Origin of the sequence: Legionella maceachernii (genome assembly GCF_900167045.1) — a bacterium.
Taxonomy (GTDB): Bacteria; Pseudomonadota; Gammaproteobacteria; order Legionellales; family Legionellaceae; genus Tatlockia; species Tatlockia maceachernii.
Genome location: NZ_FUXJ01000002.1, coordinates 75,898 through 133,568, shown reverse-complemented (window position 1 = coordinate 133,568; position 57,671 = coordinate 75,898). Strand labels below are relative to the sequence as shown.

The window sequence follows — 57,671 nt, the reverse complement described above, 5'->3', positions numbered from 1 at the left end:
GTCTGGATTTGATTAATCCCTATTCGCAAATTCAGGTTATTTTTCACCGGTTTTTGCTTAGGCGAAATGGGGTTAAGCATATAAAATTGTGAATCGGGACTACGTCCACAAGAGATGAGCATAAAACTCATTAATATAATCGCGCCTACTGTGCTACCTCTCACTTTCTCCCCCGCAATAATGATTCAGGATATCGTAATAAATAATCGGTTAAATTCTGAGTTGCATTTGCAGCAGCAGACACATCTTTCATGCTCTGGTTAAAAGTATTAAATGTGGGCAGAACAACTTCATCTAAATTCGTGGCTAAAGTTGAGAATTGGTTTAAGCTTTTATCAACCTGTTTTAAACTTTCACCAAAGGCGATAAATATCGGTGGCATCAAGTGATCTAAGTTACCCGCTAAAGCAGAAACCTCTCGCAAACTATGGTTAAAATTGGTAAAAGTAGGCGGTATTAGCTCATGCAAATGAGTAACCAAACGGTCCATACTAAGCGCCATATTTTTCGTTGCATCGAATGCATCATTGACCTTTGCGGAGTGAACAAAATCACTAATGTCTTCAAATGCTTTTTTAGCCGCTCTAAACGCCTCGTCTAGGCTGGTATACTCTCGAGGTTCATTATTCGTTGGAAAAATAGGATAACCACGAAATTCCGCTTTCATATAAGATTGTGGTAGAGTAGTTTCTTCAATATCAATTGAGGCGACTCCCGTTAAATAATTAGGCTTTGTTATTTTAGCGACATAGCCCTTACTAATTAATAATTGGATAGGGCTTTGATTCCCCACGAATGTTCTTTCAACAAAAAACTGCACATAAACGGGGATTTTAATTTTATTTCCAGCCTCATTTTCTGTGACTTCAATGCGCTTAACTTCCCCTATTTTTACTCCTCGATACGTCACATCTGAAGCCACATTGAGCCCGGCCAAGGAACCTCTGAAAAACATAACATACGTTTCAACTTTTTCACGAATGTATTCGTCATAAGCATAGAGTCCGATGATGATTGTCAAACTGATTGCCCCACCCACAAACAGCCCAACTAATGTATATAGTCGTTCTTGACGCATATCTATCCTTTAATAGGCAATTAATTTGAGGTAAATACTACTTATTACTAGCCATAAAAAACTGCGAGTAATAATTCGCGATATTGCCTTCCTTAATAGAGAATGTCTTGTTGCTACTTGGTAATAGTAATAGCCTACGATCAGACTTACTATAGTGCAATATAATGTCATCTTAAATATAGAATAAATGAGCCCTGAGCTTGTTACCGTGTGGGTTAAATGAAACATGTATTCATAAATATCAGTGTATAAAAGAAAACGGAAACAAAAATAGATACTGATAAAAACGACACTTATTGAGTACAGATACAAAATAAGAGCACTGAAATTAACGCCTAACATGATCGGAATAATATAGTGAACAATTACTTCATCTGGTGATAAATTCAATTTTTTAATACGTGCAGTAATTAAATTTAAAGCAGTCTGCAGAGATAACATCAACCCAATGAGGAAAGGCAGAAAATCGTAAAATAATATTTTTTGCGAGATCAATAATACTTGGTGCTGCAAATTGAAGGGACTCAAGATGTTATAAATATTCAGTACAATTGATACACCCAGAAGTGAGCTAATCATCGACAATGGTAGTAAAAGCCTTACCCCAGAACGGTAAATCGTGTATAACAATCCATGCCATGAAAGAGGCAACTTGCCAGTTAGAAGATCCACAAAGTTCAAACACAAGTGCCCGAAAAAATGAAAAAAGATGATGATTGAACCTAATACAGGTGCCCCATAGTAACGTAGTCGTTCTGGTAAGTGCATCCGTTTATCCTTTTAAAGGTACAACTCGCTTCATACACTATTCTTTAATAATACGAAAATTGCAAGGATTTAAGAATAGCAATGTTTTAGATCTGAGATGAAGAGGAGAAATGGGGGATGAAGGCATCTAACATTCGGATACCTTCATTTAAAATCGATTAAGCGTCTACTGCTTCAGAGCGCTTTTTAGCTGCTTTTTTATGCTGCTTCCAATCACGATCTTTTGCAAAAATGAAGCTTGCTGCTTCTTCGATGAAAAAACCGATATCATCGATATTTGCCCAAGCGCAATACTCAGAAATCTTTTCAAAGGTTTCGCTACTTATTTCAGCTTTGATTTTTTCTTTCTTATGTACACGAGTTCCATTGATAATTGGCATATATGACCTCAAATGTTATTTTAAGCGGGATCAATCTTAACAAATAAAATTCATATTGCAAAGTCGGCACAACTCCTAAAAAACTTAGTCAGGAAACCTATTCATTTTTATATGAACATAAAAAACCAACTTATTTTGAGCGTAACCCTAATGACTACGTCAGCTATTACGTCACACTCTCCTCTCATTAAGAAATAATAGTAAAAGGTTTTGCTAATTCAGGGTAAAAACTATTCCACATTCTGTCGCAGAAGCTCAGCACAGTCGCCTGTTTATTGAGATGGGTTTTCAGCGCATCTTCATAAGGAAGCCACACAATATTCGCCAAAAATGCAAACGCAGTCGCATCGATGCTACTTGGTTCACTTCCATGAAAATATTTGTTCTCACCAAGTAAATCGACAATGGCATCAAGCGTTTTATAACCCATTTCTAAAATTTCGTCATAATTGTGCCGACCCATCCCTTGAGCATACAAAGTTTTCAATATGTTCTTACGAACAATAGCAGGAACAAACAATTTTGATAGTGTCGGCATTTTGTCAAAAAAAGCCTTGTTGATAATCGGCCAATTGGGTTCATATTGCCAGCGCATATACACCATAATCCAATATAATCGCTCGGCAAAAGTATTATCGAGTACTACCGATAATGCCTTCTGTTCTTTATTTAAATTTCTATCCAACACGTTCCCTACTTTTCCTTTTAAATAGTCAATAATTAACTCACTATCGGCAAGTGTCTTGTCATCCATTTTAATAAAAGGAAGTTTACCTTTAGGTGCTTTTCGCGGATTTCTTACAAATCGTATTTCAAAAGGAATTTCTGCCATGCGTAAGTAAGTTTCAACCTTTAGACAAAATGGACTTGCGTTGGGTAATCCCCAAATACCAGGAAATTGGTACAATGTAATCATGTTGGCTATTCCTTATAGCACTGTTGTTAAATGGGTGTTGCAAAAACAAGAGGCACCTTAAACTGTCACGAAATAATAATCTGTCAGGTAGGTAATAAACAAGTTTAGGAAAGAGAAATGATTGAATGTCCTTGTGGTTCACAAACCGATTATTTAGCTTGCTGTGGTCAGTATATCGAAAATCAAGAAATTCCCAATACGCCAGAGCGTTTAATGCGCTCGCGTTATTCGGCGTATTCTCGGGCTAACATCGATTACATACAAAAAACCATGCGGGGGAAACCGTTAGAGGGGTTTGATGCAACAGAAGCCGAGCGCTGGGCAAAACAGGTCGCTTGGATGGGTTTACACATTGTAAAAAGCGAAATGGACCCTAAAAATGAAAACATTGGCTATGTTGAATTCATTGCAACCTATCAAGTGCAAGGAGAAAATCAGACTATTCATGAACTCAGTCAATTTCAGCGCCATGAAGGGAAATGGTTTTATACGGATGGAACTCCTCTTAAAACGCCCTCTTCCTCTAGGAAAAATAAAACTTCACGTAACGCGCCTTGTCCTTGCGGCAGCCAAAAGAAATACAAAAATTGCCATGGGAAAAAATGAAGTGATGGCGTACAACTGGCGTTGACATTTCTCACAGAACGAGCAAATACTCCTCACTGGTCCGCTTGGGTCATCAAAAACAATGTCGAAAAACCCTCTTGCTAATTCGTTTTAAATTTGCTTTAATCCACCCGTTTTTTACGGATTCCACACGGAAGACTACAAGTAAGCTCGAATACATGGAAATGGACAATGTCTAACGACTTAGCGATTTATTTATCCAAACAACTGCTTTGGCACGCTTTGCTAATACCTTCGCCTATTATTTTAGCCGCTCTGCTTTGCGGGCTTATTGTCTCTGTTTTACAAGTCGTCACTCAAATCCAAGATTCCTCTGTAAGCTTTATTCCTAAAGTTCTAGCGGTTGTCTTAATGCTGATGGTCTGCAGTGGATGGATGCTGCATTCACTTGTTGACTTTGCCAAAAATCTTATTCTAAGCATTCCGGAGACAATAGGATGATAACCCTTAGCTATTCTCCATTTGCTGTTCTCTTCTTGGTGGCAATCCGCCTCGGCGTAGTGTTGATTTTCACTCCTATTCAAGCAGTTAGCCAATTACCCCTTTCTATACGACTATTCATTGTTTTTGCACTAAGCCTTTTACTTGTCAGCCATTTATCATTATCCACGCAACAGCTCAATGAACTCAGTTTGGTCGCCGCTGCATTAGTCGAATTCAGTAACGGCTTAATTTTATCCCTAAGTCTCTACGCAGCTTTTGCTGTTTTCCAGGTGGCTGGCCAATTGATTGACACGCAGATTGGACTAAATTCGCTTGCAATTTTGAACCCCAGTGAACACACGTATGATCCATTAACAGGTCGTTTATTCACACTACTTGGTGTCTTAACCTTTTTTGCATTGCATGGACATCATCGATTAATACAAGGACTTGCTTTTTCATTAGCGATTATTCCACCAGGTAAGCTCATCCTTTTTAAGCATTTTCATCTTCTGACTAGCCAATTTGGCCTGGTTTTTACTCTCTCTTGGATGCTTGCTGCCCCCGTGCTCATTGGTTTATTACTTATCGAATTATTGAGTGCTGTAATCACTCGCAATATGCCACAAATAAGCACCTATTTTTTAGCATTACCCCTCAAAATTTTGCTCGGCTTTGTTCTTCTCACGTTCATATTGAATTACATCACACCATTAATGGAAAGACTTTTCAATCTCTGTTTTCAAACATGGCAAGAGGTGATGTTATGAGCGATAAAACAGAGAAAGCAACACCCTATAAGCTGCAAAAAGCAAAAGAAAAAGGAGTCGTCAATAAAAGCCTTGAGTTAAATTCAACGCTGGTTTTGATGAGTTTGCTTTTCGTCACTAGCGCCTTGTGGCCTTCCATGCTTCAGCAAATGAAGACATTGATGATCGCGCTTTTCCATTTATCGGCGCATTTTTCGTTGCAGATTGGAAACCTGGCTAAACTACAGCAATTTCTTTTGTCCAGCTTAATATTTTTGTGGTTACCTTTTGCCCTAGCAAGTCTATTTAGTCTTGTTTTATCGACTATTGCTCAGACAGGTTTCGTTTGGTCTACAAAAGCGCTTTCGCCTAAAATGGATAGGATTAATTTAGCCCAAGGATTTAAACGGTTAGTCTCCTCGCATGCTTTATTTATGGGAATAAAATCGAGTCTTAAATTAATCTTCATTTTCTTATTTATCTTATTCCGACTGCCTCGAGAAACTCACACGCTATTACACTTATTAATCGTTAGCCCCAACGCCCACCCCTCTTTCATCATGTCCCTGATTTTTAAATTCATGTGGCAACTTTTATTGGTGTTATTTGCATTAGCAATATTAGATAAGTTGTACATGAGCTGGAAATATAAAAAAGATAATCGGATGAGTAAACAAGAAGTGAAAGATGAGTACCGCCAACGTGAAGGTGACCCTATAATTAAAGCGAAAATTAAACAACTTCAGCAACAAATCCGGCAAAAAACAGCGGCGTTAGAACAAGTAAAAACCGCTGATGTGATTATTACTAATCCAACTCATTTGGCAATTGCCCTGAAATACGAGCGCTATGCCATGCCTGCACCTAAAGTGGTTTTCAAAGCACGCGGCGATTTTGCTAACCAAGCAAGACTATTGGCTGAGCGTCATCATGTGCCCATTATTCAAAATAAATCATTCGCCCAGTCCTTGTTTGCTACAGTCGACGTCAATCAATGGATTCACGCTGAGCATTTTCCCGTTGCAGCCCTTATTTTCCGCGAGATTTATCGCCAGCGAGGGCTCACATGACACCTCGTCCAAATCGATTTCAAGGAAATAGTGAATTAATCATGATAAGTTTTGCGATCAGCATACTCCTTATCTTATTTATTCCCATCCCCGCTGCTTTACTCGACTTTCTACTTATCATTAACTTCAGTTGGGCATTAACTATTCTTCTCTTAACATTTTATACCGATAAACCTTTAAGCTTTTCTACTTTTCCAGCGCTGCTATTGCTTTCAACTCTTTTTCGCTTAGCACTTAATATTTCGGCGACGCGTCTTATTCTTGCTGAAGGAAATGCCGGACAAGTCATTCAGACAATGGGGCAATATGTGATTGGAGGGAATTATGTGATGGGGTTAGTGGTATTTTTAATTCTTATCATTATCCAATACCTCGTGATCACCAATGGCGCTCAGCGAGTAGCAGAGGTGGCTGCCAGATTTACTTTAGACAGCATGCCCGGTAAACAAATGAGTATTGACGCGGATCTCAACATGGGGATTATTTCTCACGCTGAGGCGAAATTGAGGCGTGCACAAATTGAAAAAGAAGCCAATTTCTACGGTTCAATGGATGGTGCGTCTAAATTTGTCAAAGGGGATGCTATTGCGGGTATTTTAATTATTTTAGTGGACATCATTGGCGGACTTGCCATTGGTATGGCACAAAAAGGATTCACGCTTAGTGAATCGATTCAACGGTATACTTTGCTGACTGTTGGCGATGGCTTAGTCACTCAAATTCCAGCATTAATCATTTCAACAGCGACGGGAATTATTGTCACCCGAGCCGCCACCGACACGCAACTAGGTAGTGAGATTGCTAAGCAAATTGCCGCTTATCCTAAAAGCTTAATCATGGTGTGTGTGGGCTTATTAAGTTTGCTCCTCTTAAACGGCATTCCAGCCCTTCCAGTACTCACTATTTTTGGCCTTTTTGCAACGGCTACCTGGCACGCACTCCGAACAAAAACGGAAGAAATTATTGAAGAAAACGAAGTGTCTCTTTATGACAAAATTAAAATTTATCCAGTAGAAATTCACTTACATCCTGAACTGTTCACGCGTCTCGCTCAACAAGAACAAACCTTTCTTCAGTACCTTCAACAAGTACGTGAGCGCATCGCTTTTGAACTTGGATTTGTTATTCCCGAAATTAAATTGTTAAGCGATAAAAAGCTCAGTTATCCGTTTTATCACATTAGTATTCAAGGGAATAACCAAGGCGGTCATCATCCACTGTATTTTGATAAAATGCTCGCCCTCGCTTCGAGCAGAACTCATCAAGAAACTCTATTGAAAGATGGCATCGCAGTGCGCGATCCCAGCTACGGATTAGCTGCAGCCTGGATTGATCCCTCTCAGCAAACCAAGGCAGTTGAAATGGGATATACCTTGTGTGACCCCATCAATGTGCTCATTACTCACCTAAAAGAAGTTGTTTATCATCATATTGCTGATTTACTCACAAGAACCGAAACCGAGATCTTACTTGAACAAACAAATGTTCGTCATCTTCGCGATGAACTCATTCCAACTTTACTACCCTTAAGCCAAGTACAATGCATTCTTAAAAATTTATTACAAGAAAAAGTGCCTATTCGTTATTTATCTACCATTCTCGAAGTGTTGCTGGAACACGCAAAAACCATCACTGACCCGACTCAGCTGACTGAGCTTGTGCGCATGCGCCTTGGTACAGCCATTTGCCAAAAATTATTAATAAATCAAGACAGTTTGCAAGTGCTCACTCTTGCCCCCGTTCTTGAGCAAAAACTCAATCAAAATTTAGGCAAAGACTTTTGGGCATTAGAACCAAGTTTGACTGAAAATTTCATTACTTCGCTTGCTAATCAAGTCGAAAAAATGCTTGGCGAAAGAAAAAGACCGGTGTTGCTTTGTTCTTCTGCTCTGCGCAGACCTATCAAGCAATTAACTCAACGCGTGATTCCTCACCTGACTGTATTGGCCATGAATGAAATACCAATCAGTATTCAAGTCGAATCATTCGCTGTTGTGCAATAAGGATAAAAATCATGATGATGGATGCCATTGGTGCAGCTCAAATAGCCCTGTTACAAGACCAACTGCGTTTGCAATCAATTAATCAAAACATTACCAATATGCAAACGCCCGGTTATAAGCGTCAACTCCTTGAAAATAAGTCATTTTCTATGCAATTAGACACTGAAATCCCTTCAGCTCACCAACAAATGCAGAACGCAAAAATCTTTACGCAAGGTACAGTGACGCAATCGCAAAACGCAAAAGATATTGCGATTTCGGGAGATGGTTTTTTTGAGGTGCAAACCGAAGAAGGGGTTTTTTATACCCGTCGCGGCGATTTACAGGTTAACGAACGAGGAGAATTATCATTGGCGACCGGGGCTTTGCTTTTAGGGAAATCAGGACCTATCCGTGTGGATAATAATTCCTTCACTATCGATTCCCAAGGCATCGTTTATGTCGATAATCACAAGGTTGAGCAAATCAATCTTGTTGAATTTTCTCAAATGCAAAAACTGAACTACCGCGGCCAAGGGCTTTACGAATCGGTTGAATTACCAAATCCCGCGAATAGTACTATTCGTGTATTACAAGGTTTTATTGAGCAATCCAATGTGAAGTCGGTGGATGAGATGCTCGAAATGCTTAAAACCTCTCGCCATTTCGAAGCATCACAACGGGTGATGCGGACCGCGGATAATTTGTTATCCACGGCAATTAGTCAATTAGGAGAAGGAAATGTCTGATGCATTTGCCATTGCCGCAAGCGGCTTAAAAACGGAAGAGTATTATATCGACAAGATAGCTAACGATTTAGCAAATTTGAATACACCCAATTACAAAGCTTCAAAAATTACCTTTACTGATGTGTTATATCAAAACATTCATGGGACTTCGACTATCCAAAATCAGGCGACAGCGCAATTAGGCGCAGGCACCGCCATTTATAAAATAACAAAAGATTTCAGCAAAGGTCCGCTGAAACCAAGCGATGATTGGCACAATATTGCTATTGACGGCAGTGGATTCCTGCAAGTCATTCATCCTGATGGCAATATTTCCTACACACGTGATTCCACCTTGATCATTGATGACGATCGGTATCTCGCCACTCAGGATGGCTTAAGACTAGCAGACAATATCCAAATACCCGAGGGTTTCGTTGCTATCAGCATTCAAAAAAATGGTGATGTCGAAGCGATTATGCTGGATGAGCCTGAACCTCAATTCTTAGGCACGATTAAACTCGCGCAATTCTTAAATCCTGAAGCGTTAAATCCTATTGGTAATGGCTTATATAACCCAACCGAACAGACGGGTGAGCCAATTATTGATGCCCCGGACACCAATGGCATGGGTTCTTTGTTGCAGAAACAAATTGAGCAATCCAATGTCGATATGGTGAATTCGCTGATGCAATTAACCCTTGCTCAACGCGTTTATCAGTTAAATGCCAAAGCCATACAAATTGCTGATGAATTGGAAAAAGCGACCAATGAAATTCGTGGTTAAAGCAAGATTATTTATGCCTAGTATTTTGACAATCAGTGCTCTTACTCTTTGCTGCTTCCTTTCCCCCTTAGCAAGTGCAGTAAGTTTATTTGACGAGAGCAATTATCGCTCGCTGATTGCGGATAAAAAAGCCTATTTACCAGGCGATCTTTTGACTGTCATCGTCATGGAAACATCCAATGCCCATAGCAGTGCTGACCTTGCTTCGGGCAAAGAAATCAAGGCTGCTTTAGAAGCGAGTTACAACAAAAAACGCCATGAGGTCGGTTTTGGTTTGAGTGGTAAAGGTCACTCTTCGGCTAAAACGGGACGTAACGGCAAAATAAAAGCCGCCTTAACCGTACGCATTAAGGCTGTTCAATCGGGAGGTTATCTCGTGGAAGGCCATCAATTGATTCGCATCAATGGTGAGCAACAAACCATTTTACTCAGTGGCTTTGTCAGACCTGAAGACATCAGCTCGCAAAATACCGTACTTTCGACCCGCCTTGCTGACACACAAATTACTTATACGGGTGAAGGCTCAGTTTCGGATTCGCAGCGACGCAATTACGTCTATAAAGTATTGTCCTTGATGGGGTTGGTGTAATGAAGCAATTAAGAGAACAGCCAGGCTCCTTTAATGTGTTATTTCTCCTCCTCACTTTAGTTTTCAGTTTCACGTCAAGCCATGGAGCGGTACGCTTAAAATCCATTGCTCATGTCTCAGGTTTACAAGAAAATCCCATCACTGGATATGGTTTAGTTATCGGCCTAGCTGGCTCCGGTGATTCTCGCCGCAATAAAGACACCACTCAAGCGATCGCCAATTTGTTGCAAACGTTTGGAGTCAATATCAATCCGAATGAAGTTAACAGTCGAAACTCTGCAACCGTCATTGTGACGGCGAATATTCCCACCCACGCTCATCAGGGTGACAAGTTGGATGTGAATGTCGCGTCCTTAGGCGATGCTAAAAGTCTTCTGGGTGGAACGCTTCTCGTCACCCCACTTAAAGGCCCTGACAATCAAGTGTATGCCCTAGCACAAGGTCCCATTTCAATTGGCGGCTTTAAATATGATGTATACGGTAATGTCATTCAAAAAAATCATCCTACCACTGGACTTATACCGAGTGGCGCCGTAGTTGAAAAAACAATTTACAACGAATTGATGAATAAAGAAGGTGAAATTCACATTATTTTAAATCGTCCGGATTTTACTACAGCCGATCATGTTGAAAAGGCTGTCAACCAGCAATTTGGTGCTGACACTGCCCTTGCTAAGACAGCCCAGGACATCGAAATTCATCCTCCTATGACGGTAAAGAAGCATTTTGTGCGTTTCATCAGCCAATTAGAGAACATTGCCATCGAGCCAGATAACCTTCCTACTGTGGTGGTCAATGAGCGCACGGGGGTGGTGATCGCCGGCGCAGATGTGAAAATCGATCCTGTCACCATTTCTCATGGTAATTTGCAAATTGCAATAGCCACTACTTATAACGTCTCGCAACCCACACTATTAAGCGATATGAGTAAAGAAGTTCACACAGCGCTTACTCCGTCAACGAATATCAATGTCAAAGAAACAACAGCGAATACAGTGACACTCGCTGAAGGAGCCACGGTTGCTGAGTTAATTGCTTCTTTAACCAAGGCACAAACATCAACGCGCGATATTATTGCGATTTTACAAAGTTTACAGCGTGCAGGGGCTCTACACGCCGAACTGGTCATTCAATAGCGAGGAGGAACTATGAATTATGATCCAACAATTGAACTCATTCGTTTAGCACTGGATGCAAGCTTGATGCGACAAACCGCGATAGCCAATAACATTGCCAATGCGAATACGCGTCATTATCAAACCATGGCAGTTAATTTTGAAGAGCAACTGGGGCAAAAAACTGAGATTAATTCAGATTTCTTGCAACAAGTAAATCCTTTCTATCAAACCAGCGATACTTATTCATCCATCGATGAGCAAATTGCCCTAAGCGTAAAAAACGCCACTCATTATCGCGCACTCATTAAAGGACTCAATCAGAAATTAGCCATCCTGAAATTGGCTTTACACGGGAATACTTCATCATGAGCTACGATCAAATTTACGCGATCGCCACACAAGGAATGAATTTAGAAAAACTGCGAGTTGATGTGGTTGCTAACAACATTGCTAATCAGCATAGTTTGCAAAATGCAGAAGGAACTTCTTTTCAACCCATGCAGGTTATAGCCACAGCAAAACCTTTTTCAGCTTATCTGAGCAATGCAGAAGATCCCGAAGTTGCCATGGTTGAATTAGCACCACAAAGAATACCGCCCAATAAAGTTTATCAACCAGGACATCCTGCGGCAGATAAACAAGGTTATATCAGCTATCCAGGACTCAGCATGGTGGATGAAATGACCACTCTGTTGCGTGCATCACGCGCTTATGAAGCCGACATAAAAGTCATCAATACAGCGCACAGCCTGTATCTTCAAGCCTTAAGCATTGGAGATGAACGATGAAACTTCAAGCACTCGATGGAATTGGTTTGAACTCGGGTATGAAGAGTGTTGAGCCAGTGCATCAATCCACGCCTTCGTTTGCTAGCTGGTTAACGGCACGTTTGGGAGAAACAAATGATCAATTACTGGCTGCAGATAACGCATTGCAGCAATTAGCCAGTGGTCAAGCAGCCAGTTTACACCAAACCATGTTAACCCTGGAACAAGCCAAATTATCGTTGCAATTTTTAGAACAAGTGCGCAATCGATTGATGAGTGCGTATCAAGAAATCATGAGAGAGCAGATTTAAGTGAAGTATGTCGAAGCTAGCCTGAAATGGTTAAAAACACAAAGCAAACAGCGGCAATTAAGTTTTGCCCTTGGTTTAATAGTGATTATTGGCCTTACCTTTTTGCTTTCTTATTGGGTGGTTAATCCCCAGTATGGCGTTTTATTCAATCAATTGAATAGTCGGGATGCCAATCAAATTCTTAACCAATTAGAGCAAGCCAACATTCCCTATAAAGTACGTCATCAGGGCAGCGAAATTCTCATCAGTAAACCTTTAATTGAAAAAACGCGCATCAAACTTATGAATAGTGGAGTCCAGTTTTCACAACAAGTGGGTTTCGAGCTGTTTGATAAAAGTGATTTTGGCATGACGGATTTTTCTCAAAAAATCAATTATCAGCGCGCCTTGCAAGGCGAATTAGAACGCACCATCAGCAGCCTTGATGAAGTGCGCCAAGCACGAGTGCACTTAGTCATCCCAGAACGTCATTTATTTCAGCAAGAGGAAAATCAGCCCAAAGCCGCTGTCAATTTACATCTCAATCAACCCCTCACTCCTCAGCAAGTCAAAAGCATTCAGCAGCTAATTACCGCAAGCGTCCCTCACATGCAGAAAAACAATGTTATTATTGTCGATCAAAATGGCAATAACTTAACCCACGACGAGGACGATTCCACCGTAGGGCATTTTGCCATTAAAAAAAGCATCGAACATTACTTGAACCAAAAAGTCACACAGATGCTGAAAGCGGTTTTTACTGATGAAGAAGTCATGGTCAAAATTGATGTGACTTTAAATTATGACGAATTGCAGCGCGAATTAATTAAGCCACAGCGTGATGGGATTATTACTCATGAAAAAGAGACGCAACACTCCACCTCATCTAAATCAGAAAAAGCACAAACCAATCACGATCTGACACGCGAAAAGAGCTATCAATTTGGGAGGGAAAAAGAGCATTTTACTCGTGCAAGTGGCAACATTGAGCGACTTACTGTGTCCGTTGCCATTCCACAATTTACCAGTCAGCAAACAATAGAACAAATTGAACGCTTGGTGAAATCAATTGTGGGATTTGATGAAGTCCGTGGCGATCGAATCAGTATTGAGGCATTAATCACAACGCCTCATTTAATTCCCTCTATTCCATTGACTTCTTCTATTCCTCAAAGTACTGCGTCTTCCAATTTAATTTTTCTTGCAGTCATTGGCTGCTTAAGCCTAGTGATTTTTTTCTACTCTCTCAACGTCAAATCACGTCGGCGCAAAAGACAATTATTGTTAACTGAGTTAACGCAATGGTTAAATCACTATGAGTAATCAATTGAAGTCCATTTTACTTAAAATAGCGCATTTATCTAAAGCGGATCAGCGCTGGATAATCAGTCAGTTGTCAACGGCGGAAAAGGCATTATTTATTCGCCAGAAAGGCGAGGAGTTGCTTCAGCATGCGCAACATTTTCGCAAGCTTAGAGGCGCAATCGCTTCATTTATCCCCATTGATTCTCTACCTGGTCAGCTTTGCAAACGCCTGTCTACCCATTCGCCACTTTATATCGCTATCATACTCGAGCAAGGACAATACGACTGGCACGAGGATTTTTTGCGCAGGTTTGATCATGAAGGCACGATTAAACATTTGCTGAAAACTCAGGTGAAACGCTTAAAAAGTTCACCTAAACAAGCCCTCTTTAGCCATTGGGAAAACACAAGCTCTCTTTCTTTTGATCACTCTGTGGAGAATAGTCATGGCTGATATTCTCAAACACGTGATCTTGAGCGATGATTATTTTCCGCTGGGTAAACCCCCATTAGCTCAGGAAAATAACTTTATTTCGCCCAATACACTTTCGCCTTCTGCAACAGAGAATGCATTACTGAAAGAACAGGCACGCGAGGAAGGGTATAAAATTGGCTTTGAGCAAGGACTTGTAGAGGGACTTGAGCAAGGCAAAAAACTCACTTCCAGCCAAACGATGGGTATCGTGCAGCAACTGAATAATTTACTGCAAGTTATTCCTGATGCGCTCAATGAAAGTCGGCTGGCATTAAAAGCCGAAATTGCAGATATTGTCTTGGCCATCGTGCAACAATTATTTATTCAACAGCAGTGTTCAAAAGAGGTAATCGCGCAACAAATTACTGCAGCACTGACTCATCTCAATGATAAGCAAAAAATCACGCTAGCATTACATCCTCAAGATTTAACTTTATTGCGACAAGGCGCGTTAAAAATTGATTTTAGTCAATACCAGGATTTGCAAGTGATTGCGGATGAAACCCTCACTTTAGGCGGATGCCGCATTAAAACCGAACATGGTCTTTTTGATGCGGGCATTGAGCGGCAAATTGATGGCCTTAAGCAAGCTCTCTTGCAAATAAAGAAGAGGAATTCCCATGAATAACTGGTTAAAATCAATACAACCAATGGATCGCATCGGTCATATTGAGCAATGCCTTGGCCTAAAATTAGTTGCCAATGGCCCTCCTAACGCTTTTATTGGTGAAGTATGTGAAATCCTCAATACTCGCAATCAAGCAATCATGCATGCTGAAGTCATTGGATTTGCACAAGGTAATGTGTTTTTGATGCCTTTTACCATGGCTAAAATCCATACGGGACTTAAAGTGCGTGCCACCGGCCATTCCATGGCAATACCCGCTGGGGAGGCGCTTCTCGGGCGGATTATCGATGCTTTTGCCCAACCTTTGGATACACTTGGGGATATTAATGGTTCTCAGCAAGTGCCGTTGCACAAAAACAAAATAAATCCACTGCATCGTCAGCCCATTCAAAACCAGCTGCTCACAGGTATCCATGCCATCGATGCGTTGCTTCCGCTTGGTGAAGGTCAACGCATAGGGATTTTTGCCGGCAGTGGTGTAGGCAAGTCTGTGCTACTCGGCATGATGGTCCGACAGATCACAAGCGATATCAATGTGATTGCGCTCATCGGTGAACGCGGTCGAGAAGTCAATGATTTCATCCAGCAACACCTCGATAAGGAGCTGTTTAAAAAATCAGTGGTCGTTGTCGCCTGCAGTGATGAACCTGCTTTAATGCGAAAGCAAGCGGTATTGACCGCCACTGCTGTTGCCGAATATTTTTGCAGTAAAGGCAAAAAAGTGGCACTATTCATGGATTCAATGACTCGTTTTGCCATGGCACAACGAGAAATTAGCTTAAGTTTAGGCGAACCACCCACGACTCGAGGTTACACTCCCACCGTTTTCTCCCTTTTGCCAAGCATTGTCGAGCGAGCGGGTAATTTTGTAGGGCAAGGGAGTATCACTGCACTCTACACCGTACTCGTGGAGGGAGATGATTTTAATGAGCCCATTGCTGACCACATGCGCGCACTTTTGGATGGCCATATCATTCTAACCCGAGCTTTAGCTCAACGCGGCCATTATCCTGCTATCGATGTTTTGCAGAGTACCTCACGCCTCGCAATGCAGTTACTCAACCAAGATGAACAACGGATAGTGGATAAGATTGTTTCTCTGCTTAGCCTATACCAGCAAAACAAAGACATGATTGAGATTGGCGCCTACAAACCCGGCAATAATCCCAAGCTCGATTATGTCGTTGCACGCATTGATGCGATCAATCAACTGTTAGTGCAAAAACAAGAGGCTCTATCTCTTGAAATTTTATTACAACGTTTTTCTGAGATTTTGCAATGAATAAAACACTAGTCGCACTGATGAATAAACTGTCTTGGCAATTAAACGAAGTCGAGCAATTGTCGCAAGCCATTAATGAGGAACAAAAATCGATGCAACAGTCACTGCATCATTTGCAACAACAAATTCATCAAGCCTGTGCAACCTCAGCGCTCATCATCCCAGAACAAGAAATTGCCCGACTTAATTTCATCATTCAAAAACAGCAGCGACTTGAAGAGTTAAGTATTGAAAATAAAGCCATAGAAACACGACTTTCCCAGTTAAATGAACGGAAAATTCGTCTGCAGACAGAGTTAAAAATGTTAGAAAAATACCAAGGAAAACTAAGGAAAGAATCATTAAAAAAGGAAATAATCTCCCAACAAAATGCAAACGATGAATGGATTTTACAACGGAAGGAGCCTGCATGAAAATTGAAGAGAACATGCTCAATAGTTTGACCGACAAATTCTCGTCAAAAAACCCAAAAACAAGCGATGAATACTATTGGCAACACCAGCAACAATTGGAAAATTCAGCATTAACCTTCCAATCACTGCTCACCGAGGATAAAACCCCCTACCCTCGCTCAATCTCAAGTGTGCAAAGTACTCGGGTAGCAGTGCCAGCAAGCAAACCCCTTGAAAAGCGTGCACCGGATAACACGTATGACCTCAATCCTACCCTGCCTCTTCAACAAGCAAAATCGCCAATTAATTTTGAACAAAACTCTTATTTTATCCGGCCAAATCAAATGGAAAATAAGGCATTTAATGCGCAAGAAAAATACAGCGATACGCCCTTAGCGAATCGGGATTGTGCGAATAAAAAAACCTCAGCGCTTACTCTAAATAAAGTCGAATGCGATCCTGTTAAAAATCATCAACTGTTCATCTTCAATAATGAAGCTGAATTCAGCCTAAATACAACAGCCTTAGACATCCAACAAATAAACGAGTTAATACAGTTAATAAAGCAATGGCTTACAAGTAAAGGAATTCGTTTGCAGCATCTTAGAATTAATGGAGTACAACATGACTAATGCAATCAACTCAGCTCAAGAAATGAATATCAATCAAGCCGATTACTTAAAATTATTCATGCAGGAATTAACATATCAAGATCCATTGAAGCCGATTGATAATAAAGAGTTCATGGCACAAATGGCTCAGTTTTCTTCACTCCAAGAAGCACAAACCACGAATCAACTACTGGCGTCTTTGGCAGATAATAATCAAAGCCTCATGCTTCTGGGTAAAAAGGTGACCATTAGCAATAGCAAGCTCGAAGGGGTGGTCAACAAAATTGAATTTTCCCCCAATCTGCCCCCCCTCGTCCATGTACTCATGAGCAATGGCGATAATCCACGTGTGCAATTAACCGAGATTACCCTTGTTCGAAATTCGGCTACTCAATAGATTAAGGAAAGACGATGACTAGCACCTACTACACCAGTTTAACAGGAATGCTTGCTGCAAGTTATGGATTACAAAACACCTCCCATAATGTCGCTAACATGCAAAGTCCAGGATTCAAACGCAGTGACGTGTTTTATTCTTCTTTGGGTAATGAGAAAAACAATAATCACTTAGGTTCAGGAGTCGCTGTAGCAGGCGCCGTCACTAACTTTCGTCCAGGCAGCTATTTGGGAACAGGTAATCCCACTGATTTTGCCATTTCAGGCCAAGGATTTTTTATGATCCGTCTTAAAAACGGAGAACTCATGTACACTCGTAATGGTGAATTTAATTTTAACAGCGATGGCATCCTTGTGGATAGGCGCAGTGGTGGTTTTGTTCAAGGATATAATGAACGGGGTAGTTTAGTTCCCATCAAACAAAACGCGGCCAAAACGCTTGTTGGCAAGCCAACGCGTTATGTGGATTTGGCAGGAGACTTTATTCTCGTTAAAAAAGAAGAAGACAATACATCTAATTCCGATCCCATCAAAAGCAATTATAAACCTATTCAATTTACGGTTGATACGATCTTTGATGCGCAAGGTAAAGCGCATCAAATTACATTGGAATTTAAACCCAGAGGTGTCGTGAAAAACCAATTAAATAATGAGGATGGTTTGGAATGGGAACTGAACGGAGTAAGCTATGAAGGAACAGAACTCTCTTTTTTACCACAAACTTTACGATTTAGTGCTCTTGATCAAGGGGCTCCGACTGCAGGATTCAATGCGATTGATCTTAAATTACCTAATAATCAACTCATCACTTTCAACTTTGGCAATTACCTGTCTGATGAAGACAAATCCGTCCGTCTCAACGAAGCAGGCGTCTTAAAAGCGGCTACAAACATCACCGTTCATCAACAAGATGGTTCTATCGAAGGCAATCTCATTGGACTTTCCTTCGATGAGAACGGGCAGATTTCTTGGCAATATGATAATGACCAAACCACAAAAGGCATTTATATTGCATTAGCACAATTTGATGACTTAGAACACAATTTAATCCCAGCCGACAATAATTTATTCCGCGCTAAAACCGAACAAGGCAGGCAAATTGGCCGTGCCAATAAAGAAGGATTTGGTAATTTGCAACCTGGAAAAATTGAAACATCGAATGTCGATTCAACCACTGAGTTTGCCAATATCATTGTCTTGCAACGCATGTTTCAAGCCTGCTCACAAATCATGGAAATGGACAAACAACTATTGGAAGAGTTACACCAAAAATGAAAAAAAATGCAAGACCTTACCGAATAATCACTAGCTCTGCATTGCAATCCATTGAGCATTCTTTTAATAAACTATTGCTCCAGTGGAATGAGAGCTATTTTATGGATCCTATAATGCTGAATGTCAGCTGTTGTTCTGAAATCAGTGCGTTTAGTGAAATGCAATTGATCACCCATGAAAAGGGTGACTCTATCGCTCTCTATGAGCCAAATGCTCTACCCTTTTTACAACAAACTCTCTTTGGTGAAATATCCCATTGTTTCAACTCAGTCAGCGCTGAGATTTTTACCCGATTACTACATGATTTTTTAGGTCTCGATTCACTGCAAACCACCATTAACTCAACCCACTATAATGAATGGATATATCCTGGGTCAGCCTGCTTAAATTTAACTTTAACTCACAGCAAGGGTTTATTTAATTTTTATCTCCATTCGAACTGGGTATTGCCCCATTTGCCACAACCTAAAAAAATCTCTAAACCCTTGGTACGTTTAGACAACGCTTTGGCCCCCCAAAACGTGAATTTAACAATCCAACTTAAGCCACTTCGTCTCAGTTTAGCGAAAGTGCTTGGTTTGCAGGTAGGGGATGTCATTAAAACGGATCATGCTTTGAATACACCTCTGGTCGTTCAACATCAAAATCAAAGCATTTGTGAAGCCGAGATCGGTCAATTATTGCAACATAAATCCATTCAGTTAATGAGGTCATAACATGAGTATCACTGTAAAAAAAATTGCTTTACCCGAATTAGAGCCCGAAACTGAAAATCAGTCCTTGCTTGGTGACAATTACTTGAACCTAGTCGGTTCATTAGAAGTTGAATGCCAAGTCCGTCTGGGCAACATTACGCTCTCTCTCGCTGAATTACGTTGCCTTAAAGCAGGTCAACTCTTATCTTTAGATCAAAAAATAAATGAGCCTATCGATCTCTTACTTAACAATCAAGTGATTGCACGAGGTGAATTAATGAGCGTTGACGAGTGTTTTGCCCTCCTCATCACCGAGGCTCCTGATGAATAATGAACGTATCAATCAGTCTACTCTTCTGGCCAAAATGACTTGCTTTGCTGGGCTACGATGCTCGAAAAACAAACCCTTTTCCCTCAAGCACGTGAATTACCAATACATTCTTATGGTTTGGATTATGAGTTTTTTCTCAAACCAAGCCTTTGCAGAAAAAATTCCGTTCAAGGAAACGCTGCAGCCCAAACATGGATGGTTCACTTATCTGGTGTTCATCCTAATTTTTGCTGCGGTTTGTTTGGTCTTGGCTAAAAAAAATAGCGGCACCCTACTGCCCTCCGTCGCTTGTTTAGTCGTGGATAAAAAACGGTTAAATGCGAAGACAATTGTTTATGTCATTGAGTACCAAAATCAACAATTTCTTCTTGCTGATAACCAACATGGATTAGTTCTTCAACCTTTGAATAAAGAGACTCACGATGTATTGCTGTAGAAAATTTTTATTTCCCTGCGTGGCTTTTTTCTTTATAGGGACTCCCTTAATCGCACAGGCAACCACCCCTACCCTCTCTTTTGGGCCTATTCACTTTGCTCAAGATGATCTTGCTCCTGCTTTGCAAGTCTTTGCATTGCTCACTTTATTAAGTTTAGCTCCAAGTTGCTTAATCATGCTTTCCTCGTTTACACGCATTGTTGTCGTGTTATCGATGCTTCGCAACGCCTTGGGACTTCAGCAGACTCCCCCCAATTCGGTTCTTATCAGTTTGGCACTTTTCCTTACTCTTTTTACCATGATGCCCGTCGCTAAAAGAATTTATACCGAAGCTTATCAGCCTTATCAAACCCATCAAATAAATACCGAAATGGCATTGGCAAAAGCAAAAACTCCACTGAAGCAATTCATGCTTAAACAAACACGGGAAAAAGACATGCAGGTAATTTTAGAATTGGCAAAAGAACCTCCACCCGCAACGGCACAAGACATCAAGTTTTACCAGTTGATTCCTGCATTTCTCCTCAGTGAACTGCAAACAGCTTTTCAAATTGGCTTCATGATTTTTTTACCCTTTTTGTTGGTCGATTTAATTGTTTCAGGGATTTTAATGACCATGGGAATGATGATGGTTCCCCCTATGACGATTGCGCTACCCATTAAAATTTTACTCTTTGTATTAATCGATGGATGGGATATAGTGGTTCAAGCTTTGATTAGGAGTTTTCACTAAACTATGGACATTATCGATAAAAAACAAGAACGCCTGAATCGTTATCTACAGTTTCTTGAGCAAGATCCTTCTAATCTCAATCTATTGCTGTCGGTGAGCGAAGGGTACCGCCAATTAAACAAGTTTAGTGAAGCGCAGCAATACCTCGACAAAGCTAAAACAATCGATGCTGATGCGTGCGTCGCGGTAGAAGGTATGCTTGCTTTGAATCAAGGCGATTTTGAGCAAGCGAAAAAAGCACTCATTCAAGCACTTCGCTTAGAAGAATTGCCTATTCTTCGCTACAGTTTGGCAGTTTGCCATTATTCATTGAATGAGCCCACCGAAGGGATAGCGATCTTAACCCCTTTGTTTAAAAAAAATCCATCCTATGACGTTGAATTTCTCATGGTTCAACTGCTACAACAACAAGAGAAACTGGATGAAGCTATTCAATTATTGGAATTCGTTTTAGAACAGCATGGTCCAATTGAACAAACCTTAGTCTTATTAGCGCAGTTATATCTGGATAATCGAGATGAAATTTCAGCTGAGAATGCGGCAGAACAGGCACTAATCATCAATCCGAAGAATTATGAAGCCCAAGTGATTACGCTCTTATTACGTTTAATGAAAGAAGAGACAAGTGTTAGAGAAATTAAAAAATTGCTTGATAAAAATGCAACGGATAGTCGTTTGTGGTTTGCTTTAGGCACAACTTATTTTCGCGCCATTCACTTGCAAAAGGCTGAAGAAGCCTACTTAAAAGCAGCTGAGTTAAACCCTCATTTTTATGATAACTGGGTCAGTTTAGGATGGTGTCAGCTTTTTCTTAATAAATTAGATGAGGCACAATACAGCTATCAAGAAGCCATCGCGCTTTATGAGGAAAATTCCGAAGGCTGGGGTGGATTGGCACTGGTCCATGCCCTACGCGGCAATTTAACAGAGGCTGCTGATTTAATTGCTAAAGCAAAAGCCTTGGATCCTGAATCTTTTCTGGGAAAAATAGCGCAAATTATTCATTTAGGCCATGCCAATCCTGAGCAAGCTGAAAGACAATTCAAGAAAGCATTTCCCCAAATTGCAGAACAAATCAATGCAGCGATGGCTATGGCATTAAAAGAGATGGATGCGAGTGAGACAGTGCATTAAAGAGAAGCGATTACGTTTTTTAGCCGCTGCTTTTTTATGAACTACTCTTAATCATACATGAAGTTAACGGGAATATCGTCATGAACACCACCGAATGGCTCAAGCAGCTTGTTGCCTGCGACACAACCTCACGCAACTCAAACCTGCAATTAATCCATTTAGTTCAAGATTGGTATCGATTGCATCATCTTTCTCCCGAATTGATTTACGACGAAAATAAAGCGAAAGCCAATCTCTTTGTTACGCTGCCCGCTCACGATGGCAACCGCTCTCACGGAGGCCTCGTTCTTTCAGGACACACCGACGTAGTACCTGTGGATGGCCAAGAGTGGGATACCAATCCCTTTGAACTCAGTGAACGCCATGGTTGTCTTTATGGACGCGGAACTGCTGACATGAAAGGATTTCTTGCTGTCTTATTGAAACTCTTGCCCGACTTCTGCCAACTTAAACTCGCTAAACCTATTCATTTTGTTTTTTCCTATGATGAAGAAATAGGCTGTTTAGGTATTCCTTCTTTACTGGAAAATTTAAAAAAATGGAAGATTGAACCGGAAGGATGTGTGATTGGTGAACCGACCAGCATGCGACCTGTCACTGCGAACAAAGGCAGGTTACTTTTTCGCTGTCGAATCCATGGTGCAGCAGCCCATTCTTCTTTAACCCCACAGGGGTGTAATGCCATTGAATATGCAGCGCAGTTCATCCGTTTCTTACGCCATTTAGCGACTCAATATAAAAATCAAGGCCCTTTCGATAACGATTTTGACGTGCCCTTCACCTCTGTCACTACTAACATGATTAATGGCGGAGGTGCTTATAATATTATCCCAGAATGGTGTGAATTTGTTTTTGAATTTCGTTACTTACCTCATCTTAATCCTCAAGAACTGATTGATACCATTCAACAGTATATTCAAGAAACATTATTACCCGAATTACATAAAGAATATCCGGAAGCAACGGTTGCGCTCACCCAAATCCCTGGAGGAGGACCAGGACTAAACACCTCTGAGAACGAAGTGATTACTCAATTAATACGTCAAGTCACTCAAGTGAAGGAAAAGCATAAAGTTGCCTATGCTACGGAAGCAGGGTTTTATCATCGCGCTAAAATACCGACTATCCTTTGTGGACCCGGCAGTATCGAACAAGCTCATCGTGCCAATGAATTTGTGACAATAGAACAACTTAACGAATGCGAAAGGGTAGTGTCTAAATTAGTCCGTCACTACACCCTGGCAAAAATGAATGAATCAAGTCTCTCTAGGCCGCGTTGATACTACAGTCCCCTCTTAATCCTTGGTGAGCGGTTGAATTTGAGTGCTCACTTCTAATGCGTTGCACTACTGCTTGCCGGTTGATGAGGTTGAGGAGTATAGGCTGGTGCTGTAGGCCAGACGGTACCCGCACCATAACCTGGCTTGGTCGATGGCGCATTAGGATTAATCACATAAGAATCTGTACCAATTTGTTTAGTTGGGGTTGTGTTCATCCCCGCATTAGGAAAGCTTGTCGTTGCCTTATCAGTACCGACTGAGCCACCCGGATTATTGATGGCTATAGCAAGTTGCAATTTTTCTTGGATTTGCGCAATACCCGCAAAACTGCCATTCATTAATACCGAAATCCCCAATAAAGCAATTAATAAGGTAAACTTCTTCATCATCTACCTCCTTTTCACTGCCATTATGTCATGCCATTCACGCTTTCGCATGGATGAGATTTATACACAGAGAGACTTCCCTTAACGACCATATTTCCTTTAACTATTAAGCATCCTCTTTAAGTATAGACTTTGTGAAAAGGATGAGTCATTGTTACTACCAAGAGTCGGGAGGTCGTCGCTTTTGCTCGGGATGACAGGGGCATCCTGAGCGTAGCGAAGAATCTCCTTTGGGGTACTATTGGTGATACCCTTTCTATTTAAGGAGATAGAGATGACCAAACCTAAACGTATTTTCATTATCGGGCATATGGGGGCAGGTAAAGCGCTACTGGGTGAAGCTCTAGCGAAAAAACTAGACTGGCAGTATATCGATGCGAATCCCAGTTTGGAGCGTTACATCGGGCGAAGTTTGCATGATATTTTAGGGAAACAGGGTGAAGAAGCCTTTCATCGATGTGAAGCTGAAATCATTTCTCACTATATCACTAAAGAGCATGTGGTAGTTGTCATGGAAGAAGCAGTGGTTGCCAGCGAAGAAAATAGGACATTATTATCCTCCCAATTTGTTGTGTACTTAAAGGTTTCAACGTCAGTACAAATCGAACGCATGCAAGGAGGCCGAGCCCCACTCCTGCCAATCGCTGATCTAAAAGCCTTTCTCGATAAACAACATCTTGAACGCGATAATTTATTTGAAGAAGTAGCTACACTCGCCATCGAGCCTACTTCTGTTGAGGAGAGTGTTAATAAAGTAATAGAATCTCTGTTTAAATAAATGAGCTTACATTATCAATAGAATGAGTTTAAACATTAATTGCCTATTTTTTATTGATTCCGAATAGTATAAAATCGACAAAACCAAAATTTAACCAGAGAAAGATAGAGCAATGCCTTACGAAAAGAGCGAGAAAACATCCCAAAAAACAGCAACCATTTCCATAGACACTCAACCTTCGATTCAACTGGATTCCAGCACTTGTTACTTCTTAAAAAAGAAAGGCTCACAAAGCCCTGCCGTCCCTGAGATAAGCCGTCCCTATAAACCCCTAGATCAAATCCACATGAATCGACATGACGAATTTTTCATTGCTTTAGGGAAAAAAACATTAGGGGAAAAACGACATCATGTTTTTGTCATGCTAGGAGTAATGAAAGAAGGTAAGCCCATTTTCCTAGCTCGGCTGGGTAAAAGTAATATCATTGATAGCGATGTTAGGGCCTTAAGCACATCGGAGGGGGCATTAGAAAGACTCAATACACTCGAACAGACTAATCAAAGTGAACGCTTGAAACTAAGAAAAGAAATCATTCAAGGCCACATTAAGGTCTGTATGAAAATGAGTTTTTTTCACACTGAAGCGGAATTACAAAACGAATCTCTTCATCCTTATGGTCCTATCAGCTACTCCGCTTATGCTATTCCTTATGAACAATACAAGCAATTTTTGAAAGTTATTCCTTTTATACAGAAAATCACAGAAATTAGCTGTTATCAGCCTATTGAAGAATCGGACGATACCATTATCATGGAAAAAAGAGGATTTGAGCCAGCAAGTGATTTAAATGGGGCAAATGAACAATTGCAAGGCATTGTAGAACGATCGCATTATCTTAGTCTCGCTAATAACTGCAGGCACACCGCCATCGAACTCACTGAATACACCCTGGGTATCTCTCATCTCCCTGACAATGTCTCTAGGTTTTTTACGAATCTTCCAGTATCTGCGAATTTTTCCTTCGGAGTTCCTGAAGAATATTTTTATGTCTTCCCACTTCCACCGGATGGATTTGCAGCAAGTGGGGAAAAAAAAGCAATTTTAATCCAAATCTACCAACGCATGGAGAATCTGCTCAAAAAAGAGCCCTACGGTGAAAACACTATCCAAAAATTTGAAGCGTTAAAAAAACTTTACAACGAACAAGCTGGTATTCCTAACAATGATCTGCAACAAGCGTTGGACAGTATTAAACGATGGAAAACCACTTATCAAGACGTGGTTTGCCAATTACGCGCACAAAGCTTGTTAGGGAAATTATTCGTGTGGACGTCATCCACTAAAGCCATGGCTGATGACATTGAGCACACCATAGAAAAAAGACTTAATGTATTGCAAGGATAAGCGCTCATTCCCCATTCAAGCAGCGCTAAATAAAGGCATTCTCAAGTCCTGTATTTGCTGACAAAAATAGCATTTTAAAGCTATAATGGCCATTCTGCATTTTGTGGAAGTTAGGTATGTCATTTACTGAGCAACTCGTACAACTCGGTTTTTCTATTAGCCTATTGGTCAACGCTGCTCTTTTTATTCCGCAAATTATTACCTTGCTAAAACGTAAAACCACTGAGGGTGTATCACTTATCACCTTTGTCGGCTTTAATATCATCCAGCTTTTCACGATATTTCATGGATTACTCGTCGGCGACTATTTACTTGCGGGTGGATATCTTTTAAGCTTCATCGCCTGCGGCTCTGTTTCAATATTGATTATTTATTATCGATATATCATAAGGAACTTGGGAAATAAGCCAAATGAAAAATAAGCCCTCATTATTTGCTACGCCCTGTAATATTCTTGTTCTCCTTCCTCATTCCGACAATGCCGCATTGGTTAACAAACATCAAAAACTAGATGACCTTTATTTAATTCGCACCGTCGTGGATTTTTCAACCAGGGCTTTGGAGCTTTTTATCACGGGGAATCTGCTCGCATTCGATCCACAGGTTGGAGAAAATCTTTGCCAAATTAGAGCCTATAAAATCATTCATCTCAGCAAGCAATGGCTCTGCTCCACAAAGCGAATTGCTGAACTTCTTCAAGAAATAGAACGATTCAAATCGTATAAACATACAATCGAAAAGGTGATTAATGAGTGGGAAAATGATCTTAAGCAAGTAGCTACTTATAGCAATAGTCTTGATGCAGTGGAAAAAACAAGTCAATTTCTTAGTCGACATCAACTTTTATTTCCTTTGCACGAAGAATTAGCTTTCATTATTGCCTGTTACTTTTTAACGCATTTTAGTATTCGTAAAGATAATATTCCGATTGCAGTCAATCTAGAGCACATTGTGCGTGAATTTCATATCTCTAAATATCGAGCCAAACGGCTTACTCACCGATACCAGCAACTCATTTGTGAATTAGGGTGCGAGTTTATTCTGAAGATTGCCCAAGAGTTGCCTATTCAATTAGGTTACGCAGATATACTACCCAAACTTTGCCAGATTGCTGATGAAAACAGAATGGTATTACCTTGTTACCCTGTGAGTGAAATTATTTTTTATCATAGTATTCAACAAAAAATACCCGTTTTATTAATCGTGAAACGCATAAACCAATCGTCTGCCATCCACTCAGACTTAGTTTATTTTTTACTCCTTGGTCAAGAAGAATCAACTGATTACGATTTAGTGAGCTGTAACCCTTATTTGGCTGAGCATTGTCTCATTGTGACGGGGGAAATGCTTCATGACAGTCACGAATCAATTAGACATTATATCCATCGAGTTCTTAGGGAAAATCCGCTAAAAATTATCTTAGCCAATACCGCCAGCCATCCTCAGTATTCAGGAAAGCGGTTGGAAGCATTAAGGAGTGACCCTTTTTCATTAATCCCAAACAATGCACTGATGACTCGACATGCACGGAATTTAACCCATTTGAGATTTTTTGCTTTAGAGGCAGGTTGTTCTAAAGAAAAACAAACGCTGTTTTTCCTAAGACACATTTATGTAAATAAACTAAAGGATGAGATAACGCAATTGCACACTCAGTATCCTGGTGAAGCTTTTGAAGCCCATGCGATGCTGCATCCATAAAACAGACTTCTTTTGCAACATGCTGCAAAGTGGCGTTGCGAAAGAAGTCTAGGACGTGTTGACAATTCCAGGAGAATTTATGGCTCTAAATTATGATAGTCTTCTTAAGCAGTTTGATTTATATAAGCAAATCATTGAACGAATGCCTGTACATATTTACTGGAAAGATAATCAATTTCGTTACCTCGCTTGTAATGAATTGCAAGCCCGAAACGTAGGTCTTTCATCACCCACAGAAATTGTTGGCAAAACGGACTATGAGCTTTACTCACAAAAACAAGCTCAAGCCATTAGAAAACATGATATGGAAGTTATTGCCACAGGCTTTCCTTGTGTTTTTGAAGAAGAAGGGTTTGAAGTAGACCAAAAAAATGCCATTTATTTAACGCAAAAAATCCCGTTATTCAATAATGGAGGCGAAATCGTAGGTTTAGCAGGCATTTCCATTAATATTACCGAACGCAAAGCGCAGGAAGAGAAAAACCGCATTGAAAAAGAAGAAGCAGAGCTTACCCTAGCGAGCATTCTTGATAATCTACCTGGACATGTCTATTGGAAAAATAAAGAGTTGGTCTATCAAGGCTGTAATTTTGCGCAAGCGAAATCAGCTGGCTTTTCAGAGCCCAAACTCATGATCGGTAAAACAGACTATGAAATGCCCTGGAGTCATGAGGCTCACTCCCTTAGGGAATCGGACTTAGCCGTTATGCATAGTCGTCAAACGTTGACACGCGAAGAAGCATCCCAGCTTGCCAATTCAAACGAAGTATCCATTTTCTTATCCAAGAAATCACCTTTATTCAATAAAAATGGAGAGGTTGTTGGGATTTTAGGAATTTCTTTTGATATCTCTGAGCGCAAAAAAATGGAAGAAGAGCTGTGTAAATCACAAATTGCTGCTGAGGCAGCGAATAAAGCGAAAACAGAATTTTTACGCAACATGGAACACCAGCTGCGAACACCTTTTAGCGGCATCTACAGCATGGTCGAGTTTTTAGCTGAAACAGAAACTGAACCTGAAAGAAAAGAACAGCTTGAAATCACTTACCTTTCTGCTAAAGAATTTATTGAATTTCTGGACGATATTTTAAATTTCACCCGCAATCCTTCCGAAAACTTACCCGTGCTTGCTAAGAAATTTGATCTCAAAAAGGCTATCGAAAAAATTGTGACCATGGAGCAGGCTGCTGCCACTATTAAGCAGCTTGAGCTCACGAGTGATTACGCAAGTGATATACCCACTGTGTTTATCGGTGACCCACCTCGAATTCAACGTATCATCATGAATTTATTAAGCAATGCAATCAAGTTTACTGACAAAGGGAGTATTCACATCAGCGTCAAGATGGGCAAGCAAATCGACGAACGAAATTTTATCCTGCAATTATTCGTTGCCGATACAGGCATTGGTATTTCGCCAGATAAACAAAAACTTATCTATGAAAAATTTTATCGCCTGCACCCAGCGAATCAAAATAAATATAAAGGCGCAGGATTAGGTTTGCATATCGTCAAGCAGCTTATCGAAGATTTGGAAGGAGAAATAGATGTCATCAGCAGTCCAGAGACAGGAACCACGTTCATCTGCACCCTACCTTTTAAAAGACCTTTATTGGATGAGGTAGTGGACTAACCGCTTATTTTAGCCGCATCAATACGGTCATCAAGCGCGTTGCGGTTCTTCGCTTTGCTCAGAAAAATACAACATTACAAATTTTTGCAACAATTGTATATAATACCTGTTTGGTAGTCGATGGAATTGATGTTAGATTAATCTTTATCCCAAAGATTAGCGTTAACTTAAGGGAAAATGAATGACTCACCCTATCCATGTGCTTGTCGTCGAAGACACTCTCATTGCTCAAATGGTTGCCAAAGCACAATTAGCAAAGCTTGGTTGCCTTGTAGATATCGCCTCAAATGGGGAAATTGCTTTGGAAAAAACAATGACTCATGCTTATGATGTCATCCTAATGGACATTGGACTGGGTGATGGTCCAGATGGCTTTGAAGTAGCTAGCTCAATTAAGCAAAGTTCTATTAACAAAAACACTCCCATTGTAGCAGTGACCGCGCATGGTGAACCCGATTACGCAAAAAAAGCGCTCGCTGTAGGTATCGAAAGGTACTTTAACAAACCTTTTACGCCCGCGAGTGCTAAAGCCATTCTTCATCATATTGAAAGCAGGTCATTAGAAGGTGAATAATTATTGACTTAACCAATAAGTAAGCTTGTCGATAAGCAGTGGGGTTATACCCCTGCCATCAGCCTAAGAATTTTTTACTCTTCTTTACAAAAGGATAGCTTAAATCCATTTACCCCGATTCAAGCGTACCTGGTTCACTGGCACTGGCTGCTTGCAGCTCGCTCACGAATGGTTTGCAATGCAAGTTCTAAGCGTGCTAATGTCCGTTGTTGGCCCAGTAAATGAAGTGTCATTGCAATTGCTGGTGATACACTGCTGCCCGTTACCGCCACGCGCAGCGGCTGCGCAATTTTACCCATATTCATATCAAATTCAGCGCTAACATCATTAATGCATTGTTGCAAGGCTTCGCTGTCCCACTGTTTTAGTTGTTGCAGTAACTTATAAAGTGCCTCAAGTGGTTCCAGAACAATTGGGCGTAAATGCTTTTTAACGGCATCGTCATCGTACTGCACCGAATCCTCGTAAAAATAACGACTTCCCTGACATATTTCCGCTAAAGACTTATAGCGCTCTGCTTGTATTGTCACTAAATCAGCCAGTGAAGGACCATTCCTTGGGTCAAGACCTTGTTTTTGAAAATGCCAACGCAATGCTTCTGCCACCGTTTCTGGTGGATCATTTTTTTGGTAATGTTGATTTAGCCAATAGAGCTTATCATAATTAAAGCTGGACACGCCTCGACTGACATTTCTTAAATCAAAATAATCGATCATTTCCTTAACGCTAAAAATTTCCTGATCTTTATAAGACCACCCTAAGCGCACCAGATAATTCAGCAAAGCATGAGGTAAAACACCTAATTCTTTAAATTGCAACACACTGACTGCGCCATGTCGTTTTGACAGGCGTTTACCATCATCACCAAGGATCATTGGCAAATGCGCAAAAACCGGTATGGGGGCGTTAAGCGCATTTAATAAATTAATTTGCCGAGGTGTATTATTGATATGATCATCCCCACGAATCACATGGGTAATTTGCATATCCCAATCATCAATAACCACAGCAAAATTGTACGTTGGATGGCCGTCTGAGCGAATGAGAATTAAATCATCCAACTCGCTGTTTTCAACATTGATGTTGCCATACACCACGTCCGCGAACGAAACAACACCCGTTTGAGGATTTCTAAATCGTATGACGTAAGGTTCATTACCTGCGGGCAAATTCTTATCACGGCAATGCCCATCATAGCGAGGCTTTTGCTTGGCGGTCAGTTGCGATTCTCGCAAAGCGTCTAGACGATCTTTACTGCATACACAACGGTAAGCTTTTCCTTCTTCAAGCAACTGCTCTGCAATTTTTTGATAACGAGAGTAACGTTTGGTTTGGTAATAAGGTCCTTCGTCATGATCAAGGCCTAACCACGCCATTCCATCAAGAATAGCTTGCACAGACTCTTGCGTTGAGCGCTCTTGATCCGTGTCTTCGATGCGCAATACAAATTGCCCTTTATGATGTTTTGCATATAACCAAGAAAATAAAGCGGTGCGTACACCACCAACATGTAAAAAACCGGTAGGGCTTGGGGCAAAACGCGTTCTAACTACCATCAGGGCTCCGTTGTAAGGTAATAGGCCATCCTACCTTCTTGCCCAACGACCTTGCGTGTCCGCAGGCTGAGGAATCTTCTCTTACGCCGCTTGGCTCCCGCAGGCGCCGGGAGGTCGCTGACCTATCACGTTTTAAGCAATAAAATAATCAGGTTATCTCAAAATGTTAAGTCTTAGATGGCTTGAATTTTTTTGCTCCGAAACCATTTTAAAGAGACTGTAAAGAATACTTTCCCCGTGAGAATCTTTAAACGTTTTCTAAAGCGAAAAAAGCAATGGACTAAAAATAGCATTTTGAAGAATCTTGGGTATATAATAGCTGACTTTCTAAACAACGCAAAATAAACAAATGCACTTTAGTCCCTTTTCTCTATTAACAAGAAACTTGCTAATCTAAAGATAATCTACACTATCATGAAAAGACTCGGCATTAAATACCAACTGCGCGTCACTACCTTAATACCAGTTCTTTTGGTTGCACTCCTCTTTGCCTTATTCTTTAATGGCCAATTTAATAGAGATTTAAAACTACACATGTCCAGGTTAGGCGAAGCCTATATTCGCCAGTTGCTACCCGCAGCGCAATTCGCGATGTTACGCAACGATAGTCGAACTTTGCAAGGTTTAATCAATGCGTCCACAGTGAACCCAGAAGTTAAGGCACTAGCCTTTTATAACGCTCAAGGCCAATTACTTGCATACCGAGGCGGCAAACATTCCATTCACAAACCTTTTAAACCACCAGAGTTCACTGGCGACTACATTGAAAGTAAACAAATTAAACCTTATACCATCAATTTTATTGCGCCTATTACTATTCCTAAGTTTAATCTTTACTCAACCACCCCTTTTAAAGCATTTACCAATCCCATTGCTTTACAAGCGGACGATATTTTAGGTTGGCTTTCGATTGATATTGACACGCAATCCATGCTCATCATGCAATATCGCATGTTCATCGTGACTATTTTTACTATTTTGCTCGGCTTATTAATGAGCCTAACCATCCATTATTTCTTATCCAAGCAAATCTATTTGCCCATTTCTCGTCTTAGACGTAGCATGAAACAAATTTTAAGTAATGAATTTGAAACACATATTAATGTTTCAAGCCCAGGGGAATTAGGAATTATTGAGCGAGGATGCGCTCACTTACAAAAGCAATACTTAAACGTAGTTAATGAATTAAATCATCATATTGAAGTCGCAACGGCCGACTTACAACAAAGTTTGGAGTTATTGGAAGAGAAAAACATCGAACTATCGTTGGAAAAGAAAAAAGCCGAAGAAAAAAGCCGACAAAAATCCGAGTTTATTGCCAACATGAGTCATGAAATTCGCACCCCCATGAATGGGGTGATTGGATTTACCAACGTCTTACTTGAATCAAAATTGGATAGTCTGCAGCTTGATTACGTCAAAACCATTAAATCTTCCGCACAAGATTTGTTAGCCATTATTAATGATATTCTTGATTATTCTAAAATGGATGCCGGCAAACTGCATCTGGATTGCATTCCTCTCGACATTCGCGCTTGTATCGATGAGGTTTTAGCGCTTACTGCTCCTAATGCGCACAAAAAAGGGATTGATTTAATCCCTTCGACTGCCATCAATGTGCCTAAAACGGTACTCGGTGATCCTTTGCGTATGAAGCAAATCATTACTAATCTAGTTAGCAATGCCGTCAAATTTACCGACCAAGGGTATGTACTCATCCGTACCGCTATCGAGCAAGAAACGGAGAAGGATTACACACTCTGTATCTCCGTTACTGACACTGGAATTGGCATTTCCAGTGAAGATCAAACCAAATTATTTAACGCCTTTAATCAAGCCGACACTACCATCACTCGACGTTATGGTGGATCCGGTTTAGGTTTGGTGATCTGTAAAAAATTGATTGAAACCATGCAAGGACGAATAACTTTAACCAGTGAAGTCAATAAAGGATCAACCTTTGCTGTCCGAGTAAAACTGGAAAAATTGGCTGCTTATGAGGTGGAAAAACATCAAAGTCAGCGTTTCGATCATTTAAAGGCTCTTTGCTATGATGATAATCCGCTCTATTTGGAAGCGCTGTGCAATGGGTTGGGTTATTGGGGTATCGAAACTGTACCCGTCGACTCTTTTAACCAGCTTGAAGCAGCTTTTGCCAAACACAGCGATTGCACACTTGCTTTCATTAATGTGAACGAAGGATGTGAAAAACAAGTCGCACAAGTATTACGCAAGCAATCCATCTCCTGTGCTTTAGTTTCTAAATGGCTCATTCACGATCCTCAAGCATTAGGTGCCCATGCCTTTTTATTCAAACCCATCAGTATCCAAAAACTGCATGAAGCCATTGAATTTTTACTCAACCAGGCTTCGCAAATCCCTTCAACGGATCACGAATTAGATAGTCTGCGCTCTCAGCTTCGTATTGCTCACCCTGAATTGTTAATTGCGGAAGATAATCCGGTCAATCGAATGTTACTCAATTCACTACTCAGTGAACACACGAATATTGAAACCGTTGATAACGGCGAAGAAGCAGTCAAAGCCTGCCAGAGCAAACGATATAATGTCATATTACTTGATTTACAAATGCCCAAACTCAATGGGCTTGATGCGGCAAGAATGATTCGTCAAGAATCGATGTTGAATAAACAAACTCCTATTGTCGTTATCAGTGCGAACAGCCCCGATCTGAATAAAGAACGTTTGCAAAAATCAGGCGTTGATCTTTGCTTACAAAAACCAATTGATGAAAAACAACTCTTGAATCATCTCTTGCTCTTTCTCAAAAAATCAAAGGCTCCCGCTATCGATTGGCAACTTTGCGTACAAAAAGTCTCTGGAAACCAAGCGCTGGCCGAGGAATTTCTTGCTCGCTTTGTCGATGAATTACATAAAAACCGCGAAGAGTTTTTACAACTATTGCGCAATAAAGACATCAAGGGATTAGAAAGTGCAGCTCATAAATTACATGGAGCTTGTTGTTTTTGTGGTGTACCTCATTTGCAAACCCAAGTCATTCAGCTCGAAAAACAAGCTAAGCATGCAAAAACGATTGAAGAATTAAAACCAGCCTTTACTGAGTTGATTAAAAGCATTGATGAAGTGATTGATGAATTTAATGATCTCTATCAAACGCATTCCTCTGATTAGCGAACCCTATGAGTGAAACAATAAATATCACCCAATCTGAAAGCAAATTGCACAATTGACAAGCAATTTTTTCCTTTTATAATGCCGACTAATTTATTTCAACGGATCACCAATGAAAACCATCAATCAAATTTTCTTCGCGTTAAGTTTTACTCTATTAGCCTCTTTCTCCTTCGCTGAACCCCTTAATTTAAGTGTTTTAAAAAAAGAACTCGAGGCCTATCATGACTCAGGAAGCTATCAAAAAGAACTTTCCTGCGTCATCGCTCAGGCAGAGCAATATATCTTGATGCAAACAGCCGCTAATGAACAGCAAGGTAATAAGAAAAAGAAATTAGCCATTGTTCTCGATATCGACGAAACAAGCTTAAGTAACTATCCAAGAATGATTAAACGACATTTTGATGCCGATAAAGCTCAAGTTGAAAAGGATTTGTTAGCAGCAGATGCACCCGCCATTAAACCAATGCTCTCTCTTTACAACAGCGCTCGCAATCATCACGTTGCTGTCTTTTTCGTCACAGGCAGACCTCTGTCAATGTTAAAGGCAACTCGAGCGAACCTACTGCGTGCTGGCTATAATCATTGGTCCGGCCTTTATTTCCGTCCTGATAATTACCATCAACCCTCCATTATTCCTTTCAAATCACAAGCAAGAAGATCCATTACCAAGCAAGGCTACACGGTTATTGCTTCAATTGGCGACCAATACAGCGATTTACAGGGAGGCTATGCGCAAAGAGGTTTTAAATTACCCAATCCATTTTATTACCTTCCGTAAGTTCTAGATAAAAAGGGATGAGGAGCCTACGTTCCGCGTGATCGCGGATCTATAAATGCTGGGCTCCTGTCAGTCAGGGTGAGGTCAGAAAGGTGTATTTGGTGTTGCCGGCTCAATCCAGGTTATTCTTCTTGTGGAATATAATTAACATGAATAATCTCATATTCAACCACTCCACCCGGAGTTTCTACAGTGACTGTGTCTTCGACCAACTTTCCGATAAGCGCACGACCAATGGGTGAACTATAAGAGATTTTATTAATTTTGATATCGGCTTCATCTTCACCCACAATCTGGTAAGTGATTTCCATGTTAGTTTCTACATGCAATAAACGCACAAAAGCACCAAAGATAACTTTGCCGTTGTTAGGTAATTTACTGATATCCACCACTTGGCAATGGGCCAATTTTGCTTCTAACTCTTGAATCCGACCTTCATTAAAACTTTGTTGTTCACGTGCAGCATGATACTCCGCGTTTTCTTTCAAATCACCATGCGCTCGGGCAGTAGCGATGGCTTCTATAATGCGCGGGCGCTCCACTGATTTTAGACGATGTAATTCCATTTTGAGCGCTTCTGCCCCTTGAACTGTCATAGGATGCTTTTGCATATCCACCTCTAATGTAAATCTTGTAATCGAGTAACCGTTTCTCGGTCTTCGTACTTCATTGCCAAGCAAGCTGCTTCGGCACCAGATAAAGTTGTAGTATAGCTAACCTTGTGTTGCAATGCATTGCGTCTAATTGCAAATGAATCAGCTGTTGCTTGTTTACCCTCCGTTGTGTTTACAATGAAATCGATTTCATTGTTTTTAATAAAGTCAACCACATGGGGGCGCCCTTCTGCAACCTTAAAAACACGTCGACAATCAATTCCAGCAGCTTGAAGAACTAAAGCTGTTCCGCGTGTCGCTATAATCTCAAAACCCAACTGAATCAGCCGCTTAGCGATTTCACCTATTCTTGCCTTATCAGCATCCCGCACGGACACAAAGGCACGTCGTCTCTTGACAATATTACAACCGGCTCCCAACTGGGCTTTAGCATAGGCTTGTCCAAAGCGTCTAGCAATTCCCATCACTTCGCCCGTTGATTTCATTTCTGGTCCTAAAATGGAATCGACACCCGAAAATTTAATGAAAGGGAAAACCGGCAATTTAATGGAATAAAAAGCAGGCATAGGATAATGCTGGCTTAAACCTTGCTGTTTTAATGTTTGCCCTACTTTACAGCGGGCAGCAATTTTAGCCAGCGGAAAACCAGTCGCTTTAGAAACAAAAGGAACTGTACGCGATGCACGAGGATTTACTTCCAACACATAAATATCATCCGCTTGAATCGCAAATTGAGCATTAATTAACCCTACCACCCCTAATTTAAGTGCCAATTGACGTATTTGTTCAATGAGATCTTGCTGAACCACCACACTGAGACTAAAAGGCGGTAGCGTGCACGCTGAGTCCCCTGAATGGATGCCGGCCTGTTCAATGTGTTCCATGATGCCACCAATCATTACCTCTTCACCATCACAGACAGCATCAATGTCTACTTCAATCGCATCATTCAAAAATTTATCCAAAAGAACTGGCGAATCATTAGACACTTCAACGGCGTGCGCCAAATAATGGCGCAGATCTTCCTCTTGGTAAACCACCTCCATGGCGCGCCCTCCCAAAACATAAGAAGGCCTGACAACTAAGGGATAACCAATGCGTTTCGCTAATTCAATCGCTTCCTTTTCACTACGCACCGTGCCATTTGCCGGTTGATGTAAATTTAATTCGGTGACTAATTTTTGAAATCGCTCTCTGTCTTCTGCCTGATCAATCGCATCAGGCGAAGTACCAATAATGATAACGCCATTCGCTTCCAGTTGCCGAGCCAATTTAAGTGGGGTTTGGCCACCATAATGCACAATCACACCGTCTGGCTTTTCTACTGCAACAATAGAGAGAACATCCTCAAGCGTCAATGGTTCAAAATAAAGGCGATCGGAAGTGTCCACATCGGTGGACACGGTTTCGGGATTACAATTGACCATGATAGTCTGATAGCCCGCTTCTCTTAATGCCATCGCGGCATGCACACAGCAATAATCGAACTCAATGCCCTGACCTATGCGATTAGGGCCTCCCCCTAAAATGAGGACTTTCTTTTTGTTCTGCTCAGGTCGAGCCTCACACACCGTTTGGTAGGTTGAATACAGGTAGGCTGTATCACTAGGAAATTCGCCTGCGCAAGAATCAATACGTTTATAAACTGGGGTTACACCTAATTCTAAACGATGCGCTCTCACTTGTTCTTCGCTGCAATAAAATAATTTGGCAAGGTAGGCATCAGCAAAACCGCGACGTTTCAATTGACGCATGGTGGTTTCGTCAATTTCAAGGATTGATTTTCCTATGACGGTTTTCTCCATTTGCACAAGTTCCTGAATTTGCATGAGAAACCAGGGATCCACTTTCGCTTCTTGGTGAATTTCTTCCAATGACATGTCAAGACGAAAAGCATCAGCGATATACCATAACCGATCGGGGGTAGGCTCAAGAAGATGACCGCGCAGGCGCGCCATGTCCTCGCCTTCTTTGAAGAGTGTGTTTAAACCTGACCGACCAATTTCCAAACCCCGAATGGCTTTTTGTAATGACTCTTGGAAATTAGAACCAATGGCCATGACTTCACCCACCGATTTCATTTGTGTCGTTAATGTGGTGGGAGTTTGAGGAAATTTATCAAAATTAAATCGAGGCACTTTAGTCACGACATAATCGATGCTTGGCTCAAACGAAGCGGGAGTTTTGCCATTGGTGATTTCATTTTTCAATTCATCCAAGGTATAGCCTACAGCAAGCTTGGCTGCCACTTTAGCGATAGGAAAGCCAGTCGCTTTAGAAGCTAAAGCAGAACTTCTTGATACCCGAGGATTCATCTCCACAACAAGCATACGACCATCTTCAGGATTAATCGCAAACTGGACATTTGAACCGCCTGTATCCACGCCAACAGCACGCAAAACCTTAATTGCCGCATCCCGCATGCGTTGAAATTCTTTGTCCGTTAACGTTTGAGCTGGAGCAACGGTAATGGAATCACCGGTATGAACGCCCATGGGGTCGAAATTCTCGATCGTGCAGACGATAATGCAATTGTCATTCTTATCACGCACGACTTCCATTTCATATTCTTTCCATCCCAATACCGATTCATCAATCAATAATTCTCTTGTGGGGGATAAATCCAAACCTCGGGTACAAATTTCTTCAAACTCTTCGCGGTTATAAGCAATCCCTCCGCCACTCCCGCCCATGGTGAATGAGGGGCGTATAATGGCAGGAAAACCTAATTGCGCTTGAACTTGAAAGGCTTCTTCGAGGCTGTGTGCAATAGCCGATCGAGGCATCTCCAAACCAATTTTTTTCATTAATTGACGAAATTTATCGCGGTCCTCTGCTCTGTCAATCGCTTCTCGTGTAGCACCGATCATTTCTACCGAATACGTTTTTAAAACCCCCTCTCGCACTAAATCCAAAGCACAATTCAGTGCCGTTTGCCCTCCCATGGTGGGCAATAGCGCATCCGGCCGCTCTTTTTCAATAATACGGGTTACTTCTTGCCATTGCACGGGCTCAATATAGGTGGCATCAGCCAGCTCTGGGTCAGTCATAATCGTTGCAGGATTTGAATTAACCAAAATGACTCGGTAGCCCTCTTCTTTTAAAGCCCTCACCGCTTGTGTACCTGAATAATCAAACTCACATGCTTGACCAATTACGATAGGACCTGCGCCGAGGATGAGGATAGATTTGATATCAGTACGTTTTGGCATGTTTACCACAGAGGGAAAAATAAAATGGCCTATTTTACCGAATTTTGCCTAAGGTTTATACCCGTTTGCTTGGTTTTTAAGGGATTTCATAAAAATAGTATTACTTTGCGTTATCGCCCATTCATTATCGTGGACGTACGTCAGCCAACTCGCTCGCCTCTCAACGCGATACACTATATAGAAACAAACCTTAGGGAGGTAATGAATTTTTTCGATTAATCCATGTTCTAGCTTGTTCTGCGTCATCAAATAAAAGACGTAGCGATTTATAAATACCCAAAAGATAAGATACCCTTTCTTTTTGATCCCTATTTCGATCTATGAGAGGTATAAGTTGAGCGTGGCATATCCCCCATTAAAATTCGTGCTTCACTCCCTTTTAAATCAAAGCGATTAACAAGGTTAATTAGAGAATTCCACACGACTTCATCGGGTATGCTATTTATTTAGCTTATATTGGTCGTCATCTTCCAACCTCCAAATCCTATCTACCGTATATAGACAAAAGTCTATATACGGATATTATGGCTCATCTTTCACAAATTTTAATAGGTTCATTAACAAACTAATGGCTAAATCCTACAGTACTTTCCTCTTCACAGGAGAGATAACCTCCCTCGATGTTTATTCCTAAAAAGCAATTGAAAATATAATCATTTGCGGGTAATGATTTTTCCTTATCTAAAAATGATAAAAATGAATGCATTACTTGCTCAAATAGCTTTTTAGTGTCTTCTGATTTTTCCATATTGTCTCTAAAGTGACGCAGGCCCTCACGCTTTTTATCTACTGATTGGTTTTGCTGTAAATTGTCATAGAGTTGATTTAAACACCACGCATATCGTTCTACAGTTGAGCCTTCTTTGTTAGGTTTAATCTCTTTATGGGCTACTCCTTGAAAAAATCTCATCATTCTCCTCCCCGTACATTAATTTCTATGCAATTTTAATCCAGTTTTAGATAATTTTGCATTCTTATTTTACAAAATTAAAAAGTAAACTTTCTTCTTTTGGCTTAGGCGTCGAGCTTGTCTGTTGCAGTTTCTCCAGTAGTTCGCTTTCCTTATAACTGTGGCAATATTGGTTTACTGTCTGCAAAAACCGTTGTTTGGTGGTTTCAAATCCGTGAAGCGAGGTATTATTATTTGTTAATTGTAATATTTTTCCCTTTTGATCAAGATTTTGTTCTATATAGTGGTTAATTACCCGTGTTGATTGCGAATTTTTCACCATTTCTGGCGACAATTGATCCCAAGTTACGTAAAAAAGCTTATCCCCAACTTGAGTGGCTTTTTCTCCCAGCCAATTGTGTAAATCCGGCTCCTTTGCAAGTATAGAAGAATGCTCTGAAGCAAAAATCGCACAACTACAATCATCTTTCTGCAATGCCGCTTTCATAGTTGGTGAATCTATTTTTCCAGATGGAATAGTGGGGCTTTTCACATAAGTGACTTTATCAATAAAATCACTGTAATCGGCTAATTGATGAAGTCGATATTGCCTAGAGTCATCTGCCGCATCAACAATAAAGCAAGAGCGATTTTCTTTATCGATATCAAGTGTCGTATAATGAGGGCCCGATTTAACGATAATTTGAATTCTATTACTTCCAGACTTATCCTCTTTAATGACCCGATCCATTTCTGCAAAGAGAAGCTTATTCTCTCGTTTAGCATGAGCTATTTCTCTCTCCTCTTTTTCCATCAGAAGCTCTTCACTATTAAAAGGGAGCATGGAAAATCTATTAGCATCCACAAGATAACCATTATAAGTTTGTTGTTGACTAGTATGGTGCATCATTAGAAGGACTAATTCGTCCCGATGATCGCCAGGTCGACTAAAATCCGTGATTTGCATTTTTAATTTCTCTTTGGTTGGCTCAGGTTCTTTTTCAGCTGTTTTGGAATAATCTTGGTCATCCTCTGAAAAAATAGTGTCATACTTTGAATTCATTTTTAAAACTGACAATTCTTGAAAAAAAGAATGGACATTATCATAACCTTCTTTCAATACATGTTCTTGAATTTTTCCAAAAATTTCTCTTAAACTTAACTTCTCTTTGGTAATGTCCCAATAAATGGTTTCTACAAACGCAAAATCCGGAATCTCTTCCTTTTTCTCTTCATTCTGCTCAATATAAGTGTCAAAGACATCCCAAAGATCATTTCTAAATTTTTTTTGGCTTTCTGTGCTTAATTTTTCAAAGTTCCTTTGTTCCATGCTATTTTCCTTTAGATTTTTCCTTTTTTATAGAATCGGTTTCTTAGGAAATTTCTTGAGGGTAATGGAGTCCTGCACTCAAATCTGTCTTTCACCAAGATTTTAAAGATATGATTAAGAAACAAGGATAAGCCACAGGGCATAAAGTCTTAGGAGTTGGCCTCTTTGTTCCACAGAGCGTTTACACTTCACCATGAGAAAGCACTCTTTAAAAAAGCAGGTTTATTCTAATAACCATGTTTTGGCAAAAATAAGCATTGATTCCCAACAACGACTTGTATATATTGCCCGTTTTTTTGAAAGGATGACTTCAATGCGTGCAAAAATTAGTGGGGATTCATTTGATTATGATGGTAGCATAAGCCCTCCGAAGGGCTTGCGAGGAATTGATACGCATAAACCATTTCTTGATTCGTTAAAGTCAAAAAACAAAAAATATACTGCTACTCATGTTTTTATTAATTCCAAACGTCAATCGGTGCGAGATGATAAGGCAAATGCCAAATCCAATGAAAACGGATCTTGTTATCCAGTCATGGAGCAAATAAGCCACTATTTAGAAGCACGTTTTGAAAAACTGTTAATGCCTGATATTTATAACGGGCTTAAGGAAGGCGAAACATTCGACCAGGCAATCCAATGTTTAGATGAGCAGCAAAACTACGTCCTTGATCACGATAAGAATGTCCAGTTTTTTCCTGTATTATATGATGAAAGCAAACTTTCGATTCTTCTAGCCCAAACTAAAAAATTATCTGCGGAATATCCAGATGATCACTATGAAATCGATTTTTATTTTTATGACGATCAGAAAGATATTTTAGATGCATTACATCAGCACCTTACTCAAAATCGGCATCTATTATGCCGAAGACTTAACTTAATTTTAGTGCTTTACCCTCCAATAACCGAGGGCGAAAATTTAATTGAGTATGAGATCATTACAGGGACAGGAGAAACTGATCACAATTGGCGGCAAAGTATCGTCGCGATGGCTAAGGATTGTATTGCTTCAAGAGCTTATCAAGAAATGGATCCTTGTAACCCAAGTACAGGTACACCCATTAGAAGCTACGAAGACGCAAGAAATGCCCAGTTTGATCTTTCAATTAATCTAAATTTTATTAAGCATTGGCAGCCTGGCGCAGCAGATGCAGAACAAGAAGAGCATCTTTCAGCAGGAAAAGAAAAATCAAAGCGAGAAAAGAAAGGTTTAAAAAGTATATTTCGCTCATCCTTCTCTCTTTTTCGCTCAAAAGAGTCGCAGCGGACTACTACACCCCTTGAACCACCAGCACCGGTTGAACCAGGAAGTAACAATAGGCGGGGCGGGCTGTTTCATAAAGAAAAATTACCTAAAAGAGAGAGTGAAACTAGGTCTAGAAGCACTGATCTTCCCCTATCGCGTCAATTTCTTTAACTATTGCGTTGACGAATCCTAATCGGGAACTTTGCGAATTTCCGCAATTTTTTGACATTAGTGTATTCGTCGTGTTGTTTTCGGGGAGAATGAAGTTACCAATTGGATAGTATAATTGTCATCACTGCGCCTAAATCCAGTTTTGCAGATTAAATTTAGCAAGGTGTATCGTTCTCATGGGACTCTAAGCCCTAAGAGAAAGTGAATTAATAATCGGACAATAAAATATTTCCATTAAGTACTTTTTCTCCGAAAACAGCCTTATACTGCTGTCACGATGCCTCTTCTCAAACGCGCTGTAATAATAAGCTAACGATGGGGACAGCCAGGCCAACAACAAGGCCTGCGCTTACCGTCTTTAAGGTCCTTGCATGCTCTTTTAATCCGACGCGCCCTAGTTTCCGGTTTTTTGGCAGACTCAACCCAACATATCCATTCATTTCGTGCCAGCGGAGTAATATCTTCCCATACAACCAGTGCCTTTGTGTCAGAGGATAATGAATTTTGAAAATCCGTTGGTATTTGATGTACCAGATCAACCGCAATCTCTTTTCGAGTCATAAATTAAGCCCAAAATATCACTATATGCTATGATTGTTGCCTTTGATTTATTGTTCAAATATATCCTTTAGGACCCCATTAGTTGAAGAGAAATTTGATGTTAAAATACTTTTGACCTGAGTAAAAGATCTAATCTTACAAAAATCACTAGACTATATCACCGACATTTTCTTCGCAGTAGACCAGAATGACCCAAAAGCAATCCACGGATGAGTTGGTGAAAAATTTCCGAACTAGTATGCAGTTAATTTCTCAATAATTTGGCCAAATGTTAATAATAAACTCTATCGCAAAGCAATCGCATCACCTGTATTAGACAATAGAATAATTGTGTTTTATATTTTAATATAAACATTACCCTTTTTAGGTCACTTAATGGCACTTAATGGAACTCAGAAAAATCTTATTGAAGGGTTATTAAAGACATATCTTGATGACATTCTGATGATAAACTTAGATGACGCAATAAGAGCATTAAATGCCGTATTTCAAGAGAATATCTCTGCAGAAGATGAAACGTTTTTTAAAGAAAAAAATATTTGGGAAGATGTTCAATTTATTCATAGAATTTTATCACACCCTTGTCCACAAAATAGAATGATAAACTACCCTTATTTTGGCCCCCCCAGTGATCCGGAGCAGATAGTTTATAAAGATGCTGAGGGTAAAGCAGCATTTGAGCAAAAAGGATTATTAGGCTTAACTGCTAAAAATGATTTAAATACACCTTCAGTTACTAAAGAAGATGTAACCCGTTTTATTAAAGAATTAATTGATAGCGCGGTTGAGAAAAAAAAGACAACTACAGAAAGAGAATACTCCTCGCAACCTGAATTTTTTAAAGAGGAGACAAATTATTCTCAAACTATCAATGAAATTAAAAGGTTACTTACTGCTGATGAACTTCAAGAAATCCCAATTATGGCCTTAGTTCGCTTACCAACCAGTTCACGACTTTCATTTTGTCAACTTGTTCGAAAATGGCGTTATGAGCCTGAGCTAGATGACTATTTTTATAATCCAGTAAATAATTTTTTAGATGGCCTAAGTACTTTAATCCAACGCGGTGTTTGTATTGATACCTTTTTAAGCTTCAACGCTGAAAAACAAGAGCTATTAGCAACAGAAATGCTTACTTTGCATTTAATAGATGTCAGTATTGATTTTAATGATTTTAGCCGGCTAGAAGTTGACGATATTAAAACAATATTTGCTTGGATAAGTTCGGATGGTATTAGAGCTTTGAAGTTGATTGAAAAATTAGAGGCAGAAGATCTAGTGCAAGAAATAACGTCATTCATTGATGATAAGCTTAATTCGCTTCGCATTAATTTATAAATTGAGCTCTTATTTGAATAGAAATAAGAAAGGGAAATCCATTACAACACCTATAACTCGCCACGTAGTTTTGACCAAGCCCTGCCTAAAATCTCATGCATTGCGACGCTTAAATAGAATAAATTGTGTGGATTAGGTAAATAACGCTTAGCCCAGCGTTCATCGTTCCAATAAAGGGTAAAATCGGTGGGGGCTGCAATAGGATGTAATCCTTGCGCCTGGCAAAGTCGCATTGAACGTGGCATATGAATGGCTGAAGTGACTAAATAGAAAGGTTCTTCATTAACGATGTGCTTAATGGCTTTAATTTGATCCACTGTATTGATGGACGTCGTTTCCAATACCATATCGCTTTGCGGAATCGCAAACCATGAAGCGATCTCCAACAAATGATGGGATTCCGGGACTTCAAAATGATAACCACCCCCAGATAATAACAATTTAGCAGCAGGCAATTGGCGATAGAGGCGCAATCCCTCAAGTAAACGCTTAATGCTTTCACTCGCTAAAAGAGAGTTTGCTGGCATGTGTGCCTTATTTCCCTGACCACCACTCAACACCACAATCCAATGAATAGCGGGATTGATTTTTTCCACGGGACTATATTCGTCTTCCAGTTGGCGTGTTAAAGTCTGGACGAACCACCCTGTACTAAAAAAGATTAACAAAACAAAGACAAGCACTAGTCCCCCACGGATCATGCGGCTGTCCCCCATAAACCAAAGTAAGATTAAGAGAACAGCAAAAAGCAGCAGGACTAAAAAGAAAGGATTTACTACTACTTCAAACAAATGACGGAAAATAGCCACTATCGCATCCTCCGCATCAAATAAAATCCCAACAAAGCAAAGAGACAGGTAGGGCCGATGGCTGCAAGTTCAGGGGATAATTGTAGTACCTGGCTTATGGGACCAAAAAATCGATTCATGATATGAAACCCAAATCCTATCGTCGCACCAACCAATAATTTGGATCCCATCGTGGATGATCGCAAAGGACCAAAAATAAAAGGAATAGCAAGGATCATCATCACCACTGTCGTCAGTGGTTGAATGATCCGTTGCCAGTAGGCTAATCGATAATTTAGGGCGTTTTGATGGCTTATTTTTTGATCGCGTAAAAACTGCTTCAATTCGTGCAATGTCATTTCGTCAGGTTCATTACTACTGACACTCAGGATCTTTGGCTTAACATTCACATCCCAAAGCATCGTCGGGATGAAGCGAGAAGCTGTACTTGTATTATGAATATCCGTTTCATGGATGGAATAAGCAACCCAGCGATTGTTGACTAAATTAATTTTATTAATCATGCGGGCTAGACGTAAACGATGGTCCTCATCAAAACGGTACTGATAAACCAATACTAGGTTATTTTTAGGCAGAATAGCGCCAATAAAAATAAAATCATTTTTATTGCGTAACCAAACTCCGGAGGCCGTTCGCAGTGTTTGCCCTCCACTTAAAGCCTGCATTTTTTGATCATTTGCTAAATGAGCTAATCGAGGAACTGCGGTTTCACCAATGAGCGTTACAAACAAGATAATTACTATCGCGACTTTCAGCACAGCCAGTGTGATTTGGCCGATGGACATGCCCGCAGCGCGCATGACGATTAATTCTCGGTGATTGGCCATGATCCCTAAACCAATCAAACAACCTAATAGACTCGCCATGGGGAAAAACAAGTAGACCTGATAGGGCATTTGCAAAAGCACATAAACAGTCGCCTGCACAATGCCATAATCTGCTTTACCTAAATCATCGAGCTGATTAACAAACAGGATAAAAACTTGTAATCCTGCAAGCATCAAGGTCACTAAAGAAATGGTAGCAAGAACGGTTTTGGCGATATAGCGATCGAGTATTTTCACGATAGTTTCACCCGATTACGCCAAATCAACACTAGCCCAATCACTGCCATAGTCAAATGCAACCACCAAATGCCTACCCACCACGGCACTTTTCCACCCGCCAACCAGTCGCGTGCGACAAAGATGAAATTAGCATAGATAATATAAAGGACCAAGGCAGGCAACAGTCTTGCGTATTTACCGGCCCGTGGATTCACCCGGCTTAATGGGACAGCAAGTAAAGTGAGCACAAACACCATGATAGGTACTGATAAACGCCATTGTAGCTCTGCAGCCTTATTGTTATCAGGATTACTCAGAGGCAATAAACTAGTCAGTGGGGCTGTACGTAGATCTTTATTTAAATCATCTACCTTGGGATGAGGCAACCGCGCTTTAAATTGCTCGAACTCCGCCGCTTGATAATTGTTTAAACCCGGCGATCCTTCATAAGCATGGCCTCGCTGAAACACAATATAATCTTCAAAGGTTTTAGGATCAGTTTCAGCAAAGGCCCGCTCTGCCCACACGATATCCCATTGGGGGGTATTGTTTTTCATGACATGGCGAGCAAGGAAAACATTCTGTGCTTTAGTGTGATCGCGACTCATGGATTCAACATAAAAAATCTTTTTCCCCCCTGATTCGGCTCGAAATCGACCCGGAACGATAAGTTGTACTAGGGTTTGGATTCCTGAAGTTCGCAACAGCATGGTACGTTGCGTGTTGATGATTGGGCTTGCCCACGTCATGAGAATAGTCACTAACACAAAGACCACAGAAGCCATGATAAGTGTATGCTTAAGTAATTGATTGGGTCCATAGCCACAAGCATGCAACACGGGCATTTCACTTTCTGCATAGAGCCGCCCGTAGGCAACTAATATTGCCACATAAAATCCGAGAGGAAGGAGAAGTCCCATGAGATTAGGCATCTCCAGCATCATCAATTTCATGATGATCATGCCAGGTATTTGCCCACTCGCCGCGCGATTTAAATAGCGCACAAACTGATTTGACATGAAAATCAACATCAATATGCTTGTTAAAGACGCTAAAGTCACAAAAACTTCTTTGGCTAAATAACGAAAAATCAACACGACCTAGCTCTCTCTACCTGATAAAAAGCATGCTTTTGAGCAACATTATACCTTTTGAAATGAATTTTGCCTAAGATTCTCAAGATTTCTTAGTAGAATTGCTCATAAACCCCGGGTAAACTATCTGCTTTTGGTTAGAGGAAGCAAAATGCACTATCGTCTTCTTGATAATCCCACATTAAAAGCCAATGAATGCCTAGTACTTGGGCTTTTTGCTGACAATGAACTCCCTGATTTAGCACAAAAACTGGATAAGCAACACAATAAACTTGTTACTCGCTTGTTTGCCAAACTCAACGAAGTAGGTGACTCTATTTGGCAAGGGGACCTCGAGGGACATAGTTTGATGCTGATTCACTGCGGTAATAAAACCGAGTTTAACAGCAAAACTTTCCGAAAAGGCCTCAATGAAATCATTTCAGCACTCCTCAAGCAACGGATAACCTCAGTGACGTTTTGCTTACCCAACCTTTGTGACTACGATGCTGATTGGCAATTGCAGCAAATGGTTTTACAAATTGATGCGCAACTCTATCAACAGTCAAGCTTTAAAACGAAAAACACCAAACTGCCAAAATTGGAATCAGTACAAATTTATCTCGCAGGTGCTTCCAGTAGTACTCTTCACGCAGCCCAAGCGATCGCTGAGGGCGTTAAATTAACCCGCACTTTGGCTGACTTACCTGCGAATGTCTGCACGCCAACCTATTTAGGAGAGCAGGCTGCTGCCTTAGCGCAGTTACATGAAAACCTGTCCGCTAAAATTATGGGGCCTGAGGACATGCAAAGCATGGGGATGGGGGCATTGCTCGCTGTAGCCCAAGGCAGTCAGCAAGAACCGCGTTTAATCGAAATGAATTACTGTGGCGGTGGTGATACCCCTCCGATTGTTTTAGTTGGAAAGGGAATCACTTTTGACTCCGGTGGATTATCGTTAAAGCCGGCGAACATGATGGACGAAATGAAGTATGACATGTCAGGTGCCGCGAGTGTATTCGGCGCATTAAAAGCATGCGCCATGATGAAGCTTCCGGTTAATTTGATCGGTTTAGTGGCCAGTGCCGAAAACATGCCTAGTGGATCAGCGGTGAAACCAGGTGATATCGTCACCAGTATGTCTGGGCAAACTATTGAAATATTGAATACCGATGCAGAAGGCCGCTTAGCGCTTGCCGATGCACTGACTTACGCAGAACAATTTAAACCGCGATTGGTGATGGACATCGCGACTCTCACAGGAGCGATGGTGATTGCGCTTGGCTCAGTCACCACTGGGTTTATGACCGAAGACGACGAATTAGCGGAACTTATCCTTCGGGCAGGAAAGGAAGCGGAGGATAAAATTTGGCGTATGCCCATGGATGAGGCCTACCAAGAAGCGCTTGAGAGCCCTTTTGCTGATATGATTAACGCGTCTTTTGATCGCAATGCAGGCGCAATCACTGCCGCTTGTTTTCTTTCTCGCTTTACTAAAAAATACCGCTGGGCGCACTTGGATATTGCAGGAACTGCCTGGATTACTGGTAAAAAACGTGTTGCAACTGGCCGTCCGGTTCCATTACTTATTCAGTTATTACGCTATGCAAACCATTCGCGTTGATTTTTATTTATTAGCCAAACAAGATGAGCAGGCGCGTTTGCTGCTAGCCTGCCGCTTGCTGGAAAAAGCTTATATGCGCGGTCATCGTGTTTTTGTTTATTGCAGTAACCGGCAAGAAGCTGAGACTTTAGATGAGTTATTATGGACTTTTAAGGACAACAGCTTTATTCCTCATAACTTACAAGGCGAAGGTCCAGAACCCCCTCCTCCCATTCAGATAGGTTATCACAGCGAACCACGTGGATTTGATGATATTCTTTTCAACTTAGCAACAGAGATTCCCCTTTTTTATACTCGTTTTCGCCGAGTGATAGAAATCGTCCCCAATAACGAAGCCGCTAAAGAATTAAGTCGCTCTCATTACCGGGAATATCGTGCCAAGCAGTGTGAATTAAAAACTCATGAAGTAGTATAATTTTCAATGAGTTAGCGCTCCCTCCACACTTGAATTATTCGTTGGTGGGGTCTTACCCAACAAGCTATTCCAAGCGATCACATTGAGTCAAATCCAATCCATTTTTTTATCCATTCAAAATTAAATTTGATGAATTAATGTTCAGTTAATCTTCAGTTTCTACAATATAAGAATCAGGCATTTGCGTCGACGCCACTAGAATGAGTCTAAAAATGTTATTGCTCAGCAGTAAAGAGCGAGTGAAATTAATATGCCCCAAAGCCCTTATGATGAAATGGTACTCTACAATGAATTCTTAAAAGAGAAATTCATTCTTCATGGTGCCGATAACTCCACCCTAACTTTGTTGAATCCTTCGCGGGCAATTGCATTTCCCAAAGATAGCATTTTACCGTCCTTCGGTGAGCTTGGTCAGGTTGGCACTCCTAGTGTACTTGAAAAGAAAACAATCTACTCCAACACCAAAACCAAAGCAAAAATCTCAGTGATCAATCAAGAGGGTCAATATCAAACGACTGTCTATGTGACAACACCGGAAAAAATAAGGCAGGCCTTAAGAAATGGAGTCTTTGAACCCGCAAATATTCAAGATCCGCTGGCCAAAATGATTGCTCAAATTGCTGAATACAAAAGAAAGGTTTTCCAGCGCTCAACAGAATTGCAGGTTAAGGTCAGAAAAAATGAAGAGCGATTAGCTGTTGCTGATATCACTCAAGCAGTTATTGAAACATTACAGCCGCTTAATCGATACATAAATCATTACGAAGCAGTAAAAAGCCCGGTTGAAAATTTAGAAAAAATCGTCACGGAAATTGACCATTTAACGGGTGAACTGGAAAAAATCATAGGAGAAATTCCAGGTAAAAAAGAAGAACCTTACCTTAGTCTCCTTAATTGCATTTATTCGATAAAACATAATGCCAAACAGTATAAAAAATCCCTAGAAGCCATTCAAAATCCCACAGAGGAACAAGTCAGAGCAATTTTAGGCAGCTATGGTGTAAACGATAATTTACTTAAGTACTTCATTCAAGGGCAACTCAATGAAATGACTCAAGGGGCAATTGATGCGAATTATGCCCTTACTGGCTTATATCAAGACGCCAGTGGTTTGTCCCAGGCGTTATTGAATGCGCAATTTACCGGTGAAGGTTATTCGAGTCAATTCAGTGATTATCATAATGCGGTCTCTTCAGAGCATGGCTTTGATTTTTCGGCAAAAGAAAAAAATGGGCTTGTTGCAATTGACTTAGGCCAATACGGTTTCCATCCAAAATCAAATGTGGACTTAGCAAAACGAATTGCATTAATTCAGCAACTCGAAGAAGGAAAAAAACTGTATAAGGAAACGGATGCCACGGTCACTCTGATCAATTTTCGTGGCGAAAAAGACAAGATTGCCGGTTATACGGCTGCCAAAAAATTAGGATTTTTATTGGTTAATTTTGGTATTGACATCATTTCTTTTGGTCTTGATCTCCTCTATTCCGGTTTCTTTATCGCTGCCACCGCTACTAATGTCGCTCTGCAAGCCTTGAATCGCAAACTGTTTAGAATTCCTGATTTCCCGAGCGAACAATTATTCCTTCAAAAATGGAATACAGAAGAGAGCGTTTATGAGGACCTCGACTCAACAAAAGCACTTTTTGGAGAGAATGCCATTACTCGTGTCACTCACCGTGGCCTCTTTGTCCGAACAATGCAATTCATCAATCGACAATTGATCAATCTTTCTCTCAAACCACTTGGCGAAGCCATCAAAGGAGTGACCACCCATTTCTGGGATGGCGCAAAAACCATTTTCTATGACTTAACCATCGGCATAAAACCCATCAGCGACAATGAGATCATTGGCTTATTGAACTCACGTCTCGAAGAAGAGCGACGCATTGCTCATCATCACCAACAAGCGATTAGCAATTTACTTCAGACACATGGGATTGAACCTTATCAATCCACCCCAGAAGTGCTTAATGAGGGTGAAGCAAAAACTGATTACTCATTACATCTTGATAACCCTGAAGATTTTGTCTCTTGGGCAACTAACGATTTTGCAAGGAGCATGACGGAAATTTTTTCAAAAGAAATTTATCGTGCCCATCCCATAGGAGGAGTAGCTTTTACCCTTGCAGCATGCACGACCGCGCCTATGGTCATGCCCTTTTTGGCTAAATTATCCTTCTTCCATTTTCTTTACACCAAACTTCATATCCCTATTGCAAAAACCCTTGTTGGCGAAACACACGGACTCATGCCTACTTTCTCAACCGCTATGATTGAAGGAAAAGCAGCATTTTTATTAGCCGATTTAACCAATGGTAAAAACAGCATCACTGTGCGTGGCATAGAAATATTGATGGAAAACCCTGTATTGGCCGGCATTATGGGTACAGCCGCTGTGGGCTTAGGTTTTGAAATTGCCTTCAAAGCCAATATTCCTTGGTTAAGTAATGAAATTGCCACAGAAGTGGAGCATGCTTCTTTTCCTTACTTTGAATTAGGTGTATCAGCCGCTAAACTAGCGACGATTGTGGTTGAAAGTGGTATTCGCTTTCCTCACAAAAATACTGATCCTGAGCTCATAGAGGAAGAATCAGACGAACAATCGCAAATAGCTTATCATCGAATGGATGAATTACGCCCTGAAATTAAAGCAGCGATAACAATAGGCTATAAAAGAGTCAGCAATCTGGATCAGTTAACTGAAGAAGAAGAAAAACAGATTGAAATCCAGACTGAACAATACTTGGATGCTTTTAAAGGCGCACTGAAATCAGATTACTCCGACTTCATGGTGAATTCACTTGAGAAAGCCATCGCGACTTATGTTGCCAAAGGTACTGGAGCTCCCGCTTCGGAAAAATCAAATTCCACTATCGTAAGTAAATTCCAAGAAAATTTTAAGCGTGAACGGATTCGTCAACATGTTTTACAATTGGATTTCGAGAATCTATCTCCCATTGAAAAATATCAACTAATGCATTATGTGAATACGCATTATGCAAATAATCCCGAATACCTTGCAGCAGTTCGTTATAAGCTCATGGGTAGCGATGAAAAAATCGGTGGTTTAGCTGGTTCAATAAAAATAGTTCTTTCCTATATCCCTGCTGGAATTCGAGCGCTCGTTGCAGTGGTAGCAAGCGCAGGCTTCGCCATTGGCTCTCTAATCAACCCTAAACTTCTTGAACCCGCTCGCCTCGCTTTACAGCCAGCCCAAGATCTCATCAATAAAGCAAGAGCTGATATGGGATTATTAGCAAAAGCGTCGACCACTCTATTAAGAATAAGTTGGGAATTAATTGGTGCTGTAGTGCGTGTTCCTTTGATTCTTCTTTATTCTATTGGTGCAAGCCCAATATTGATTGGTCAATACTTGACTTCTTCATCGCATTATTTGCCTACACCGTTGGAGATGGACTCACTGTTGTCAAGGCTTCTTTTTGCTCCAGGAAAAATAAGCCAAGTTTTTAATGCGGTGGTGGGGTTTTTCCGCGCAGAGGCATCGGCTAAACATCTGGAAGCCGCAACAAGAGAAGCCACTTTAAAAGAAATGAGTGAGAATATTAACGAGATTCAATCCTTACTTCCAAAAAAAATAGAAACCCAAACACACTATAGCGAGCTTTTAACCCGTTTACTGACTCCAGCGCCAGATCCAGTCAAAAGCGTTCCTACAATAAGTGCCTTTCCTCAAACAAAATCCTCTCAAACAGAACAATCCCCTACTTCAGTTCGTTCAACCCTGTTTAGTAATTCAGAAACAAACGGTGGTTCAACAACAAAAGATCGAGAGCTTGTGAGAGTCCCTGTCAACAAGCATCCTCTCAGTTAGACTTGCTGTAGGTCTTCTCAAGATAATGCATTAATGCTCGCAGCGCCATTGCTTCTCCACCCTCAGGTTTTCCAGGTTTAGTGCTGATATTCCAAGCCATAATATCGAAATGAACCCAGGGTAAGGACTTGGGTATAAAACGCTGCAAAAATAAAGCAGCAGTGATTGCACCCGCATAAGGTAAAGGGCTCGCATTAAGTAAATCAGCGACCGTGGAATTCAACATCTCTTCATAGCCTGCAAAAAGTGGCAAGCGCCATATAGGATCATCGACCGCTTTGGATGACTCGAGGATGGTTTGAGCTAATTCGTCATTATTACAAAACATTGCGGCCATCTCAGTGCCTACTGCTACTCGAGCCGCACCCGTTAAGGTAGCAAAATCAATCAGCAAATCCGAGTGCTCTTCGCACGCTTTCGCCATCGCATCAGCTAACACTAATCGCCCTTCAGCATCCGTATTATCCACTTCGACGGTCAAGCCATTGTACATCTTTATAACATCACCAGGTCTAAAAGAATCGGAGCCTACCGCATTTTCTACCGCGGGAATAAAAACACGCAAATGAACAGGTAGGCGTTTTGCCATCACCCATTGTGCCAAACCGATTGCATGCGCCGCACCGCCCATGTCTTTTTTCATCAATCGCATGGCAGCTGAGGGCTTTAGATCAAGACCGCCGCTGTCAAAACAAACGCCTTTACCTATTAAAGTGAGACGCGGATGAGTTTCATCACCCCAACTTAACATTAATAAACGCGGTGATCTTGCAGAAGCCCGGCCTACCGTATGAATCGCCTGTAAATTGGAAACCAGCAATTCGTTTCCTACCCACTGCTTGAAATGGGCGTGATGTTGTCGAGCGACATAGGCTAACGCCATAGCCAACTCTTCTGGCCCTAAATCGTTACTAGGTCTATTAATGAGATCACGCACCAAAAAGAGTGATTTAACCTCGACCAAAATTTCATGCAAGATCTCTTTATCAATTACTAATACACGAGGGTCGCGCTTTTGTTTATTGTATTCATTGAAACTATATTGTGCTAATGCCCAAGTCACTTGGGAAGTGCGTGATAGAGTCTCTTGAGAAACATAACTACCTGGGGGTAGTTGACTCGCCGCATTCGCGATCGCTAGAGTTTGATTGCCATTGCCAGCACCAATATAAGCCTTGCTGAGATAACCTTCATGGTTATGAATAAGGCAGTATTCGCTCAATTTACCGGTAAAACCTTGGCCTGAAAGTGCATTTTTCTCATTGGACGGGATCTCTTCCAACCCTTTTTGCCATTGCGATTCGGTAATTAAGTAAAGAGGAATCGCTTTTTCAGAATGAATTTCGTAAAACAGATCAGCAAGCATTTTTACTCCTTCAGGTGGCCACGGAATTGCGCTAAACGAACTCCAGTCAAGGCCAAACAGACTACATAAATAATGACTGCAACAGACACATGAAGCATCAATTGGATTAATCGCATCAGTGCTGACAGCTCTAGCCAATGATTAACGGTACCCACCATTTCATACAGATAGAAGGCAACCGCCGCATTAGCGATAAGTAACTGAAGTGTAAACTTCAACCATCCCGATGAAGGCGTATAAATGCCGCGACGTATTTGTAAGAATAATAATAATCCGCAGTTGATATAGCCGGCTAAAGCAGAAGCTAAAGCAAGACCTGCATGGGCTAGAGGCCAAATCAATAACGCACAAAGAATTGAATTAGCTATCATTGCCCAAGCCCCGATTTTTACAGGTGTCCTAATGTCCTGGCGCGCATAAAATCCAGAAGCCAGCACTTTGACCATCATGAACGCAGGGACGCCAGAGGCGAGCGCAATTAGGCTTTTTTGGGTCTGGATGAGATCATTGGCAGAAAATTTACCGTAAGTAAAACAGCTCGCTATCAATGGCATGGAAAACAAAGCTAATCCCAAACCGGAAGGAATACCGATAAGCAACAGCGAACGCAATCCCCAATCCAAAGCACGGGAAAAATTCTCAATACTTTGCTCAGCATGACGGCGGGATAAATGAGGTAGAATAACGGTAGCTATCGCTACACCGAACACACCCAACGGGAAATCCGTCAATCGATCCGTGTAATACAACCAGGTTACACTGCCCACCTTTAAAAAAGAGGCAAAAATAGAGTCAATCATCAAATTAAGCTGGGCAATGGATACACCAAATAAAGCGGGAACCATAAGCTTTAAGACGCGTCTTACCCCTGGGTCATTCCAAGCTATTTTAGGCTTGACTAATAAGCGGCGATTATAGAGAAAAGGAATTTGGAATAAGAATTGAACAATTCCTGCAATTAATACACCCCAAGCCAATCCAATGACAGGGTATTCCAGATATGGGCTTAAATAAATTGCTGCAAGAATCATACAGATATTGAGTAATACAGGCGTGAATGCGGGGACACCAAAATAACCATATGTGTTTAAAATTGCTCCCGCCATGGCAGTCATGGATACCAGCATTAAGAAAGGAAAAGTTAAGCGCAGCATCTCGGTAGCCAAAGTCATCCGCAAACTACCCTCACCAAATCCTGGGGCAAATAAAAAGACAATTAAGGGAGCAGCTAGCACTCCAATGACAGTGACGAAAGTAAGTACAACGCCTAATTGACCGGCGATACGAGCAATAAAGAGTCGCACATCATCGAAAGGACGCGTTTGTTGATATTCAGCAAGTACGGGAACAAAGGCTTGAGAAAAAGCCCCTTCCGCAAAAAGGCGTCGCATGAAATTAGGAATTCGAAACGCCACATAGAACGCATCCATTCCCGCCTGCGCACCAAACAACTGCGCAATCACCATATCTCGCACAAATCCCACCATGCGCGATATCAAAGTCATTACCGATACAAGGGAAGTGGAGCGTAATAGACTTTGTCGTTTAGGTACCATGGTTTCAGTCGCAGACATAATTCAAAATAATTCACCAAATAAATGGATATGATATACCTTATGAGTCGATTTTTATAAACGTTTTTTAATCATGCTAATCTTTAAATGAACCCGGCCTAATTGAAAAGGATTTTATATGACCCCTTCCCTTCTCAATATTGCGCTTTACTCACTCCTCCCAACCATGGCAATGCTTATTGGAGGGATGGCTGCGACTATTCATCGACCTAGCAATAAATTAACCAGTGCGACCCAACATTTTGCTGCCGGCGTAGTTTTCGCAGCAGTTGCCAAAGAATTGCTACCTAAGTTAGGCGCTGATAATGCGCCAATGGCGTTGATTATTGGTTTTATTTTGGGGGTTCTTTTGATGCTTTTTCTCAAAAAATTAACCGATAGACTTAGCGAAGAAGAAGCAGCCTTAACCGGTATCTCTCTGGGCTTGGTCGGCGCTGTAGGTATTGATTTATTCATCGATGGCATTCTGATTGGAGTGGCTTTTTTGGCCGGCGAACGAGGCGGTATTTTGATTGCTGTTGCCCTAACCTTAGAAATTTTGTTTTTAGGTATATCACTGACATCAACCTTGGGTACGCGCGCTGTGGGCATCAAAGCACGCTTACTCATTATTTTTGGACTTGCTTTATTTATCCCTCTTGGCAGTCTTTTAGGGGCTATCTTGCTCTCACAATTACCCTCATTTTTCACCGATGGACTGCTTGCTTTTGGCGTCTCTGCCTTACTTTATTTAGTCACGGAAGAATTGTTAACTGAAGCCCATGAACATGCCATCACTGAAACACCTTTAATCACCGCGAGTTTTTTTATAGGTTTTTTATGCATTCTCTTACTGGAAAATTTCTCTGCGTGAGGCTTTTTAGAATGCTAATCCTCTATGCCATATCATGTAGGTATATTGACAAGATCAGCCTTATTAGGCATGATCACAGTTTTTTTGTGACATCTGAATGAGTGGAGATTTTTAAGTGGCAAACATTAAATCAGCGATCAAACGTGCTCGTCAAAACGTAAAACTGCGCCAACACAATGCCAGTGCACGCTCTATGTACCGCACCTACATTAAAAACGTGCTTAAAGCCGTTGAAACAGGTGACCAAGAAGCTGCACGTGCCGCCTATGCCAAAGCACAGCCCATTATCGATAAAGCTGCTGGTAATGGCCTGATTCACAAAAACAAAGCTGCCCGTATTAAGAGCCGCCTAGTCGCACGCGTTAAAGCTATGGCTGCTTAATCCTGCGTTTCCGTCGCTCTAAGTCCGTAAACACCCGAACCGGTTTCTTTCTCACCGGTTCGGTTTTTATCCCGTGCCATACTGCGCATACTATGTCATCTTGAGCAAAAGCGAAGGGCCTCACGACTATTGGCAGTAACCCCACCAAGGAGATCCCTCACTGCGTTCGGGACGACAA

The 57,671-nt window shown here is 40.9% G+C and carries 58 protein-coding genes (1 of these 58 running past the window's edge); 41 read left to right on the top strand and 17 right to left on the bottom strand.

Going from position 1 to position 57,671, the window contains the following annotated elements:
• The 5 genes from B5D33_RS00645 to B5D33_RS00625 all read right to left on the bottom strand — a co-directional run.
• Nucleotides 1-164, bottom strand: partial view of a PqiC family protein gene (locus B5D33_RS00645; protein WP_133140962.1) — the 5' portion only. 436 nt of this gene lie to the left of the window's left edge; the window shows 164 of its 600 coding nt (coding positions 1-164); the start codon lies at nucleotides 162-164; its stop codon lies beyond the left edge, outside the window.
• Nucleotides 161-1,078 carry an MlaD family protein gene (locus B5D33_RS00640; RefSeq protein ID WP_058452393.1) on the bottom strand — a complete coding sequence of 306 codons (918 nt, stop codon included), beginning with the start codon at nucleotides 1,076-1,078 and terminating at the stop codon, nucleotides 161-163. Before B5D33_RS00640 ends, B5D33_RS00645 begins: the two co-directional genes overlap by 4 nt.
• Before the next feature lie 9 nt (nucleotides 1,079-1,087).
• Entirely contained in the window at nucleotides 1,088-1,846 is a 759-nt protein-coding gene (locus B5D33_RS17015) for an ABC transporter permease (protein ID WP_065240006.1), read from the bottom strand.
• Nucleotides 1,847-2,004: 158 nt separating this feature from the next.
• The gene (locus B5D33_RS00630; RefSeq protein WP_058452392.1) at nucleotides 2,005-2,226 is read right to left on the bottom strand and encodes a hypothetical protein; all 222 of its coding nucleotides are present in this window, start codon (nucleotides 2,224-2,226) and stop codon (nucleotides 2,005-2,007) included.
• A gap of 187 nt (nucleotides 2,227-2,413) precedes the next feature.
• Complete coding sequence (locus B5D33_RS00625) at nucleotides 2,414-3,142, bottom strand: glutathione S-transferase family protein (RefSeq protein WP_058452391.1); 729 nt, start codon at nucleotides 3,140-3,142, stop codon at nucleotides 2,414-2,416.
• Nucleotides 3,143-3,259: 117 nt separating this feature from the next.
• On the opposite strand from B5D33_RS00625, the gene B5D33_RS00620 reads away from it, so the two are divergent.
• From B5D33_RS00620 to argE, 26 genes are all read left to right on the top strand, one after another.
• Nucleotides 3,260-3,748, top strand: a complete 489-nt coding sequence (locus B5D33_RS00620) for a YchJ family protein (RefSeq protein ID WP_058452390.1) — start codon at nucleotides 3,260-3,262, stop codon at nucleotides 3,746-3,748.
• A gap of 192 nt (nucleotides 3,749-3,940) precedes the next feature.
• Nucleotides 3,941-4,210, top strand: coding sequence for a flagellar biosynthetic protein FliQ (locus tag B5D33_RS00615; protein WP_058452389.1), 270 nt, complete (start codon nucleotides 3,941-3,943; stop codon nucleotides 4,208-4,210).
• Nucleotides 4,207-4,962, top strand: coding sequence for a flagellar biosynthetic protein FliR (locus tag B5D33_RS00610; RefSeq protein WP_058452388.1), 756 nt, complete (start codon nucleotides 4,207-4,209; stop codon nucleotides 4,960-4,962). Before B5D33_RS00615 ends, B5D33_RS00610 begins: the two co-directional genes overlap by 4 nt.
• Nucleotides 4,959-6,011, top strand: a complete 1,053-nt coding sequence (locus B5D33_RS00605; RefSeq protein WP_058452387.1) for an EscU/YscU/HrcU family type III secretion system export apparatus switch protein — start codon at nucleotides 4,959-4,961, stop codon at nucleotides 6,009-6,011. Before B5D33_RS00610 ends, B5D33_RS00605 begins: the two co-directional genes overlap by 4 nt.
• Nucleotides 6,008-8,014 carry a flagellar biosynthesis protein FlhA gene (locus B5D33_RS00600; protein ID WP_058452386.1) on the top strand — a complete coding sequence of 669 codons (2,007 nt, stop codon included), beginning with the start codon at nucleotides 6,008-6,010 and terminating at the stop codon, nucleotides 8,012-8,014. Before B5D33_RS00605 ends, B5D33_RS00600 begins: the two co-directional genes overlap by 4 nt.
• Nucleotides 8,015-8,025: 11 nt before the next feature.
• Nucleotides 8,026-8,742 (top strand): flagellar hook-basal body protein, encoded by a 717-nt coding sequence (locus B5D33_RS00595; RefSeq protein ID WP_058452385.1) that lies wholly within the window; start codon nucleotides 8,026-8,028, stop codon nucleotides 8,740-8,742.
• The gene (locus B5D33_RS00590; RefSeq protein WP_058452384.1) at nucleotides 8,735-9,508 is read left to right on the top strand and encodes a flagellar hook-basal body protein; all 774 of its coding nucleotides are present in this window, start codon (nucleotides 8,735-8,737) and stop codon (nucleotides 9,506-9,508) included. Before B5D33_RS00595 ends, B5D33_RS00590 begins: the two co-directional genes overlap by 8 nt.
• Nucleotides 9,509-9,521: 13 nt before the next feature.
• Entirely contained in the window at nucleotides 9,522-10,097 is a 576-nt protein-coding gene (locus B5D33_RS00585) for a flagellar basal body L-ring protein FlgH (protein ID WP_160158670.1), read from the top strand.
• Nucleotides 10,097-11,233, top strand: a complete 1,137-nt coding sequence (locus B5D33_RS00580; protein ID WP_058452382.1) for a flagellar basal body P-ring protein FlgI — start codon at nucleotides 10,097-10,099, stop codon at nucleotides 11,231-11,233. The genes B5D33_RS00585 and B5D33_RS00580 overlap by 1 nt, the downstream gene beginning before the upstream one ends.
• 12 nt (nucleotides 11,234-11,245) lie before the next feature.
• Nucleotides 11,246-11,584, top strand: a complete 339-nt coding sequence (locus tag B5D33_RS00575) for a flagellar basal body protein (RefSeq protein ID WP_058452381.1) — start codon at nucleotides 11,246-11,248, stop codon at nucleotides 11,582-11,584.
• The gene (gene flgC, locus B5D33_RS00570; RefSeq protein WP_058452380.1) at nucleotides 11,581-12,003 is read left to right on the top strand and encodes a flagellar basal body rod protein FlgC; all 423 of its coding nucleotides are present in this window, start codon (nucleotides 11,581-11,583) and stop codon (nucleotides 12,001-12,003) included. Before B5D33_RS00575 ends, flgC begins: the two co-directional genes overlap by 4 nt.
• Nucleotides 12,000-12,293 carry a flagellar hook-basal body complex protein FliE gene (fliE, locus tag B5D33_RS00565; protein WP_058452379.1) on the top strand — a complete coding sequence of 98 codons (294 nt, stop codon included), beginning with the start codon at nucleotides 12,000-12,002 and terminating at the stop codon, nucleotides 12,291-12,293. Before flgC ends, fliE begins: the two co-directional genes overlap by 4 nt.
• Nucleotides 12,294-13,595, top strand: a complete 1,302-nt coding sequence (gene fliF / locus B5D33_RS00560) for a flagellar basal-body MS-ring/collar protein FliF (protein WP_058452378.1) — start codon at nucleotides 12,294-12,296, stop codon at nucleotides 13,593-13,595.
• On the top strand, nucleotides 13,588-14,031 hold the full coding sequence (locus tag B5D33_RS00555) for a hypothetical protein (RefSeq protein WP_058452377.1): 444 nt from the start codon (nucleotides 13,588-13,590) through the stop codon (nucleotides 14,029-14,031). The genes fliF and B5D33_RS00555 overlap by 8 nt, the downstream gene beginning before the upstream one ends.
• Complete coding sequence (locus B5D33_RS00550; RefSeq protein WP_058452376.1) at nucleotides 14,024-14,680, top strand: FliH/SctL family protein; 657 nt, start codon at nucleotides 14,024-14,026, stop codon at nucleotides 14,678-14,680. The genes B5D33_RS00555 and B5D33_RS00550 overlap by 8 nt, the downstream gene beginning before the upstream one ends.
• A complete protein-coding gene (locus B5D33_RS00545) occupies nucleotides 14,673-15,962 on the top strand; it encodes a FliI/YscN family ATPase (RefSeq protein ID WP_058452375.1) in 1,290 nt (429 codons plus the stop codon). The genes B5D33_RS00550 and B5D33_RS00545 overlap by 8 nt, the downstream gene beginning before the upstream one ends.
• Nucleotides 15,959-16,375: a hypothetical protein gene (locus B5D33_RS00540; RefSeq protein WP_058452374.1), complete on the top strand. Its 417-nt coding sequence runs from the start codon at nucleotides 15,959-15,961 to the stop codon at nucleotides 16,373-16,375. Before B5D33_RS00545 ends, B5D33_RS00540 begins: the two co-directional genes overlap by 4 nt.
• On the top strand, nucleotides 16,372-16,986 hold the full coding sequence (locus B5D33_RS00535) for a hypothetical protein (protein WP_058452373.1): 615 nt from the start codon (nucleotides 16,372-16,374) through the stop codon (nucleotides 16,984-16,986). The genes B5D33_RS00540 and B5D33_RS00535 overlap by 4 nt, the downstream gene beginning before the upstream one ends.
• Nucleotides 16,979-17,362 carry a flagellar hook assembly protein FlgD gene (locus tag B5D33_RS00530; protein ID WP_058452372.1) on the top strand — a complete coding sequence of 128 codons (384 nt, stop codon included), beginning with the start codon at nucleotides 16,979-16,981 and terminating at the stop codon, nucleotides 17,360-17,362. The genes B5D33_RS00535 and B5D33_RS00530 overlap by 8 nt, the downstream gene beginning before the upstream one ends.
• A gap of 14 nt (nucleotides 17,363-17,376) precedes the next feature.
• Nucleotides 17,377-18,636, top strand: coding sequence for a flagellar hook protein FlgE (locus B5D33_RS00525; protein ID WP_058452371.1), 1,260 nt, complete (start codon nucleotides 17,377-17,379; stop codon nucleotides 18,634-18,636).
• Between the two features lie 113 nt (nucleotides 18,637-18,749).
• Nucleotides 18,750-19,352: a FliM/FliN family flagellar motor C-terminal domain-containing protein gene (locus B5D33_RS00520; protein ID WP_160158671.1), complete on the top strand. Its 603-nt coding sequence runs from the start codon at nucleotides 18,750-18,752 to the stop codon at nucleotides 19,350-19,352.
• A 1-nt stretch (nucleotide 19,353) separates the two neighbouring features.
• Complete coding sequence (locus B5D33_RS00515) at nucleotides 19,354-19,662, top strand: FliM/FliN family flagellar motor switch protein (protein ID WP_058452369.1); 309 nt, start codon at nucleotides 19,354-19,356, stop codon at nucleotides 19,660-19,662.
• Complete coding sequence (locus tag B5D33_RS00510) at nucleotides 19,655-20,098, top strand: hypothetical protein (RefSeq protein ID WP_058452368.1); 444 nt, start codon at nucleotides 19,655-19,657, stop codon at nucleotides 20,096-20,098. The genes B5D33_RS00515 and B5D33_RS00510 overlap by 8 nt, the downstream gene beginning before the upstream one ends.
• Nucleotides 20,085-20,831 carry a flagellar type III secretion system pore protein FliP gene (gene fliP / locus B5D33_RS00505; RefSeq protein WP_078767274.1) on the top strand — a complete coding sequence of 249 codons (747 nt, stop codon included), beginning with the start codon at nucleotides 20,085-20,087 and terminating at the stop codon, nucleotides 20,829-20,831. The genes B5D33_RS00510 and fliP overlap by 14 nt, the downstream gene beginning before the upstream one ends.
• A gap of 3 nt (nucleotides 20,832-20,834) precedes the next feature.
• Entirely contained in the window at nucleotides 20,835-21,965 is a 1,131-nt protein-coding gene (locus B5D33_RS00500; RefSeq protein WP_058452367.1) for a tetratricopeptide repeat protein, read from the top strand.
• 80 nt (nucleotides 21,966-22,045) lie between these two features.
• Nucleotides 22,046-23,245, top strand: coding sequence for an acetylornithine deacetylase (gene argE, locus B5D33_RS00495; RefSeq protein ID WP_058452366.1), 1,200 nt, complete (start codon nucleotides 22,046-22,048; stop codon nucleotides 23,243-23,245).
• 53 nt (nucleotides 23,246-23,298) lie between these two features.
• Here the strand turns inward: argE and B5D33_RS00490 are convergent, their stop codons facing one another.
• Nucleotides 23,299-23,634, bottom strand: a complete 336-nt coding sequence (locus tag B5D33_RS00490; protein ID WP_133140961.1) for a hypothetical protein — start codon at nucleotides 23,632-23,634, stop codon at nucleotides 23,299-23,301.
• A gap of 271 nt (nucleotides 23,635-23,905) precedes the next feature.
• On the opposite strand from B5D33_RS00490, the gene B5D33_RS00485 reads away from it, so the two are divergent.
• The 6 genes from B5D33_RS00485 (at nucleotide 23,906) to B5D33_RS00460 (ending at nucleotide 29,662) form a co-directional block, all read left to right on the top strand.
• On the top strand, nucleotides 23,906-24,409 hold the full coding sequence (locus B5D33_RS00485; RefSeq protein ID WP_058452364.1) for a shikimate kinase: 504 nt from the start codon (nucleotides 23,906-23,908) through the stop codon (nucleotides 24,407-24,409).
• A gap of 112 nt (nucleotides 24,410-24,521) precedes the next feature.
• On the top strand, nucleotides 24,522-25,754 hold the full coding sequence (locus B5D33_RS00480) for a hypothetical protein (protein ID WP_058452363.1): 1,233 nt from the start codon (nucleotides 24,522-24,524) through the stop codon (nucleotides 25,752-25,754).
• A gap of 116 nt (nucleotides 25,755-25,870) precedes the next feature.
• Nucleotides 25,871-26,176 (top strand): PQ-loop domain-containing transporter, encoded by a 306-nt coding sequence (locus tag B5D33_RS00475; RefSeq protein ID WP_058452362.1) that lies wholly within the window; start codon nucleotides 25,871-25,873, stop codon nucleotides 26,174-26,176.
• A complete protein-coding gene (locus B5D33_RS00470; protein WP_058452361.1) occupies nucleotides 26,166-27,455 on the top strand; it encodes a hypothetical protein in 1,290 nt (429 codons plus the stop codon). The genes B5D33_RS00475 and B5D33_RS00470 overlap by 11 nt, the downstream gene beginning before the upstream one ends.
• 79 nt (nucleotides 27,456-27,534) lie before the next feature.
• Nucleotides 27,535-29,088 carry a PAS domain-containing sensor histidine kinase gene (locus B5D33_RS00465; protein ID WP_058452360.1) on the top strand — a complete coding sequence of 518 codons (1,554 nt, stop codon included), beginning with the start codon at nucleotides 27,535-27,537 and terminating at the stop codon, nucleotides 29,086-29,088.
• 181 nt (nucleotides 29,089-29,269) lie between these two features.
• The gene (locus tag B5D33_RS00460; protein ID WP_058452359.1) at nucleotides 29,270-29,662 is read left to right on the top strand and encodes a response regulator; all 393 of its coding nucleotides are present in this window, start codon (nucleotides 29,270-29,272) and stop codon (nucleotides 29,660-29,662) included.
• 134 nt (nucleotides 29,663-29,796) lie between these two features.
• Here the strand turns inward: B5D33_RS00460 and gltX are convergent, their stop codons facing one another.
• On the bottom strand, nucleotides 29,797-31,218 hold the full coding sequence (gene gltX / locus B5D33_RS00455) for a glutamate--tRNA ligase (RefSeq protein ID WP_058452358.1): 1,422 nt from the start codon (nucleotides 31,216-31,218) through the stop codon (nucleotides 29,797-29,799).
• Nucleotides 31,219-31,632: 414 nt separating this feature from the next.
• On the opposite strand from gltX, the gene letS reads away from it, so the two are divergent.
• On the top strand, nucleotides 31,633-34,371 hold the full coding sequence (gene letS / locus B5D33_RS00450) for a two-component system sensor histidine kinase LetS (protein ID WP_078767273.1): 2,739 nt from the start codon (nucleotides 31,633-31,635) through the stop codon (nucleotides 34,369-34,371).
• A 112-nt stretch (nucleotides 34,372-34,483) separates the two neighbouring features.
• Nucleotides 34,484-35,152 (top strand): HAD family acid phosphatase, encoded by a 669-nt coding sequence (locus B5D33_RS00445; protein WP_058452356.1) that lies wholly within the window; start codon nucleotides 34,484-34,486, stop codon nucleotides 35,150-35,152.
• A 122-nt stretch (nucleotides 35,153-35,274) separates the two neighbouring features.
• On the opposite strand, the gene greA is transcribed toward B5D33_RS00445, so the two are convergent.
• From greA to B5D33_RS00420, 4 genes are all read right to left on the bottom strand, one after another.
• On the bottom strand, nucleotides 35,275-35,763 hold the full coding sequence (gene greA / locus B5D33_RS00440) for a transcription elongation factor GreA (protein WP_058452355.1): 489 nt from the start codon (nucleotides 35,761-35,763) through the stop codon (nucleotides 35,275-35,277).
• 8 nt (nucleotides 35,764-35,771) lie between these two features.
• Entirely contained in the window at nucleotides 35,772-38,978 is a 3,207-nt protein-coding gene (gene carB / locus B5D33_RS00435; RefSeq protein WP_058452354.1) for a carbamoyl-phosphate synthase large subunit, read from the bottom strand.
• 565 nt (nucleotides 38,979-39,543) lie between these two features.
• The gene (locus B5D33_RS00425) at nucleotides 39,544-39,891 is read right to left on the bottom strand and encodes a hypothetical protein (protein ID WP_133140960.1); all 348 of its coding nucleotides are present in this window, start codon (nucleotides 39,889-39,891) and stop codon (nucleotides 39,544-39,546) included.
• A gap of 61 nt (nucleotides 39,892-39,952) precedes the next feature.
• Complete coding sequence (locus tag B5D33_RS00420) at nucleotides 39,953-41,197, bottom strand: YopJ family acetyltransferase (protein ID WP_058452352.1); 1,245 nt, start codon at nucleotides 41,195-41,197, stop codon at nucleotides 39,953-39,955.
• Nucleotides 41,198-41,510: 313 nt separating this feature from the next.
• On the opposite strand from B5D33_RS00420, the gene B5D33_RS00415 reads away from it, so the two are divergent.
• Nucleotides 41,511-42,617 carry a hypothetical protein gene (locus B5D33_RS00415; protein ID WP_133140959.1) on the top strand — a complete coding sequence of 369 codons (1,107 nt, stop codon included), beginning with the start codon at nucleotides 41,511-41,513 and terminating at the stop codon, nucleotides 42,615-42,617.
• A 309-nt stretch (nucleotides 42,618-42,926) separates the two neighbouring features.
• On the opposite strand, the gene B5D33_RS00410 is transcribed toward B5D33_RS00415, so the two are convergent.
• Complete coding sequence (locus B5D33_RS00410; protein ID WP_058452350.1) at nucleotides 42,927-43,178, bottom strand: YdeI/OmpD-associated family protein; 252 nt, start codon at nucleotides 43,176-43,178, stop codon at nucleotides 42,927-42,929.
• 375 nt (nucleotides 43,179-43,553) lie between these two features.
• On the opposite strand from B5D33_RS00410, the gene B5D33_RS00405 reads away from it, so the two are divergent.
• On the top strand, nucleotides 43,554-44,516 hold the full coding sequence (locus B5D33_RS00405) for a hypothetical protein (protein ID WP_058452349.1): 963 nt from the start codon (nucleotides 43,554-43,556) through the stop codon (nucleotides 44,514-44,516).
• 50 nt (nucleotides 44,517-44,566) lie between these two features.
• Here B5D33_RS00405 and B5D33_RS00400 read toward each other — a convergent pair whose 3' ends face one another.
• Genes B5D33_RS00400 through lptF form a run of 3 tightly spaced genes read right to left on the bottom strand, consistent with a single transcriptional unit; the run spans nucleotide 44,567 to nucleotide 47,468 of the window.
• Nucleotides 44,567-45,325, bottom strand: coding sequence for a YdcF family protein (locus B5D33_RS00400; protein WP_058452348.1), 759 nt, complete (start codon nucleotides 45,323-45,325; stop codon nucleotides 44,567-44,569).
• Nucleotides 45,325-46,389: an LPS export ABC transporter permease LptG gene (lptG, locus tag B5D33_RS00395; protein WP_058452347.1), complete on the bottom strand. Its 1,065-nt coding sequence runs from the start codon at nucleotides 46,387-46,389 to the stop codon at nucleotides 45,325-45,327. The genes B5D33_RS00400 and lptG overlap by 1 nt, the downstream gene beginning before the upstream one ends.
• A complete protein-coding gene (lptF, locus tag B5D33_RS00390; RefSeq protein WP_058452346.1) occupies nucleotides 46,386-47,468 on the bottom strand; it encodes an LPS export ABC transporter permease LptF in 1,083 nt (360 codons plus the stop codon). The genes lptG and lptF overlap by 4 nt, the downstream gene beginning before the upstream one ends.
• A 148-nt stretch (nucleotides 47,469-47,616) precedes the next feature.
• Here lptF and B5D33_RS00385 point away from each other — a divergent pair, with 148 nt between their 5' ends.
• From B5D33_RS00385 to B5D33_RS00375, 3 genes are all read left to right on the top strand, one after another.
• Nucleotides 47,617-49,068, top strand: a complete 1,452-nt coding sequence (locus B5D33_RS00385) for a leucyl aminopeptidase (protein ID WP_058452345.1) — start codon at nucleotides 47,617-47,619, stop codon at nucleotides 49,066-49,068.
• A complete protein-coding gene (locus tag B5D33_RS00380) occupies nucleotides 49,049-49,483 on the top strand; it encodes a DNA polymerase III subunit chi (RefSeq protein WP_058452344.1) in 435 nt (144 codons plus the stop codon). Before B5D33_RS00385 ends, B5D33_RS00380 begins: the two co-directional genes overlap by 20 nt.
• 250 nt (nucleotides 49,484-49,733) lie before the next feature.
• Nucleotides 49,734-53,318, top strand: coding sequence for a hypothetical protein (locus B5D33_RS00375; RefSeq protein WP_058452343.1), 3,585 nt, complete (start codon nucleotides 49,734-49,736; stop codon nucleotides 53,316-53,318).
• Here B5D33_RS00375 and B5D33_RS00370 read toward each other — a convergent pair.
• Both B5D33_RS00370 and murJ read right to left on the bottom strand, forming a co-directional pair.
• Nucleotides 53,311-54,684 carry a leucyl aminopeptidase family protein gene (locus B5D33_RS00370; RefSeq protein ID WP_058452342.1) on the bottom strand — a complete coding sequence of 458 codons (1,374 nt, stop codon included), beginning with the start codon at nucleotides 54,682-54,684 and terminating at the stop codon, nucleotides 53,311-53,313. The two genes, B5D33_RS00375 and B5D33_RS00370, sit on opposite strands and share 8 nt — an antisense overlap.
• A gap of 2 nt (nucleotides 54,685-54,686) precedes the next feature.
• Nucleotides 54,687-56,258 carry a murein biosynthesis integral membrane protein MurJ gene (gene murJ, locus B5D33_RS00365; RefSeq protein WP_058452341.1) on the bottom strand — a complete coding sequence of 524 codons (1,572 nt, stop codon included), beginning with the start codon at nucleotides 56,256-56,258 and terminating at the stop codon, nucleotides 54,687-54,689.
• A gap of 118 nt (nucleotides 56,259-56,376) precedes the next feature.
• Here murJ and B5D33_RS00360 point away from each other — a divergent pair, with 118 nt between their 5' ends.
• Together B5D33_RS00360 and rpsT are read left to right on the top strand one after the other, a co-directional pair.
• On the top strand, nucleotides 56,377-57,111 hold the full coding sequence (locus B5D33_RS00360; RefSeq protein WP_058452340.1) for a ZIP family metal transporter: 735 nt from the start codon (nucleotides 56,377-56,379) through the stop codon (nucleotides 57,109-57,111).
• Nucleotides 57,112-57,226: 115 nt separating this feature from the next.
• A complete protein-coding gene (gene rpsT / locus B5D33_RS00355) occupies nucleotides 57,227-57,493 on the top strand; it encodes a 30S ribosomal protein S20 (protein WP_058452339.1) in 267 nt (88 codons plus the stop codon).
• Nucleotides 57,494-57,671 lie beyond the last annotated feature (178 nt).

Bases quoted from the DNA above. Each gene is read 5' to 3' on its own strand.
- gltX (WP_058452358.1), bottom strand. From the start codon at position 31,218: ATGGTAGTTAGAACGCGTTTTGCCCCAAGCCCTACCGGTTTTTTACAT.
- B5D33_RS00630 (WP_058452392.1), bottom strand. From the start codon at position 2,226: ATGCCAATTATCAATGGAACTCGTGTACATAAGAAAGAAAAAATCAAA.
- B5D33_RS00600 (WP_058452386.1), top strand. From the start codon at position 6,008: ATGACACCTCGTCCAAATCGATTTCAAGGAAATAGTGAATTAATCATG.
- murJ (WP_058452341.1), bottom strand. From the start codon at position 56,258: ATGTCTGCGACTGAAACCATGGTACCTAAACGACAAAGTCTATTACGC.
- B5D33_RS00410 (WP_058452350.1), bottom strand. From the start codon at position 43,178: ATGACTCGAAAAGAGATTGCGGTTGATCTGGTACATCAAATACCAACG.
- B5D33_RS00520 (WP_160158671.1), top strand. From the start codon at position 18,750: ATGCTGAATGTCAGCTGTTGTTCTGAAATCAGTGCGTTTAGTGAAATG.
- B5D33_RS00550 (WP_058452376.1), top strand. From the start codon at position 14,024: ATGGCTGATATTCTCAAACACGTGATCTTGAGCGATGATTATTTTCCG.
- B5D33_RS00490 (WP_133140961.1), bottom strand. From the start codon at position 23,634: ATGATGAAGAAGTTTACCTTATTAATTGCTTTATTGGGGATTTCGGTA.
- B5D33_RS00425 (WP_133140960.1), bottom strand. From the start codon at position 39,891: ATGATGAGATTTTTTCAAGGAGTAGCCCATAAAGAGATTAAACCTAAC.
- B5D33_RS00480 (WP_058452363.1), top strand. From the start codon at position 24,522: ATGCCTTACGAAAAGAGCGAGAAAACATCCCAAAAAACAGCAACCATT.
- B5D33_RS00535 (WP_058452373.1), top strand. From the start codon at position 16,372: ATGAAAATTGAAGAGAACATGCTCAATAGTTTGACCGACAAATTCTCG.
- B5D33_RS00590 (WP_058452384.1), top strand. From the start codon at position 8,735: ATGTCTGATGCATTTGCCATTGCCGCAAGCGGCTTAAAAACGGAAGAG.
- B5D33_RS00360 (WP_058452340.1), top strand. From the start codon at position 56,377: ATGACCCCTTCCCTTCTCAATATTGCGCTTTACTCACTCCTCCCAACC.
- B5D33_RS00580 (WP_058452382.1), top strand. From the start codon at position 10,097: ATGAAGCAATTAAGAGAACAGCCAGGCTCCTTTAATGTGTTATTTCTC.
- fliP (WP_078767274.1), top strand. From the start codon at position 20,085: ATGTATTGCTGTAGAAAATTTTTATTTCCCTGCGTGGCTTTTTTCTTT.
- B5D33_RS00470 (WP_058452361.1), top strand. From the start codon at position 26,166: ATGAAAAATAAGCCCTCATTATTTGCTACGCCCTGTAATATTCTTGTT.
- B5D33_RS00545 (WP_058452375.1), top strand. From the start codon at position 14,673: ATGAATAACTGGTTAAAATCAATACAACCAATGGATCGCATCGGTCAT.
- B5D33_RS00585 (WP_160158670.1), top strand. From the start codon at position 9,522: ATGCCTAGTATTTTGACAATCAGTGCTCTTACTCTTTGCTGCTTCCTT.
- argE (WP_058452366.1), top strand. From the start codon at position 22,046: ATGAACACCACCGAATGGCTCAAGCAGCTTGTTGCCTGCGACACAACC.
- B5D33_RS00595 (WP_058452385.1), top strand. From the start codon at position 8,026: ATGATGATGGATGCCATTGGTGCAGCTCAAATAGCCCTGTTACAAGAC.
- B5D33_RS00375 (WP_058452343.1), top strand. From the start codon at position 49,734: ATGCCCCAAAGCCCTTATGATGAAATGGTACTCTACAATGAATTCTTA.
- B5D33_RS00445 (WP_058452356.1), top strand. From the start codon at position 34,484: ATGAAAACCATCAATCAAATTTTCTTCGCGTTAAGTTTTACTCTATTA.
- B5D33_RS17015 (WP_065240006.1), bottom strand. From the start codon at position 1,846: ATGCACTTACCAGAACGACTACGTTACTATGGGGCACCTGTATTAGGT.
- B5D33_RS00475 (WP_058452362.1), top strand. From the start codon at position 25,871: ATGTCATTTACTGAGCAACTCGTACAACTCGGTTTTTCTATTAGCCTA.
- B5D33_RS00640 (WP_058452393.1), bottom strand. From the start codon at position 1,078: ATGCGTCAAGAACGACTATATACATTAGTTGGGCTGTTTGTGGGTGGG.
- B5D33_RS00510 (WP_058452368.1), top strand. From the start codon at position 19,655: ATGAATAATGAACGTATCAATCAGTCTACTCTTCTGGCCAAAATGACT.
- B5D33_RS00530 (WP_058452372.1), top strand. From the start codon at position 16,979: ATGACTAATGCAATCAACTCAGCTCAAGAAATGAATATCAATCAAGCC.
- B5D33_RS00540 (WP_058452374.1), top strand. From the start codon at position 15,959: ATGAATAAAACACTAGTCGCACTGATGAATAAACTGTCTTGGCAATTA.
- B5D33_RS00515 (WP_058452369.1), top strand. From the start codon at position 19,354: ATGAGTATCACTGTAAAAAAAATTGCTTTACCCGAATTAGAGCCCGAA.
- B5D33_RS00420 (WP_058452352.1), bottom strand. From the start codon at position 41,197: ATGGAACAAAGGAACTTTGAAAAATTAAGCACAGAAAGCCAAAAAAAA.
- carB (WP_058452354.1), bottom strand. From the start codon at position 38,978: ATGCCAAAACGTACTGATATCAAATCTATCCTCATCCTCGGCGCAGGT.
- B5D33_RS00575 (WP_058452381.1), top strand. From the start codon at position 11,246: ATGAATTATGATCCAACAATTGAACTCATTCGTTTAGCACTGGATGCA.
- B5D33_RS00525 (WP_058452371.1), top strand. From the start codon at position 17,377: ATGACTAGCACCTACTACACCAGTTTAACAGGAATGCTTGCTGCAAGT.
- B5D33_RS00460 (WP_058452359.1), top strand. From the start codon at position 29,270: ATGACTCACCCTATCCATGTGCTTGTCGTCGAAGACACTCTCATTGCT.
- fliE (WP_058452379.1), top strand. From the start codon at position 12,000: ATGAAACTTCAAGCACTCGATGGAATTGGTTTGAACTCGGGTATGAAG.
- B5D33_RS00415 (WP_133140959.1), top strand. From the start codon at position 41,511: ATGCGTGCAAAAATTAGTGGGGATTCATTTGATTATGATGGTAGCATA.
- greA (WP_058452355.1), bottom strand. From the start codon at position 35,763: ATGCAAAAGCATCCTATGACAGTTCAAGGGGCAGAAGCGCTCAAAATG.
- B5D33_RS00405 (WP_058452349.1), top strand. From the start codon at position 43,554: ATGGCACTTAATGGAACTCAGAAAAATCTTATTGAAGGGTTATTAAAG.
- B5D33_RS00500 (WP_058452367.1), top strand. From the start codon at position 20,835: ATGGACATTATCGATAAAAAACAAGAACGCCTGAATCGTTATCTACAG.
- B5D33_RS00625 (WP_058452391.1), bottom strand. From the start codon at position 3,142: ATGATTACATTGTACCAATTTCCTGGTATTTGGGGATTACCCAACGCA.
- B5D33_RS00555 (WP_058452377.1), top strand. From the start codon at position 13,588: ATGAGTAATCAATTGAAGTCCATTTTACTTAAAATAGCGCATTTATCT.
- B5D33_RS00610 (WP_058452388.1), top strand. From the start codon at position 4,207: ATGATAACCCTTAGCTATTCTCCATTTGCTGTTCTCTTCTTGGTGGCA.
- B5D33_RS00605 (WP_058452387.1), top strand. From the start codon at position 4,959: ATGAGCGATAAAACAGAGAAAGCAACACCCTATAAGCTGCAAAAAGCA.
- B5D33_RS00465 (WP_058452360.1), top strand. From the start codon at position 27,535: ATGGCTCTAAATTATGATAGTCTTCTTAAGCAGTTTGATTTATATAAG.
- flgC (WP_058452380.1), top strand. From the start codon at position 11,581: ATGAGCTACGATCAAATTTACGCGATCGCCACACAAGGAATGAATTTA.
- B5D33_RS00615 (WP_058452389.1), top strand. From the start codon at position 3,941: ATGTCTAACGACTTAGCGATTTATTTATCCAAACAACTGCTTTGGCAC.
- B5D33_RS00385 (WP_058452345.1), top strand. From the start codon at position 47,617: ATGCACTATCGTCTTCTTGATAATCCCACATTAAAAGCCAATGAATGC.
- B5D33_RS00380 (WP_058452344.1), top strand. From the start codon at position 49,049: ATGCAAACCATTCGCGTTGATTTTTATTTATTAGCCAAACAAGATGAG.
- B5D33_RS00485 (WP_058452364.1), top strand. From the start codon at position 23,906: ATGACCAAACCTAAACGTATTTTCATTATCGGGCATATGGGGGCAGGT.
- B5D33_RS00620 (WP_058452390.1), top strand. From the start codon at position 3,260: ATGATTGAATGTCCTTGTGGTTCACAAACCGATTATTTAGCTTGCTGT.
- letS (WP_078767273.1), top strand. From the start codon at position 31,633: ATGAAAAGACTCGGCATTAAATACCAACTGCGCGTCACTACCTTAATA.
- B5D33_RS00370 (WP_058452342.1), bottom strand. From the start codon at position 54,684: ATGCTTGCTGATCTGTTTTACGAAATTCATTCTGAAAAAGCGATTCCT.